We start from the raw sequence: 57,671 nt of genomic DNA, 5'->3' as shown, positions 1-57,671 counted from the left end.
TATTGTTTAATGCTTTGTAATATTTTGCAAGCAGGATTACAGCAGTAGTACCTGCAGCATCATCATTGGCGCCGTTGAAAATAGAATCACCATCAACCGGTTTACCTATGCCAATATGATCGTAGTGACCGGAGAAGATCACATACTCATTCTTTTTGCTTTTGCCCGGTAATACGCCAACTACATTGGCCAGTTTCTGTTCAACAATTTCGTGTTGTGCTTCGATGCTGTACGTTGCAGGATCGGCTGTTGTTAATACAAACAGCACATTGTTCTTCATTGGAAACATTCCCCGTTTAAAACCGGTTAACCTTCCAAAGTTTTTGCTGTACGATGTATCAACCAGTACAAGATAGTTCTTGTTTGAACGGATATATTTCTGCGCTTCTGTAAAAAAGTTTAACCCTGCACCCAGCTTTACTTTTTCGTACCCCGATTGTTCGTTAACGGTTAAACTGGCGGTGGTGGTTATCACCACTACATTCTTTCCATCCACGGGTTGTTGATCAAATGTGCAAGTCAATCCTTTAAATCGTGGAGTAATAATTGCGAACTCCTGGCGGTAAGTGCCGCTGTTGTTCCAGGTTTCTAATCCAGCAGCTTTAAATTCGGCTGCAATAAAATCGGCTGCTTTGTCTAACTCAGGCGAAAAAACTCTTCGGCCTTTCATTTCATCCGATGCCAGTACACGTTCAATACGTTCTACTTCTTTTGCATTGATTGTTTGATCGGCTTTTGTTTGGGCTAATAAAAACGTGGTTACAAAAAGCAGTAACCACGTCAGGTTTAATTTCTTCATTTGTGTTTGTTGTATCGCTCTTGTTTAATTATAAGCTCATCATTTCTTTAAACTTCACCGCCTGTCTTCGGCTTACTTCAATTTTATCACCACCATGAATTTCAAGCAACAACCCTCCGTTAAAATAAGGTTCTACTTTCTCAATCATGCGCAGGTTTACAATATGTTTACGGTTTGCACGGAAAAACATTTTTTCATCCAGCCGTTCTTCCAACGCATTCAGCGATTTTAAGATCAGTGGCTTATTTGGACCGAAATACACTTTCGCATAGTTGCCTACGCTTTCAAACAAACGGATATCACTCAGTTTTACAAACCAGCAACGTTCGCCATCTTTTACAAATACCTGGTCGTTCTCACTCAACATGCTTTTATTCACATGCACCGGTTCGCCATCACCACCAGTATGTTCTTTCTCTTCTTCATCGAGTTTATGCAAAGCATCGGCCAAACGCTTCGGCTCAATTGGCTTCAGCAAATAGTCGAGTGCATTTACTTCAAATGCACGCAATGCATATTCGTCGTAAGCAGTAGTAAAAATGACTTCGGGTGTGCGTTCCAGTTCGCTCAACAGATCGAAACCGGTTTTGCCGGGCATCTGTATATCAAGGAAAATAAGATCAGGATTCAGTGCCTCTATCTTCTGCAAACCTTCATCAACATTCGATGCTTCATCGATCACTTCAATATCCGGAAATTCTGATAACAGTTTCTTCAGCTCATTACGGGCTAAGCGTTCGTCATCAATAATAATTGCTTTTTTGTTCATATCTGTCTGTTTATATGATAAGGGTGGTTTTAAAATATTATACCGCTGCAGGCATTGTTACTTTTGCTTCCACTTCGTTTCCGTTTACATCACTTATCGAAAAACCTGCGTTATCGCCAAACATCAGCTTTAACCTGCTTTGAGTACTCGATATACCAAAGCCATCAGCATTGATCTGTCCATTCAAACGTCCTGTATTACGGATAACCAACTCGTGCTGATCGTTTACAAAACGGGAAATGATTTTTATTTCTCCTCCCGAAATATTTTTACTGATGCCGTGCTTGATCGCATTTTCCACCAGCGTTTGCAACATCATGGGCGGTACCGGCTGATCGAGTGTGTCTTCATCAATATCAAATTTAACCACCAAGCGCTCTTCAAAACGCATCTGCTCCAGTGCAAGATAATCTTTTACGATGGCCAGCTCTTTTTCAAAAGGAACTGTTTCCTGTTTATCGGCCTGCATACTGTTGCGCAAAATATTACTCAGTTCGGTAATGGCGGTGCGGGCACGTGCCGGGTCTTCATCAACCAATGCACGAATACCGTTGAGCGAATTGAAAATGAAATGCGGGTTAATGTGTGCTTTAATGGTCTTCAGCTCCAGTTCTTTTACCACACTCTGCATCTGCAGCGCATCAAGCTGCTGCATGCGGTAACGCTCCACATAATGATAGATAAAATAAATAAGATTCCAAACCAACAACGTTACAAACGAGTTAGCAGCCGAACCCACCAACAACCGGGTAAAACTATACACACGCTGTTCAGGCGTAAATAAATTAAACAGGTTGAAAAGCGATAAGGAAAGGAATGGAAGAATCATAGAAAAAACCACCGTCAGCAACAGGAAGTAAACCACCTGTTGTTCGAAAGGCTTTTGCAGCATATTCAGCTTCATAATTACCCAGCGCATAAAATGGGTTACCAGTACCCCCAGCACGGCTATGATAAACGAACGCAGAATGAACGGAGCATTGATATCTCTGTTGTAGGTCCAGGCAAAAAAGAAATTCATGAGCATGTTACCGCCCCAGCCTGCTGCCTGGCACCACCAATAAGCTCCTATTTTACTTAAAGAAACACGCATGTACTTACAAATCTAACCTTTAAGATAAGGGATTAAACCGCCGAAAGGTACAAAGGGCTAATTATTTGGGTAAATGGTTGGTTTTCTGCTCATCTTTTGTAACTCTGTTCAACCATTTTTTACTTTGTCTGTTAAACAAAACCGGGCGCTGCTATTGCCCGTAAGTTTTTTACCTTTACCTAATTATTCTGGAATATATGGAAATAAAACCCGGTACACTGCTGAGCAAAATTGATTCTCCGGCCGATTTAAAGAAGTTGCCCATGGATCAATTACCGCAGGTTTGCGATGAGTTGAGGCAATACATTATTGATGTGGTGAGTGTGCATGGCGGACATTTTGGAGCCAGCCTGGGTGTGGTTGAACTCTCCACTGCTCTGCATTACGTGTACGATACACCTTACGATCAGTTGGTATGGGATGTGGGCCACCAGGCTTACGGCCACAAGATTCTTACCGGCCGCAGAGATAATTTTCACACCAACCGCAAATACAACGGCATCAGCGGTTTTCCCAAACGCAGCGAAAGTGAGTACGATACCTTTGGTGTAGGCCACTCCTCCACTTCTATTTCGGCAGCGTTGGGTATGGCTATGGCTGCCAAACTAAAAGGCGAAAACCGTAAGTCTATTGCCGTAATTGGCGATGGTGCTATGACGGCCGGCCTGGCGTTTGAAGCCATGAACCATGCAGGTGTAGCCGACAGCGATGTATTGATTATCCTCAACGATAACTGCATGAGCATCGACCCCAACGTTGGTGCATTAAAAGAATACTTAACCGATATCACTACTTCGCCTACGTACAACAAGATCAAGGATGAAGTGTGGAATGCCTTGGGCAAGCTGCCTGTTGGCAAAACCTTCAGTCGTGAAATGGCCAGCAAACTGGAGCATAGCATTAAAGGCTTTGTCAACAAGAACAGTAACCTGTTTGAAGCATTGAAGCTGCGTTACTTCGGTCCAATTGATGGGCATAATATTACCAAGCTGGTTGATACCTTAAAAGATCTGAAGAATATTCCCGGTCCAAAACTCTTGCACATTGTAACAGTTAAAGGAAAAGGATATGAGCTGGCAGAAAAAGATCAAACCAAATGGCATGCGCCGGGTTTGTTTGATAAAGTAACCGGCGAAATTCACAAGAAAAAATTCGATACACCACAACCGCCCAAATACCAGGATGTATTTGGCCATACCATTATTGAACTGGCGGAGAAGAACGAAAAGATTGTGGGTGTTACACCGGCAATGCCCAGTGGTTCTTCACTCAAGTTTATGATGGACCAAATGCCGCACCGTGCTTTTGACGTAGGTATTTGTGAGCAACATGCTGTTACGCTCAGCGCCGGTATGGCAACACAGGGCATGCGTGTGTTCTGTAATATTTATTCGTCGTTTATGCAGCGTGCATACGACATGGTGCTGCACGATGTGGCTATTCAAAAACTGCCGGTTGTATTTTGTTTAGACCGTGCAGGTTTAGTGGGTGAAGATGGACCTACACACCACGGTTGCTATGATGTTGCATACATGCGTTGTATACCCAACATGATTGTTGCAGCTCCGATGAATGAAGCCGAGTTGCGGAACATGATGTACACCGCACAACTCGAAACGCAAAAGCTGCCTTTCTCTATCCGTTACCCACGTGGAGAAGGTGTTATGCCGGAGTGGAGAACAGAGATGAAAGAAATAGAAATTGGTAAAGGACGTAAGTTGAAAGATGGTGATGGCATTGCCATTCTTTCATTTGGTCACCCTGGTAATTTTGCGGCAAGTGCTATTCGTGAGTTAAAGAACGATGGCATTAATCCTGCACATTACGATATGCGTTTTGCAAAACCAATCGATGAAGAATTGTTACACGAAGTGTTCCAAAAATTTGAGAAAGTAGTAACGATTGAAGATGGAACAGTTGTAGGTGGTTTTGGCAGTGCCGTACTGGAATTTATGGCACAACACAATTATAGTGCTGAAGTAAAGATCATGGGTATTCCCGATCGTTTGGTGGAACATGGTACACCAAAACAACTGTATGAAGAAATTGGCATTGATGCCAATGGTATTGCAAAAACGGTAAGGGAGATGATGAATGTACGGGTAGCTGTGAAAGCGTAAATATTTAACTGCCTGTAAATAAAAAGCCGCATCAATTGATGCGGCTTTTTTACTATTGCTCTTCAGTTTCGTTTGTAGTATCTGTTTGCGGTGGCTCTTCTTCGTGTTGCTCCTGTTCCTCTGCTGCATCTGTTGTTGCTTCGTTCTGTTCAAAAATATCAATATCGAGATCTGCAGGACGGTTTTCGTTCCACTCTACAATAAAATTATTTCTTCCTTCGCCTACCAACAGTGTCATGTAACGTTGTTGCGAGAGCTCAAGCAGGGAAAGAAACAGAAAGAGTGCATGTATGCGATTCTCCACAATATCGAACAGCTTCTCAAAAGGTATTGTTTTATCTTTCTTCACCAAATCCAGCACATACTCACGGCTACCTTCCATGGTATAGTTGTACTGCACTACCGTATGTACCGGCTTATTAAACCGTTCGTGATGTTTCTTCATTACCCGTTCAAACGTCTTCATCAGTTTAAACATGGTAATGGTTTGTATCTCGGTGCCTTCGCCTGATTCTTCGCCAATGCTCGACAATTCTTTGGCAATGTTTCCCCGCTTCACCATCATCATACGCATGGCTTCCAGTTCGGCCATTTGCACACTGGCTTCTTTAAACTTCTTGTATTCAAGAATTTTATCAACCAGTTCCTGGCGTGGATCAATTTCATTTCCCTGCTCATCTATTTCCTTACGTGGCAACAGCATTTTTGCTTTGATGCGCATAAGCGTAGAAATGAACAAAATAAATTCGCTCGACAGTTCAATGTTCAGCTGCTCACTCTGATGGATATAATCCATAAAGTCTTTGATGATACGTGTAATAGGGATATTGTAAATGTCCAGCTCATCACGTTCAATAAAGAAGAGCAACAGATCGAACGGACCTTCGAACTGCGGGAGTTTTATCTGGTATGATTCTGTTTGCAAAGTATTTCTGTTTTTAACGAACAAGTCCCGAATCATCTGATCCGGGACTTGCAAATGTAGGGAACTAAACCGTACTAAAATGTAGCGGTGAAGCCTATTCCGAGCAACGATTTGAGCTGTGTGCCCAGCAGGCCGCCGGTTTTTACATTTTTCACATCGTGGTCGTAAATGAGGTCGAAATTATAACTGACGCCGATATATTTGTTTACCTTGAAACCCAGCGTGTTGGTCCAGAACACATCAATATTCTGGGGGTTGTTTTTGTAATTGCTGAACAGATCGAGCCTGCTGGTAAGACTGATGTTTTTGGCGAGGTCTTTCTTCAGATTGGCCGTTAAAAACGCACCGATCTCGTTAATAGATCCTTTGGTTGTGTCGGTAAAATTGAACAACCTGCGAATGTCTTTATTGGCTGCGTTTACAATAACCCAACGGCTGGTTACCGGCGACAGAAAAACATCGAAAGCAGCATTGGGCTTGTACAAAATACCCGGCGATACCAGCAGGTAAGCAGGGGCAAAAAAGTTGGAGTTCTTTTCTTTCGGTTCAACCGTGTAGTTATAACCTGTTGTCATTTGTGTACGCAGGTTTACCAATGCCGATACATACCATCTGCTTTTAGCGGTATCGCCCAGCTGGTAACCATAACGTGAAAGCAAATCAATACGATCATCATTTTTTCTTGTGCCGATACTGGTAGCATTGACAATACCGTACTGCACATTCAACGTATTGTCCCATGCGTTTCTGCCTTTTTTATAATACGCAAAGGTGTTAGCCAATGCATTTACCGAGAAAGAAAATTTTTCTGCACCGGCAGCCCAGTTTTTACTGGCACCCTGGCTCAGGTTTAAGTTAAAAACACCTCCCTTCGTCCAGCCTTCTTTTTGTTCGGGTTCTTTTTTAATGGTTTTGTTCGATTCATCTTTCAGCCGTTTTACCTCAGCATCCTGTGCAAATGTTGTTGCTGCACCAATAGCAACAATTGCAGTAAATAGTAACTGTTTCATCATAAGTATTTGTTTGCGGCAGGTGCTGCAATAATTGCACCATACCAGTAATAAAATGGCAGCAAAGAAAATTCCTTGCTGCCATTAAAAAAAAAGAGTTTCTTATTTCTTTAACGCATCTCTTATTTCACGCAACAACTGAATGTCTTCGGGAGTGGCTGCCGGTGCAGCTGGTGCTTCTTCTTTTTTCTTTGCAGAATTCATTCCTTTTATTATAAGGAATAGCACAAATGCAATAACGATAAACGAAATTACAGCTGCAATAAATTTACCAAGTAAAACACCGCCTGGTGCCCATGTTTCAATATTAGCTGCACCAGCTGCTTTTAAAGCAGGCTTTAATAAAACGGGGGTAATAATATCTTCAACCAATGAACTTACAATACTGCCGAAAGCTCCGCCGATGATCACACCGACAGCGAGATCAACTACGTTGCCTTTCATAGCAAATTCCTTGAATTCTTTTAACATACCCATAGTAGTGGTTTTTTATTGTTACAAATAAATTGAATGGATAGAATGCTTCCTGTGGCGGGTATTACAAATCTGTAAAAAAATAATTCATTTACAAACTTTATTTTTTCAGACCGGGGTACTGCATCTTCAGAGCTTTCAATGTATCGTACACTTTTTGTGCAACCAGGTATTCTTTATACCAGTTCTGATCGGCCGGAATAATATGCCAGGGCACTTTGTTGCAATGCTGAAAGCAATCTTCGTAATACTTCATGTATGTACTCCACAGTTTTGCCTCTTCAAAATCCTTTTCGTTGTACTTCCACATTTTGCGTGGGTCGTGTGTGCGTTCTTTTAACCGCACCTGTTGTTCTTCGGGCGATACATGCAGGTAAAACTTAAGAATATGTGTATTGTTATGTTCGGTAAGCAATTCTTCAAAATCGTTAATGGCTTTCATACGTTTTACCGCTGTATCATCGTTGCACCAGCCATGCACACGGGTAATTAAAATATCTTCATAATGGCTGCGGTTAAAAATCTGTATCATTCCCTTTGCCGGTGCATGCTGGTGGACACGCCATAAAAAATCATGGCTTAACTCTTCTGCCGTTGGTGCTTTGTACGATTTTACCGAAACACCCAACGGATTAAGCGATCCAAACACGTCACGCAACAAACCATCTTTACCACTGGCATCCATCCCTTGAATAATTACCAGCAGCGAATGTTTACTTTCGGCAATGAGCCTGTTCTGTAATTCATCCAGCTCCTCAATAATCCTGGCTGTTTTAGCTTTCAGTTTTGCTTTATCGGAACCTTTTGGTGCTTTGGTGCTTATTGCGGATAATTTTACTCTGCCCATGGTAACAGCATTTGTACGAATATAAAACTTGCATACATGAATCCATAATTTTCCAACATCTTTGCAGCTTCCGTTATGCAACCAAAACTTTTCAACTGGCTTCTCTTTTTACTATTATGCTTCATCTGGGGCAGTTCTTTTATTTTAATGAAGGAAGGCTTGAGACAGCTATCGGCCTACGAAGTGGCAGCCATCCGTATGTTAAGTGCAGGATTGGTATTGCTTCCTTTTGCAGTGCGCTCGTTTCAACGCATGCAGAAAAAAGATCTTGGACTGTTAGTGCTTACCGGTATACTGGGCAGTTTTATTCCAGCCATTTTATTCTGTGTGGCAGAAACACAAATCGACAGTGCACTTGCAGGTATGCTCAATGCACTTACTCCGTTTTTTGTAATACTGATTGGTGCTGTTTTCTTTCAGTCGAAAGTGGCGGTACAGAAAATTGTTGGTGTGTTCATTGGGTTTAGTGGTATGCTGCTGTTATTCCTGTCGCAAAAAAGCGGAGCAACAAGCAGCAATATTTTCTTTGCAGTATTGATTGTAATAGCCACACTTTCCTATGGTTTAAATGTAAACATGACCAACCGTTACCTGAAACATGTTGGCTCGCTCGATATTGCAGCGATTGCTTTTGTTTCACTCATCCCTGCATCACTTGCAGTATTACTCTACAACGGTTTTACACAACACCAACTTGCAGACAGTGCAGTCATACGCTCGGTTGCAGCAGCATCGGTGCTGGGTATTTTTGGTACAGCCATCGCTTCTATTTTGTTTTACATGCTGCTAAAACGTGCAGGCACTTTATTTTCTACCATGGTAACCTATGGTATTCCTTTTGTTGCCGTTGGCTGGGGTTTATTGGTAGGCGAAACAGTAGGACTTATGCAAATGGCAGGATTGGTTGTTATTCTTTCCGGTGTGTACATTACCAACAGGCAATAAAAAAGGGAACGTCAAACGTTCCCTTTACCGAAATATAAAGTCTGTTATTAAACAGCCATGATTTCTTTGTCTTTTGCTTCAAGATGTTTATCAATCTGCGCAGTGTATTTGTCGGTCATCACCTGCATATCTTTTTCCGCATCTTTCGCAGCATCTTCACTCAAGCCATCCTTCTGCAGTTTTTTAATTCCTTCAATTGCATCTCTGCGGATGTTACGCACAGCCACTTTTGTATGCTCGCCTTCAGCATTTACACGCTTCACTAATTCTTTACGACGCTCTTCGGTTAATGGAGGTAAAAACAAACGGATGATGTTACCATCGTTTTGGGGAGCCAAGCCAATGTTTGAGTTGATGATTGCACGCTCAATTGGCTGCAACATGTTTTTTTCCCAAGGTTGAATCGTAAGTGTTCTTGCATCTGCAACACTGATGTTACCAATCTGGCCAATGGGAGTTGGCGAACCGTAATAATCTACCACAATACCATCAAGCATGTTTGGGTTTGCTCTTCCTGCACGAATCTTTACTAATTCTATTTCCAGGTGCTGAATGGCTTTTTTCATATGCTCTTCAGCATCATCCAAAATTAACGACAGATCTTCTGACATACGTTTAAAAATTAATGAGCTGCAAACCTACAGAATTGTAAGATTTGCCGAATAAAAATCAGCATCTAAAACAAATTATTTGGCTGCTTCTGTTTTCTCCGAAACTGCTGCGGCTGCTCCTTTAGCAAGGGGTATAACTCTTGTTTCTTTCTCTTTGTCGACTTTCTTTTCCAACGAAAACAATTTTCTGCGGTTGGCCCTGTTGGAATAAATAAGGAGACTGATAACAGAAAAACCAACGCTGATAAGACCCAATAAAAGGAATGTAATATTCAGTTCCCGGGCCAATACGGTAAGGCCGGCAATAACCACATTAAATCCAACAGCCAAAAAAGCAACCATTTTATGGCTTAACCCTTTTTCGAGCAATAAATGATGTACGTGGTTACGATCGGGACTGAAAGGCGACCTGCGTGATAAAATCCTGTAAGCAAAGATGCGCAACGTATCGAACAGCGGTACAAAAAGTATAGCAAAGCCTATCGCCGGAGCTGCAGGAAGATATACTTTCGCAGTAGGAACAGTAGCCACCTGGATAAACTTGATAACCAATACCGAGTTAACAATACCCAGCATCAGCGAACCTGTATCGCCCATAAAAATTTTTGCCGGAGAGATATTGAAGATCAGGAATGCTGCCAAACTGCCCGACATGGCAAACGCCATCATCGAATAAAATGGCAAACCGGCCAGGTAGAAATAAGTACCAAAGCAAAGTGTTGTAAACAAACCCAGCGATCCTGCTAATCCATCTACACCATCAATTAAATTAAACGAGTTGGTAATAACAATGATGGTTAAGTAGGTAAATGCAAGACTAAGAATGAAGGGCATTTTTTCAAAGCCCATGAAGCCATACATGCCATCAATAACAATTCCGCCTTTGTATACAATGATGAATGCTGCCAGTAGCTGACCGAGGAATTTTTTAAGCGGTGTTAGCACCACAATATCGTCCTTTAAGCCAAGGAAAAACACCACCAGAAATGCAGCTGCGTAATATTGCACCTCAGGTAACCCAGCCTGAACAGCTATTAAAAATCCAAGAATAAATCCTGCGAAGATGCCAATACCTCCTAACGAGGGGATAGGGCTTTTGTGCAATTTGCGATCATCGTCCGGTACATCAAACAGATGCTTTGCCTCTGCAACCCTTATAATAATGGGAATAGCCGAGTACGTAATTAAAAAGGCAATAACGGAACCAATGAGGAGGTGATCCATGCAGTTGATTGTTCAAGTGTACCACAAATCTATATGTTCTGCGGCTAAATGGAAAACATTAGATATGATAATAGAAAAAAACTTTATGCTGTAAAGACAATACCGCTGCAAAAATCTTTCAGCCTGTCTAATCTTTTACACTTTAAACCGCTTTTTCTGTTAGCTTTGCCCGCAACTTTTAAAACTATGGCAGAACTGAAAGAAATAGCAACCCAACTCCGCAGAGACATTGTACGTATGGTACATGGATGTCAGAGCGGGCACCCCGGCGGTTCACTTGGCTGTACCGATTTTTTAGCAGCCCTTTATTTTAAAGTGATGAAGCACGACCCAGCGTTCAATATGGATGCCAAGGGTGAAGATCTTTTCTTTCTTTCAAACGGACATATTTCGCCTGTGTTTTATGCTACACTGGCAAGAAGTGGTTACTTCCCGGTAAGTGAATTAGCCAGCTTCCGCAAGCTGAATACCCGTTTACAGGGTCACCCAACAACACACGAGCATTTGCCAGGTGTACGTATTGCTTCCGGTTCGTTGGGCCAGGGCTTAAGTGTTGCTATTGGTGCCGCTTATACCAAGCGTTTAAATAAAGAAAATACAGTTGTTTATTCATTGCATGGCGATGGAGAATTACAGGAAGGCCAGATTTGGGAAGCGGTGATGTTTGCAGCGCACCACAAAATGGATAACCTGATTGCAACGGTCGATTGGAATGGTCAGCAGATTGACGGACCTACTGCCAAAGTAATGAGCCTCGGTGATCTGAAAGCCAAGTTCGAAGCATTTGGTTGGGAAACACTCATTATCGAAGACGGTAACGATATGGACCAGGTTGTTGCCGGTTTAGAGAAAGCAAAAACATTTGTAGGTAAAGGCAAACCAATCGTTAACCTGATGGTAACGGCAATGGGTAAAGGCGTAGACTTTATGGAAGGCAGTCACGAATGGCATGGAATTGCTCCAAACGACGAACAATTGGCAAAGGCATTGGCACAATTGGGCGAAACAAGTTTAGGCGATTATTAATTGAAAGCTATTTTAGTTGATACAAAGCAGAGGATTACGATTCTCTGCTTTTTTGTTTTAGCAAGGTTCGGCTAAAACTTACTGTGCCCTTAATGATACTTTTTGTTTCGCTGCTTTTACAGATGGGATCCACGAAGCAAGTAAACCAATTACAAATACAGTAACGACGATCAGTAAAATATCAGTAATGGAAATTTCCACAGGGTAGTAATCAATTACAAAAGAACCCTGCAGCGGAATAAGCTTAAATGTTACCTGCAGGTACGAAAAAATAAGCGCCAGCACAATACCAATTACACTGCCGATTAACGCCAGCAACACACCTTCGGTTAAAAAAATACGTTGAATAAACGATTTGCCTGCACCCATTGCCTGCAGTATTTTTATATCCTGCTCTTTTTCCAGCACCAGCATAGTTAATGCGCCAATCATGTTGAACGATGCAATAATGAGGATGAGTGAAAGTATGCCGTAAATGGCCCATTTCTCCATTTGCATTACACCAAACAGCGAACGGTTTTGTTGGTATCTGTTTTCAACAAGGTAGTTGTTGCCAAGTATCTGCTGTATGGCTGCAATAGTTTCTTTTTCGGTAGCAATATCTTTTAACTTCAGTTCGGCAGCGCTGTATTCATTGGGCTTTAAACCCAGCATTTCTTTTAAAATATCGAGATTAGTGAGTACATACTTATTATCAAAATCCTGCTGAATAGAAAAGGCTCCTGTTGGTTGCAGGTTAACGGTACTGATCGCATCGAAAGGATTGGTTGATGTTACGCCACGCTTGGGTAAATAGGCCGTAACAGGTGTAACCGAACGATCGCTGCGTAAATTCAACGCACCTTCAATACCAACACCCAGCACTAAGGCAGGTGTTTCGTTGCTGCCCAATTCGAACTGACCAGAGGTGATCATTTCCTTTACGCCACTTGTTTGCACATAGGCATCATCAACACCTTTAATCACCGCATTGGTTCGGTAATCGCCGTTTTGCAGGTGTACATTTTCTTCTACCACCATGCTCAGGCCTTTTACGTTTTGCAGCAGCTTAATTTTTTTCACTGTTGCATCATCCAGCAGCATAATTTTTTGCTGCTTGGCTGTAATGCGTATATCGGGATAAAACGAAGAGTACAACGTTTTTACCAACCCTTCAAAGCCATTGAAAATACTCAGCACCACCACCAGTGCTGCTGTACCTACTGCGATCGCCAATACCGTGATCCATGCAATGATGTTGATGGCATTGGTTGATTTTTTTGAGCGGAAATAACGCCAGGCAAAGAGGAAATTCAAGGGATGTTTTTGTGAATGGTGAATGGTGAATGGTCAATAGCGGCTATGCTTGCTACTATCAACTATCGGCTATCTACTGCTCTCCTTTCTTTTCTTCATCAATCTTTTTAAACAGCTCTTCCATTTTAAATACATGATCGAGTGTATCGTCGAGGTAGTATCTGATTTCCGGAATACGGCGTAACTGGTGCTTCATCTTAGCAGCCAGGTCACGCTTTATTTCAAATGCTTTGTCCTCTATCTTTTTTAAGACTGCTTCGTTATCCTTTGCCTGGAACACACTTAAGTAAATACGGGCTTCCAGTAAATCGGGCGTAACTTTTACCGATGAAATAGACACCAGCCCACCATCGATCATACTCAATCCCAACCTTTGGAAAATGCCTGTCATTTCTTCGTGAATAACCCCCGCAACCTGTTTCTGTCTTTTACCTTCTAACATATCTGCAACGTTTAAACGCTGTAAAAGTAGTTACTTTGCGGGGTTTAACAGCATGAAACAGTTTCAACGAATTTTCAAATACCTGCGTGGCTATAGCGGCAAGATTGTACTTTACTTTTTATGCATCCTGCTCTCCATTGTTTTTTCAATGGTTTCGCTGGCTATGCTTGCACCGTTTCTGAAATTATTATTCAATAAAGAAGACCTGGTTCTCAATGCTCCGGAAGCAATCCGTTCAGCTTCTGATGTACTGAATTATTTGATGTACCAGATCAGTACACTCATTGTAACAAAAGGCGAACTTTCGGCGCTGGCGTTTATCTGTATCGTTATTGTTTCTTCGATCCTGTTTAAAAACGTTTTTCTGTATCTCTCTTATCGCATACTCGCACCGATGCGTAATGGCGTGTTAACCCGTTTACGTGGCGATTTGTACGACAAGGTTTTGAAATTACCTGTTGGCTTTTTTACCGAGCAACGGAAGGGCGATCTTATTTCACGCATGAGTAACGATGCGAACGAAGTGGAATGGAGTGTGATGATGGCATTGGAAGTGCTGATTAAAGAACCATTGAATATTCTGTTGTATTTGGCGGGAATGATTGTTATTAGTCCTAAACTTTCCTTGTTTCTTTTGATCTTTTTACCGGTGATGGGGTTCATTATTGGCAGGGTAAGCCGCTCATTGAAACGGCAATCAACAGAAGCAGGCGAAAAGAACGGCATGGTACTTTCTATCCTCGATGAAACACTTGGCGGCATACGTGTAATTAAAGCATTTACAGCTGAAAGATTATTGGGAGGCAAGTTTCATCAAATGAATGCCGAGCTGAATCATATCCGCAACAAGATCAACTTCCGTAAGGATATGGCTTCACCCTTAAGTGAGGTATTGGGTGTATTAGTGCTGAGTGGCGTATTATGGTTTGGCGGTCAATTGGTGTTGGGTAATAATGCAGGAGGACTTACCTCTGATGGTTTCATTACCTACATCGTTTTTTTTACACAAATCATTAATCCTGCGAAATCGCTTTCATCGGCTTACTACAATACCAAACGTGGCAGTGCTGCTATTGAACGTATTGAAGAAATCATCAACGCACCGGAAGTAGTGGAAGAAATTGCCAGCCCCGTTCATATTTCTTCCTTTGAAAAAAGTATTGAATTCAAAAATGTATCGTTTGCGTATAACGATGTTACAGTGCTGCACAATATCAATCTTACATTGGAGAAAGGAAAAACAGTTGCGCTGGTAGGTTCAAGCGGTTCGGGCAAATCAACACTTGCCGATCTTGTTCCCCGATTTCATGATGTTACGAGTGGTGAAATTTTGGTGGATGGTGTAAACATAAAAAACTATTCGCTTAACAGTCTTCGTCAACTCATGGGTATTGTAACGCAGGAACCCATTTTGTTTAACGATACCATTGCCAACAACATTGCCTTGAGTAAGCCTGATGCCCTGCTTGCAGAAATTGAAACTGCGGCTACAATTGCCAATGCTCACAGCTTCATCAGTCGTAAGGAGAATGGTTATCACGAAAACATTGGCGACAGAGGCAGCAAACTCAGCGGTGGCGAACGCCAGCGTGTTACCATTGCCCGTGCAGTATTAAAAAATCCACCAATTCTTATCCTTGACGAAGCCACTTCTTCGCTTGATACCGAAAGCGAACGCTTGGTGCAGGATGCCATCAACCACCTGATGCAGGACCGTACCAGCCTGGTAATTGCACACCGGCTATCGACCGTTCGGCATGCCGACGAAATCATTGTTTTACAGAAAGGTGTGATCGTTGAAAGGGGTACCCACGACCAATTAGTGGCCTTGGATGGCTTTTACAGGAAGCTGGTGGAGCTGCAGGAAGTACGCTAAGATTTTGGCCGGGGGCTTTTTACTTTCATCTTAAATCCCCTATCTTTATAAGGTTAACATGAATTCAGTTCCTGCTTTCTGAGCCTCCAGATGCTTTTCGTTCGATCAGTTTCCTTCGGTTTTCAGTTGCTATCTGGTTCATAATTGTTTTTTTTTAATTTTTTTATTGTGAACATTTACGTAGGAAACCTCGCCTGGTCTATGACGAACGAAGACCTCGCTGCTCTGTTTGAGCAATTTGGCACTGTTAGCTCTGCCAAAATTTTAACCGACAAATTCTCTGGCCGTAGCAAGGGTTTTGCATTTGTTGAAATGGACAATGCAGAAGAAGCACAAGCTGCGATCAGTCAATTGAACGACACAGACGTTCAAGGTCGTAAGATTGTAGTAAACGAAGCACAGCCTAAGAAAGATGACGGTGGCTTCAAAAAGCGCAGCTTCGGTGGCGGCGGCGGTGGTGGTTACCGTGGCGGCGGTGGCGGCGGCTTTAAAGGCGGCGGCAACCGTGGCGGTGGCGGCGGCTACAAAGGTGGCGGCGGTGGTTATAGCAGAGACTATTAATCCAACAATAACTCGTCTACATAAAACCCTTCGGCAAGCGAAGGGTTTTTTTATTTCGTTCAACTGCAAATTGGTTGCCTATACCTTTGTACTGTATTCTGCAAAAAGAAGCTACACGCTCATGAAGTTCAAAACCGATACTTTTGTTTTATTCATCATTGCTGTTATTGTACTGGCTTACTTCTTTCCGCAATGGGGCTCCAATAAAAGTGCTGTTCCGTTAGATACAATCGGTTCAGTTGGTATTTCACTCATCTTCTTTTTTTATGGATTAAAACTCAGTCCCGATAAACTGGTGGCCGGTTTAAAAAACTGGAAGATGCATGTGCTCATTCATGTTTCAACTTTTCTTTTTTTCCCACTGGTTGTATTACCATTTTATCCGTTGGCAAAAATCTTCCAGGAAGAAACGTTGTGGCTCTCGGTTTTATTTCTTGCAGCATTGCCATCTACCGTTTCATCATCGGTGGTAATGGTATCCATTGCCCGGGGTAATATTCCTGCTGCTATTTTTAATGCCAGCATCTCAGGCATTATTGGTATTCTGATTACACCTTTATGGATGGGTTTGTTTCTGCAAACAAGTACGGCAGGTTTCGATCTTGGTATTATTTATAAAAAACTGATTGTTGAAATCATGCTTCCTGTTTTGGCGGGGATTTTATTGCAACGTTTTGGGGGAAAATATGCAGTACGTTACAGCAAGTATCTGTCGATGTTCGACAAGAGTGTAATTCTGCTGATCATTTACAAAAGCTTTGCAGAATCGTTTGAAGAAAAGATTTTCAGCAATATGCGGTGGACACACCTGTTGTTGCTGTCAATCATCGTTACCGGATTATTCTTCTTCATTTATTTTCTTACCGGTTCTATTGCCAAACGCTTACAATTTTCTATTGAAGACCGCATTACTGCACAATTTTGCGGTACTAAAAAATCGTTGATCCATGGAACTGTTTTTTCGAAAATCCTGTTCAGCCACACAGCAGCTATCGGCATTATATTGTTGCCGCTGATGTTATTCCATGCCTTCCAGATTTTCTTTGTGAGCTTTATTGCAACAAAGCTGGGTAAACGATGAGGATGCTGTAAACAAGCAATCAGCAACAGCCACATAAAAAAACTCCTCCATAAAGGAGGAGTAACAAATTTTATTGCCGCTGACAATTACTCGCCTGCTGGCTGAGGACCTTTTACAATACCCATCTTCGCTTCAATGCTCAGGGTTGCATGTGGCACTGCACGTAAACGGGCTTTATCAATCAGCTTACCGGTTACACGGCAAATACCGTAGGTTTTATTTTCAATACGCATCAGGGCTTTTTCGAGGTGGTCGATGTAAGTAATCTGGCGGCTGGCCATCTGGCTCAGTTGTTCACGCTCCATACTTACGCTGCCATCTTCCATGGTCATATAACGGCCATCGTCGCCATCACCACCCTGGTCATCTTTACGGGTAATTAAACCCTGTAAATACGATAATTCTTTCTTTGCCGCTTCCAGTTTACGTTGGATGAGTTCTCTAAACTCCTGCAGGTCGGCATCACTGTAACGAACCAACGGTCCTTGAGGTTTTTCTTCCACTGTTTTATCTAATACTGATTTTGTAAAATCGGGTTGATATTTCACCGATGTGTTCACCGATGTTTTGATAGGCTTAATCTCTTTGGGAGGTGCCGGCTTTTTTGCTTCTTTTTTCAATTCTTTGATTGCTTGTTTAACGGTCGGTTTAATTGCACTCACGGGTTTTTCTACGGGCGCTGGTTTCGCTGCTGGCTTTGCAACAGGCTTGGCTACTGGCTTTGCAACCGGTTTGGCGGCCTTCGCTACCGGTTTAGGAGCAGGTTTAGCTGCCTTTTTGGGTGCCGGTTTCGCTGCAGCCTTTTTGGCGACGGGTTTAGGAGCAGGCTTTTTCGCAGCAGGCTTCGCCGCCTTCTTGGGTGCTGGTTTTGCTGCGGGTTTAGCCACTTTTTTAGGGGCTGCTTTGGCTGCTTTCTTTTTAGTTGCCATTCTATCCTCCTTTTTTGAGTACTTGAACTTTTAGGTTAAAATCGTTTACCTCAATATCTGTTCCGTTGGTTAATTCGGGAACCATTTCGAGGCTGTCTGCCAAAATTTCGGCGCAAATATAGGATTTAAATTGAGTGATGGATGGCTCGAGAGCCTCGTTAAACGATAGCTCTACAGCAATCCTGTCAGTCAGCTCAAACCCGCTCTCCTTGCGGATTTTCTGGATGCGGTTCACCAGTTCCCGGGCATTCCCTTCGTTGAGTAATTCGGGGGTAATGGTTACATCCAGCGCCACGGTTACGGCTCCTTTATTGGTTACCATCCAACCGGGTACATCTTCGCTGAGAATTTCTACATCTGTCAAATATAATGGAACGGTTTCATTCTCTATCAACAGATTATAAACAGTTTCACGCTCAATTTGTGCAATTTGTTCCTGGGTGAAGGCTGCAAGCGCCGTTGAAACTGCCTTCATCTTTGGTCCAAGCTTTTTACCCAATGCAATAAAGTTGGGTTTGATCTTCTTTTTAATGAACGTATTGTCGGCAGTAAGGTATTCAATCTCCTTTACGTTCACCTCACTCTTAATAATATCTTCCACCTTACCAAACTGCTCCTGCATACCATTACTCAACACCGGGATCAATATTTTCTGCAAAGGCTGACGCACTTTGATGTTCACTTTTTTGCGGAGCGAAAGCACCAAAGAAGAAGCATCCTGTGCCAACTGCATGCGTTCTTCCAGAGCTGCATCGATTAATGATTCATCTGCAACAGGGAAATCAACGTGGTGGATAGATGCTGCGTTGAAGCGGCCACTCACTTTGTTGAGCTCAGTGAAAATAGCATCGCTGAAGAATGGCGATACAGGTGCCATTAAGCGAAGTACCGTTTCTAAACATTCGTACAAAGTTTGATAAGCGCTGATCTTATCCTGCTCGTATTCGCCTTTCCAAAAACGGCGACGGCACAAACGCACATACCAGTTGCTCAAATGCTCATCTACAAATTCTTCAATTAAACGGCCGGCTTGCGTTGGTTCGTAATCATCCATTGCATCCGTTACTTTTTTGATCAGTGTATGAAGGGATGACAAAATCCACTGATCAATTTCCGGACGATCTTTTACCGGAATGGCAGCTTCTTTAAACGCAAATCCATCTACGTTGGCATACAAAGCGAAGAACTGGTAGGTATTATACAGCGTACCAAAGAATTTGCGCTGCACTTCTTTGATGCCTTCAATATCAAACTTTAAATTATCCCAGGGCGATGCATTGGTAATGAGGTACCAGCGTGTAGCATCGGCACCAAACTTCTCGATGGTTTCAAATGGGTTCACCACGTTGCCGAGGCGCTTACTCATTTTGTTACCATTCTTATCTAACACCAATCCGTTACTTACAACAGTTTTGTACGCAACACTATCATACACGAGTGATGCAATTGCATGAAGAGTATAGAACCATCCACGTGTCTGATCCACACCTTCCGCAATAAAGCTTGCAGGATACAGATCTTCAAACTTTTCAACGCCTGCAGGAAGTTTGAACGGATACTTCTCTCCTTTCTTCACCTTCTCATGATCCAATCCCCACTGTGCATACGGCATTGCACCACTGTCGAACCAAACATCAATTAAGTCAGGTACACGTTTCATGGGTTTGCCGCTTGGGCTGATGAGCACAATCTCATCTACATACGGTTTATGTAAATCGATATCGTTACCCAAATATTTTGCATTGTTGGTGCCAAGTGTTGCATCTGCTTTCGCTGCATTTTCTTTCAACTCTTCTACAGTGCCGATACAAATTTCTTCTTCACCGTCTTCTGTTTTCCAGATGGGCAATGCGGTACCCCAGAAACGTGAACGGCTCAGGTTCCAGTCAACCATATTCTCTAACCAGTTGCCGAAGCGGCCTTCGCCGGTTGATTTTGGTTTCCAGTTGATGGTTTTATTCAATTCCACCATCTTGTCTTTGATGGCAGTGGTTTTGATGAACCATGCATCCAACGGATAGTAAAGAATTGGCTTATCCGTTCTCCAGCAATGCGGGTAACTGTGTTCGTATTTCTCTACCTTAAATGCACGGTTTTCTTTTTTGAGTTTTACGCAGATGTCAACATTCACATCTACATACTCTTTCTCGTCTTTGTAATTCTTTACATAACGATTGCTGAACTCACCTAATCCATCAAGGAACTTTCCTTCACGATCAACCATGGTTAAAATACCAATGTTGTATTTTTTACCTACACGATAGTCATCTGCACCAAAGGCAGGAGCAGTATGCACAATACCGGTACCATCTTCTGTTGTAACAAAGTCACCGATCAATACACGGAAAGGATCAGCATCAGGCGTAATGCGTTTTACTTCATCAATGCTGTTGGCTTCGTACGGCAACAGTTGCTCGTAATGCAAACCTTCGAGTTGGGAGCCTTTGAATGAAGTGATGATCTTCCACGGTAATAATTTCTGTTCGCCGTTGTAGCCTTCAAAATCGCCGTTCTCTCCTTCTGCTTTCAGATACTTGTGCACCAGGTCTTTAGCCAGCACAACATTTACGGGCAGGTGTGTATACGGATTGAAGGTTTGCACCAACACATAGTCAATATTGGGGCCAACCGTTAAGCCAAGGTTGCTTGGTAATGTCCAAGGTGTAGTGGTCCACGCCATGAAGAATACTTCTGCACCATGTACTGCATCATGCAAAAATTTACTCTTCTCATCCTGTGTGGCACGGAACATCACAGTTGCACTCGTGTCTTTTACATCTTTGTAGGTGCCGGGCTGGTTCAGTTCATGACTACTCAAACCGGTGCCTGCTGCAGGTGAATACGGTTGAATGCTTACACTTTCGTACAGCAATCCTTTTTTGTACAACTGCTGTAGTAACCACCACAGAGTTTCAATGTAGTTGTTATCGAAAGTGATGTAGGGATCGTTCAGATCAACCCAATAACCCATCTTCTTCGTAATCTCATCCCACTTGTCTTTATAACGCAATACCGCTTCACGGCACTTCTTGTTGTATTCTTCAACCGTGATCTTTACGCCAATATCTTCTTTGGTAATACCGAGTTCTTTTTCAACTCCCAACTCAATGGGCAAACCATGCGTATCCCATCCGCCCTTACGGTTTACTTTAAAACCTTTCATGGTTTTGTAACGACATACCAGATCCTTCAGCGTACGGGAAATAACGTGGTGAATGCCGGGCATACCGTTGGCACTGGGCGGACCTTCGTAAAACACGAAAGGTGTAGCCCCTTCTCTTACCTCGATGCTTTTCTGAAATGCCTGTTCGGCATCCCATTTTGCCAGTATTTCCTGTTCAATGGAGGGCAAATTCAGCTGTGAAAACTCTCTGTATTTCGTACTCATATAATTATATCGGTCGTAATTCGTCTAAAAGTCGCCAAAGGTAAGAAGTTTAGGAAGGCAAACGAGGCGTATTTCAGCCAAAAACCCCAAACAGCCTTGCCGTTTGGGGTTTTTACAATGAAACAGGAACAATTTAAAACTTCGCTCCCACGGTAAAGAAAAAGTTACGTGGTTCGGCTGTCATGATACCGGGACCGGGATAACCACCAGCCCTGCGGGTAAAGTATTTTTCGTTGAACAGGTTACTGATGCCGCCTTTTACATAAAAGCGCTCGGTAAACTTATACGTTCCCGCAATATCCACCACCTGGTAAGAAGGGATGAGACCGTTAACACCTGTTGCTACCGGTGTAACTGTATTGTTGGCGTCGCTGAAAGCTTTGCTAACGTAATTGTATTGCACATTAGCCGTAAGCTTTTTGTAGCTGTAGGTAATACCTGTACGAATGATCTGCTCTGGCGCATTCTCTACTTTTTTGTTGCTGAGTGTTGACTCCGTTAATGTGTTTCCATTACGGGTTACCACCTTGACATTATCGTATCGTGCATCAATAAAACCCATCGAAGCAAAGAGGGTAATATTTCCAGATGTTGATTGCTTGAAGAATGCTTTTACCGGACTGAACTCCACCAGCAATTCAGCTCCTTTGCTGCTGCTGTTACCAACATTGGTACGGAAATTATAAAAGCTGCCATCGGTACGCTGCTGAGTGATGGCACCGATGCGGTTGTTGTATTGCAAAAAGTATCCGCTTACATCAAAGAATAAATATTCTTTAACTGTGCCTCTCCAGCCTAAATCAATATTGTACCCTTTTGCATCTTTCAGATTCTGATCAATAACATCGGTAGTAGGATTAGCCGTTAAATCGCTGAACAACATGGGGCGGTAAGCCTGCGACCAGTTGGCATACAATTCTGTACTGCCAATATGATATTCTGCACCCACACCTGCCAACAGAAAGTTACGGGTGCGGTTTTGATTGTTGATTTTATTTTCACTGCCATTGCTGTTAAAACTGATGCGACCATTGGCACTGTTGCGGATGCTCTCATAACGTACACCCGGAATAAGAATAAACTTTTCGCCAATGTGCAGAATGTTTTCGGCAAATACAGCCGCATTGTTGGTAACAAAGCTGAGGTTGGTACCAAAATCGGAGAGCAGGTTGAAATTATAATCGCTGCTGGTATCGCCTTTGCCGTTTTGCTTACGGTTTGTATTACCATAGAAATAACGCACGCCTGCTGCAAGTGTATTTTTGAGTTTGCCGATTTTGTATTCGTTTACATAACGAAACTCAGCACCGGCATTGCGGTATTCATCTACATCTACCCTGCGGTTGTTGTACTGCAATGTTGCAGCATTGATCGTGTCTTTGATATTAGGAGTAGCCAGAAAGCCATTGCTGTTGCGATCGCCCGCCATACCAAATACTTTCAGGTTAAAACGGCTTTTTTCATTGATGGTATAATCGGTGTTCAACGCAAGCATGTTCCATTTTATATTGAACCAGTTGCGGCTGCGAAAACTCTGCAAATGATTCTGCGTAAACTGTGCATCTGTTAAACCACCGGGCTGCTGACTGCGGTAATCGAAATGTGTGTACTCCATACCCAGCTTCAGTTTAGCAGTTGCCTTTAAGGTAACCGAACCGTAGCCGGTATTTACGGTAAATGCACTGTTAGGGCGTGAGCCATCACCACTTCTGCGATCCCAGAAAGCATAATAATGTGCTTTGTTTGTTTCGCCTCCTATTGCATTATATGTATTAAACAGGCCAAAGCTTCCTGCTGTTTGCTGTGTTTCGAATTGAAAAGGTTTATTGATTTCGCTGCCGTTCTTCATTACAAAATTCACCATACCTCCAAACTGCGGACCGTATTGCAAACTGCCTGCGCCACGCACCACCTGTATACGTTGTACCGAGTTGAGCTGTGGTGTGTAATACGCTTCGGGGTAACCAAACGGATCGCTTGTAATATCGTAACCGTTTTGGCGGAGGTTGAATTCCCAGCTGCGGTTGGGGCTGAGACCACGTGCAGCAATACCAATTTGTATACCGCTGGGATCGCTTTCCCAAACCTGTATGCCCGGCACTTTTGCCATTACCTGCCGCATACTGTTGGTTACCACATTCCCTTGCACATTATCTGTAACAATCAGCGAATTCTTTTTACCGGCGTTGATTTGTGTGCCCAGTACTTCGGGCAAAAAATGAATATCGGCACGGGTGTTTCGGCCAACCAAGGTAATTTCTGAAAGGTATTTGGTGTGTACACGTTGTGTATCACGCTCCATGTTCTGCTCTTGTGCCTGAACTGCTGTTGCAACCATACAAACAGCAGCCATTAAAATTCTTCTGTACTTCATGTGTAATCTTTAAAAACCGCCGCAAAATTCAGTCAGCATAAAAAAATCCATTTACGGAATCGGGAAAACTAGTTATGTAAACGGGAAAAGCTGACAAGCCGATGACAGAAAGTACAGCCCGGCCGTTTCTGCTGATGAAAATCAGCAACCATACCAACCAGCCTCAACAAACAACGCTTATTTAAGCTCCAGTTTTGCACTATGCAACCCGAAGTATTTCAACAACTGGTACGCCGTTACAACAAACCCGTGCCCCGTTATACAAGCTATCCAACAGTGCCGGTGTGGAAAGAAAACATCGACCAGCAACAATACATTCATCTGTTGCAACAGCAGTTTCAGCTGCACAACCACAAAGAAGGCATCAGTTTATATATTCATTTACCATTTTGCGAATCGCTATGTACTTACTGCGGCTGTAATAAAAAAATTACAACCAATCACAGTGTAGAAGAGGAATACCTTGGCATGATTGAAAAAGAGTTTCAACTCTATCTGTCGCTGCTGCCGGAAAAACCGGTGATCCGTGAACTGCATCTTGGTGGTGGCACGCCTACTTTCTTTTCACCTGCCAATCTTGAACGCTTAATACATTTTATTACCGGGCATTCCACGGTACATCCGCATCATGAGTTCAGCATTGAAGGCCATCCCAATAATACCACAAAAGAACATTTAGAAACATTATACAACCTCGGGTTCCGCCGCATCAGTTATGGTGTGCAGGATAACGACCCCGAAGTACAACGTATTATCAACCGCATTCAACCCCTTGAAAACGTACAACGTGCAACCGAAGAAGCACGTGCCATTGGCTTTGTTTCGGTGAATTACGATTTGATCTATGGTTTGCCGAAACAAACCCTGGCAAGTATAACACGTACAATTGAAGAAGTAATTGCCCTGCGCCCCGACCGTATTGCATTTTACAGTTATGCGCATGTGCCCTGGACCAGCCGTGGACAACGTTTGTTTGATGAAAACGATCTGCCGTCGCCTGAAGAAAAACTGCAGCTATACCTGAAAGGAAAAGAGCTGCTTACGGCTGCGGGTTATATTGATATTGGTATGGATCATTTTGCATTACCTAACGATGAGTTGTTTCTTGCATGGGAAACCGGTAAACTGCACCGCAATTTTATGGGTTATACCACACAACATACCTCTATGCTGCTTGGGCTGGGTGTATCAAGCATCAGCGATATTGGCGTAGCGTTCGGACAAAATAAAAAATCGCTGCACGAATATTATGAGTGCATCCAACGCAACGAACTGCCCATTTTTAAAGGCTATTTTTTGAGTGAAGAAGATAAGGCCTTCCGCAAATATATTCTCGGCATCAGTTGCCGGGGTTATGCCGTGTTCCGCAGAGAAGATCAACGCCTCATCCACAAATATGTATTGCCACAACTGCAGCAACCTCTCGATGATGGCTTAATTTATTTGAATGAAGACGGATTGGTTGTAACCGAAAAAGGTCGCCAGTTTATCCGCAATATCTGCAGTGCATTTGATTTGTACCTGCAAAGAGATACGGTAAAACCAATGTTCAGCAAAGCAATTTGATGATGCATGCTGAAAATAAAGTAAGCAATACCCAAAATCCAGTTTCAATAAATAACAAACCCCGATTATTTGGGGTTTGTTATTTATTGAAGATAGAGCTGTACTTATTTCGCTGTTTCCTCAGCCCACTTTTTAAATACAGCAATTTCTTCTGAAGTAAGTTTTGACTTTTTGAAAGGCATAAATCCTCTTTCGCCCGGATTTAATTCTACACGACGTACCATATCTGCAGCCATCACTTTTACACTATCGTAATTATCCAGTGGTCTTTTCTTTCCGCCATCTGCAGGGAAATGACACGGCGAGCACCTGAGTGCAATCAATGGTTTTACACTACTCTGGTACATGGTTACAGCAGCCGATTCCTTTTTACTTACAGAAGAAGTAGCTGCCGATTTACGAGAACAGGAGAAAATAATAAGTACAAACGATACGAAGACTACCGAAACGAGCATTGATTTTTTCATTGTTGGTGAGTTTTGGTTTTGCCTGATAGCAATGGTTTGACGCTAAAACTAATCATTTCCTTTTGCTGAAATGAAAAGAAGTAGTGCACACCTAAAAATGAACGATCGTTTGAGAGGAAACTACTCAGGCTTTCCGCAACAGTTTATAAACCTTAATTGCACTCATCAGCAATACCACAAACAACAGTAATCCAAGAACGCCCCACAATGCACTGAGGTTTTGTTTTACCACCACCAGCATCACGACTGCAACTAAGAAGATGGTTGCCACTTCGTTCCAAATGCGGAGTTGTTGTGAAGTATAGGTAAATACGCCAGCCAGTTGTTGTTTCAGAATTTTCTGCAGAGAAAAATGATAGAGATATAAGAAGACAACAAAAATGAGTTTAATCAACATCCACCTGCCTGCAGGTTCAAACACAATTTTTGCATAACCGCTTTCGAACAAAACCCATATCCCAAAGACGAATGTAAGAATTGCCGATGGCCATGTAATGCCATACCACAAACGCTTCATCATAATACCAAACTGCTCCTGTAATACTTTACGGCTGGTCTCGTCTTTCTGATTGGCCTCAACATTGTAAATAAACAAACGGGGCATGTAGAATAATCCCGCAAACCAGGTAACGATGAAGATGATGTGGAGTGCTTTAACGTAGAGATACATGATGTGAATGGTGAATGGTGAACAGTCAATTAAAGACAGCAACACCAAACATTATAAATTAACATTACAAAGTTCATATAAAAGTTACACAGCCCCATGGTGCACACAGCACGGCACTCACCACTCACTATTGACCATTGACCTCTAAGCCAGCACCATCTCCTTCTCTCCTGCTGCTACATTGTTGGCCCAGCCCGCAACTGCTTTCACCCACATGGGATGTATATTCAAACAGGGAATCATGGTAAACGATTCGCCGCCATGATGCATAAAATCTTCCTTCCCTTCTTCTGCTATTTCTTCTAGTGTTTCCAAACAATCGCTCACAAATGCCGGACAAGCCACCAATAATTTTTTAATCCCCTCTTTTGGCATTTCCTCAAAACGTTTGGCAGTGTAGGGCTTTAACCATTCTTCTTTTCCTAAACGTGACTGAAATGAAAAACCGAATTTACCTTCGGGCAAACCGAGTTTTTTTGCAACCAGTTTTGTTGTTACCACACATTGATGGCGGTAGCATTGTGTATGTGCTGCCGAATCAACATTACAGCAATCATTTACTTTTAAACAATGACAACCGGTTGTATCGCCTTTACGAATATGCCGTTCGGGCACTCCGTGATAGCTGAACAGAATATGATCAAACTCCTGTTGCAGGTAAGGTTTAATACTTTCTGCCAACGCATCGATATACTCGGTGTTATTGTAATAAGGCTTGATAAAATTTAACTGGAAAGGATAATTTCCTTTTGCATGAATTTCTTTTACACTTTCTACCGCAGTTTCATACGATGACATGGCATAGTGCGGATATAACGGAACCGCAATCACTTCATCCAGCTCAGGCGCTTTCTGCATCAGCTGTGCAAAGGCGTGTTGTACCGTTGGATTACCATAACGCATGGCAATTTCAACAGGATAACTTACTTCATCTTGCACGGCCTGTTGTAATTGCTTCGTCAACACAATCAAAGGCGAGCCTTCATCCGTCCAGATGCTTTGATACGCTTTGGCCGATTTTGGTGCACGAAAAGGAACAATAATTCCTTTTACCAGTAAAGCACGGATCAGATAAGGAATATCAATCACCCGTTCATCCATCAAAAATTCGTTCAAATACCTGCGTACATCTTTTACCTCGGTTGAATCGGGCGAACCAAGATTCATCAGCAGAATTCCTTTTCGTATTGCTTGTGCCATGAAATTTTAAATCGTTTGCAAAAGTAACCGCATTACAAAAGAAAAGTTCAATCTGCACGAAAACTTGTACGAAATGTCTTATTCAGGTAATGAATTGATGCATTTTCTGCTACGGTTTTTCATTGATAATGAGCACTCGTTCAACTGATTAAAATCACTTTTTCTTTTGACAATGCAATGACAGAATTTTTAGGTTGATGCGATGCCCGAGGTTACTTTTGCGCTTGAGATTTTTGGTACAATCACCATGCACAAAAACGGCACAAAAGACATATCGAAATTTTTTATTGCGGGTATCAACTACCGCAAAACAGATGCAGAAATGCGTGGCCGTTTTGCTCTTTCTCCCGATCAATACGAAACCCTACTGAAACAGGCTCCCGAATTTGGTGTACAGGAAACCTTTGTAGTTTCTACCTGTAACCGCACCGAAATTTATGGTTTTGCAGATGAACCTATGCAGCTGGAGCAACTGCTCTGCAGCCAAACAGAAGGCAGCATGGAAGAGTTTAAAGCAAGGGCTTACGTAAAAAAAGGAAAAGCGGCGATTGATCATTTGTTTCATGTAGGCGGCGGATTGGATTCGCAGATACTTGGCGATTATGAAATTGTAGGACAAATTAAACAAGCTGCAAAAACTGCCAAGCAACAGCAACGCATCCATGCATTTACCGAGCGTTTAGTCAACTGTATGCTGCAGGCAAGCAAGGCCATTAAGAATAACACCCGGCTAAGCGATGGTACTGTTTCGGTTTCTTTTGCTGCTGTACAATTTATTCGTGAGCATGTAAAACAGATCCGCAACAAAAAAATTGTGTTGCTGGGTACCGGTAAGTTTGGACGTAACACTTGTAAAAACCTGGTAGATTACCTGGGTACAAAAAATATTACGCTTATTAACCGTACCGAAGAAAAAGCAGCTGCATTGGCAGAAGAGCTTGGTTTGTTTTCGGCACCAATAGAAGCACTGAGCGAAAAAATTGCCGAAGCAGACATTATCCTGGTGGCAACCAACTCTGCTGAACCAACCATTCTGAAACAGCAGTTAGCAGGTACGCAACGCAAACTCGTGATCGACTTATCGATTCCGAACAATGTAGAAGCCTCTGCAGCCGAATTACCTAATGTAACCTTGGTAAATGTAGATGAGCTTTCGAAGCTGAAAGACGAAACACTGGCCAGGCGTGAGGCTGAAGTACCAAAAGCCAAAGAGATTATTACCGAACATACAGCCGAATTTATGGATTGGTACCAGATGCGTAAGCATGTACCGGTGCTGAAAGCCGTAAAAACAAAGCTGAAAGAAATTCATACTTCCCCATTATATATAACTTTGCAACCGCATCATACAGCCTGCAGCAAAGCCGATGAAAAAATTCAGAAAGTGATCAACTGCATGGCATCAAAAATGAAAGAGCAAAACCAGCGTGGCTGTTACTATATTGAAGCCATCAATGAGTTTATTGCTACCGGCACAGAATAAAATGGGAAAAATTATCCGCATCGGCACCAGGGAAAGCGAGTTAGCAGTCTGGCAGGCCACACAGGTAAAACAGTTACTGGCACAACACGGCTACGAAGCAGAGCTTGTTTACATTAAAAGCGAAGGCGATATTGATCTCAATACACCTTTATACGAAATGGGTGTACAGGGCGTGTTTACCCGCAGTCTCGATAGTGCTTTACTCAACAATAAAATTGATATTGCTGTACATTCTATGAAGGATGTACCTACACAATTACCCAAAGGCATTCTACAGGCCGCTGTATTGAAACGTGGACCGGTGAAGGATTTGTTGGTATGGAAAGGTGAATGGGAAGAATTGAGTACACGATTAGGATTTGTGAATGGTGAATGGTCAATGGTGAATGAAGACGCTTCAACTATCGGCAACACACTCACCACTCACCACTTGCCACTTACCATTGCAACCAGCAGCATCCGCAGAAAAGCACAATGGTTACATCGCTATCCGAATTCGGCAGTAGAAAATCTGCGTGGCAATGTAAACACACGTTTACGCAAGTTAAAAGAAGAGAACTGGGATGCAGCCATTTTTGCCGCAGCAGGATTGCAACGTATTAACCTTCGACCTGAAAATTCGATTGAGCTGGATTGGATGTTACCTGCACCTGCGCAAGGTGCCATTATGGTGGTGTGCAGAGAAGAGGATGATTATGCTCTGGACGCCTGTGTACAGTTTAATGATGCCGACACTGCTTTCTGTACAAAAATTGAACGGGAGTTTTTGCGTGCATTATTAGGCGGTTGTTCAACACCCATCAGCGCCTATGCAGAAGTGATTGACGAAGAAATTCATTTCCGTGGAAATATTTTTTCGCTTGATGGAAAACAAAAAGCAGAATACGAAAACACTGTTTCTATACCCGAAGCAGCACATCTTGGATTAGAAGCTGCTGAAGAAATTTTAATGCATGGCGGAAAAGCCATTGCCGATAGTATTAAACATGCAGGAAAATAAAATCAACATATTATCTACCCGGCCACTATCCCGTTCGCTTGTTGCAGAAGCATTGCAGCAAGGCATCGTTATTGATGAACTTTCCTTCATCGAAACCGAGCCGATTCAAACGGTAGAAGTACAGCAGGAAATTGAACAGGCCTACCTGCAATCTGCAACAGTAGTTTTTACCAGCATGAATGCAGTAACAGCAGTACTTGCCTGGCAAGATGATCAACAGCCCGACTGGGTCATTTATTGCATGGGCAATACCACCAAAAAATTACTGCAGGAAAGTTTTAGCGTGCACAGTGTTGCAGGTACTGCCAATAACGCCACCGAACTTGCTGAACGTATTGCAGAAGAAAGTGATACGGATGAAGTGATTTTCTTTTGCGGCGAACAACGCAGAGATGAGTTACCAGCCATCCTCCGCAAACGTGGAATTGATGTGCAGGAAATTCTGGTGTACGAAACCATTCACACACCACACAAAATAAGTAAAGAGTACCAGGCCGTTTTATTTTACAGTCCCAGTGCCGTAAGCAGTTTTTTCAGCAACAATAAAGTACCTGCGCAAACAATTTTGTTTGCCATTGGTAATACAACAGCAAAAACAATCCAACAATATTGTAACAATACCATCATCGTAGGCAAAGCACCCGGCAAAGACGAACTGGTGCGGCAGGCGATGGAATATTTTTCGTGAATCGTCAATGGTGAATCGTGAGTGCAAATACCCATGTATCACAACTGACGACGAACGACTCACAACTCACGACTATGACACAGTTAAAAAACGACTTATTACTAAAAGCACTCAGAGGAGAAGCAGTAGAACGCCCACCCGTGTGGATGATGCGCCAGGCAGGAAGATATTTACCTGACTATATTAAGCTGCGGGAGAAATATGATTTTTTCACCCGTTGCCAAACACCGGAGCTTGCAACGGAAATTACTTTGCAACCTGTTGATCAGGTGGGTGTAGATGCAGCCATCATCTTCAGTGATATTCTGGTAATACCGCAGGCGATGGGTGTGGAAGTATTGATGGAAGAAGGGAAAGGACCATCCTTGCCAAAGACCATCAAAACACAAACAGATATTGATGCATTGATCACTACCGGTGCCGAAGAAAGTTTGAAATATGTGTACGATGCATTGAGCTTAACAAAAAGAGAATTGAATGGTCGTGTACCACTCATTGGTTTTGCCGGTGCACCATGGACGCTTCTTTGTTATATGGTAGAAGGTAAAGGCAGCAAAACATGGGATAAAGCAAAACAGTTTGCTTATACAGAACCTGCAATGGCACACCAACTCTTACAGAAGATAACCGATATTACCATTGTGTATTTGAAGCATCAGGTAAAAGCCGGTGCAGACACCGTGCAGGTGTTCGATAGTTGGGCAGGTTCTTTATCACCAGCCGATTTTAAAACATTTGCACAACCTTATTTATTCCAGATTGCAGAAGCGTTGAAAGATGATGCACCTGTCATTCTTTTTCCAAAAGGAACATGGCATGCGTTGAAAGATATCAGTGAAAGTGCTGCAAGTGGCGTTGGTATTGATTGGTGTATTACGCCGCAAATGGCAAGAGAGTTTACGCAGAACAATATCACCATTCAAGGTAATTTTGATCCCGCTAAATTATTAGCACCCATTCCTGAGATCAAGAAAGCAGTGAAAGAAATGATTGATGCATTTGGTACACAGCGATACATTGCCAACTTAGGTCATGGTATTACACCAAATGTTCCTGTTGATCATGCAAAAGCATTTGTAGAGGCAGTGAAGGAATATAAATTGTGAGTGGTCAATGGTCAATGGTGAATATCTGAATGTAAGAACCCATTGACAATTCACCATTCACTATTCACAATTATATGGACGTAAAACAAACCTGGATAGCATTCATTCACGATTTGCAGAATCGCATTTGTGCTGCGTTGGAGCAGTGCGATGGCAAAGCTGTATTTGTGGAAGATGAATGGCACCGTGCCGAAGGTGGTGGTGGCAAAACACGTGTGATCGCCAATGGTGATGTGCTTGAGAAAGGTGGGGTGAACACTTCTATTGTGTTTGGCGATGTAACCGATGCGATGAGAACACAGTTAAAAATCAACGGCAGCAAATGGTTCGCCTGTGGCTTAAGTTTAGTGATTCATCCCATTAATCCATTTGTACCAACAGTGCATTGTAATTACCGCATGTTTGAGTTGTACAACGAAAACGATGTAGTGATCGATAGATGGTTTGGCGGTGGCACAGATCTCACTCCCTATTACTTGATGGAAGAAGATGCAAAACATTTTCATCAAACCTATAAAGATGCCTGCGATGCATTTGATGCAACCTTCTATCCGAAATTCAAAGAAGAGTGCGATAACTATTTTGTAAACTGGCATCGCAACAAAGAGCGCAGAGGCATCGGTGGTATTTTTTACGATCATCAACGTCCCGACGAAAAGAAGGATGTGAACTTCTGGATTGAGTTTGCACAAAAATGCGGCAACGCATTTATTGATGCGTATGTTCCGATTGTAGAAAAAAGAAAACAAACTGCTTACACTGTAGAAAACAAACACTGGCAGGAAATACGCAGAGGCAGATATGTGGAGTTTAATTTAGTGCACGACAGAGGAACAATTTTCGGTTTAAAAACCAACGGACGCATTGAAAGTATTTTGATGAGCTTACCTCCTACTGTGCGTTTTGAATATAATTATCAACCGCAACCGGGAAGTGAAGAAGATAAATTGCTACAAGCCTGTTTGCACCCGAGAGATTGGCTGAATGAAATAAGTGAAGCAGAAAGAGTTGCCTGGGCAAAGAGATCGAACTCCTGTTAAATGTAGGATGGCTGATGTAGGATGTCGGATTTGTTGCTGATCGTTTGTAACTTTCTTAGAAAAACTATCCATGGATCGAAAAACACTACAAAGCCGAACAAAAAAATTTCATGTAGATGTCATTCATTTATGTGAAGCCTTTCCGAAAAATGCCGCAGGATTTGAAACAGCAAAACAGCTGATTCGTTCTGCAGGATCTGTTGGAGCAAATTACAGAGCGTCTGTCAGAGCAAAATCACCGGCAGACTTTCTTTATAAAATTGAAATTGTTTTAGAAGAAGCAGACGAAAGTCATTACTGGCTGGAAGTTGTAAAAGATGCAAAATTGCAAGCGGGATCAGAGTTGGATAGATTGATTAAGGAAGCGAATGAATTAACGGCCATCTTTGCTGCAACAGATAAAACGAATAAAACGAAACAAAATCGGATGTAGGATATCTGATTTATGATCTAGGATTTATGAAGCTGAAAATCAGCCGTTCTTTTTAATGAAGAACAGGTTGATTGTGCTAAATCAAATCACACATCATCCATTCTACATCAGACATAAAAAATCAGGCTGGTTGAACTGAAACAAATCAGACATCATCCATCCTACATCAGACATCATTTATGTATCTACAAAGAAGAAACAGAATCACCCGTAAATCAGAAGCCATCAGAAGCATGGTAAGAGAAACCATTCTTACGCCGGATGATTTCATTGTTCCGCTTTTTATTGATGAAGGCGAGAATGTAAAAACGGAAATTACTTCCATGCCGGGTTACTATCGTAACAGTTTAGATGTAACGGTGAACGAAGTGAAAGAACTCTGGAGCATGGGTTTGAAAGCTGTGTTGCTCTTTGTAAAATCGAAAGATGAATTAAAAGATAACACCGGCAAAGAAGCATGGAATAAAGACGGACTGATGCAACGCAGCATAAAAGCCATTAAAGATGCGGTGCCTGAAATGTATGTGATGACAGATGTGGCTCTCGATCCATATTCTTCGTATGGTCATGATGGCATTGTGAAAGATGGGCAGATTGTTAACGATGAAACGGTCGAAGCCTTGGTGAAGATGAGTATCTCTCATGCAGCAGCAGGCGCTGATATGGTGGCGCCCAGCGATATGATGGATGGACGTATTGGTGCAATAAGAAAAGGACTGGAAGAAAATAATTTCATCAACGTGGGTATTATGAGCTACAGTGCAAAATATGCTTCCTGCTTCTATGGTCCTTTCCGTGATGCGCTGGATAGTGCCCCGGGCTTTGGTGATAAGAAAACCTACCAGATGGATTATGCCAACCGCATTGAAGCCATTAAAGAAACTGTGATGGATGTGGAAGAAGGTGCAGACATTGTAATGGTGAAACCTGCATTGAGTTATTTAGACATCATCCGTGAAGTAAAGAATGCCGTGAATGTTCCGGTAAGTGCTTACAACATCAGTGGTGAATATGCCATGATCAAAGCAGCAGCAGAAAAAGGATGGATCAATGAAGACAAAGCCATCATGGAAGTGCTAACGTCGATTAAGCGTGCCGGTGCTGATTTGATTGCAACCTATTTTGCAAAAGACGCAATAAGAATTTTAAACCACTAAGACACTATTTGTGAATGGTCAATGGTGAATTGTGAATGCCAAGCTTAATTACTATTTTGTAGCTACAGTTCATTTATCACCTTTAATCGTTTACCATGTTTCTAACCCTAAACCACCAAAAACTGGATATCTATAACTTCTCAAAAACATTTACACTTGAGTGTTATAAGTTAACCAAGATCTTTCCTGCCGATGAAAAATTCGGAATGATTTCACAAATCAGAAGAGCTGCACTATCTGTCCATCTGAATATTGCAGAAGGCTCTTCCAGAAAGTCGGAAGTTGAACGAAAACGATACTACGAAATTGCCAGAGGCTCTGTTATTGAAATTGATGCAGCGCTGGATGTTGCAAAAGATATTGAATATTTAAACAATTACGATTTAACTAAACTTGGTGAATCAATGATCAAATGCTTTAAGCTTTTAAGCGGACTGATTGAAGCGAAGGCATCTCATTGACCATTCACCATTGACCATTCAGAACTATGTACGAAAAAAGCAAAGAACTATTCGAACGGGCACAGAAAAGTATTCCGGGTGGAGTTAACTCCCCCGTACGTGCATTTAAAAGTGTAGGTGGCACGCCACTCTTCATGCAAAAAGCAAAAGGTGCTTACATGTATGATGCAGATGGTAATCAATACATCGATTACATTGCTTCATGGGGACCCATGATTCTTGGTCATGCACATGAACCCATTGTCAAAGCCATTCAGGAAAAAGCATTGGATTCAACTTCGTTTGGTGCACCTACGCAATTGGAAATTGAAATGGCTGAGTTAATTCTCAGCATGGTACCGAATGTTGACATGATCCGCATGGTGAGCAGCGGAACCGAAGCCTGCATGAGTGCCATTCGTTTGGCCAGAGGTTATACAGGACGAAATAAGATCATCAAGTTTGAAGGACATTATCACGGTCATGCGGATTCATTTTTGGTAAAAGCAGGCAGCGGTGTGGCCACCTTCAACATTCAAACAGTGCCCGGCGTAACGGCTGGTGTAGCGAACGATACATTAACTGCTGCGTATAATGATCTCGATGCAGTGAAGAAATTAGCAGCAGAACATAAAGGAGATATTGCAGCCATCATTGTAGAGCCTGTTGCAGGCAACATGGGTTGTATTTTACCACAGCCCGGTTTTCATGAAGGCTTACGCCAATTATGTGATGACGAAGGAATCGTTTTCATTTTTGATGAAGTGATGACGGGCTTCCGTTTAGCAGCAGGTGGTGCACAGGAACGTCTCGGCATTAAAGCAGATCTTGTTACGTATGGAAAAGTGATTGGTGGCGGTATGCCTGTTGGTGCGTTTGGTGGTAAGAAAGAAATTATGCAGCACATTGCTCCGTTGGGAAATGTGTACCAGGCCGGAACATTGAGTGGCAACCCGATTGCGATGATCGCCGGTTATACATTGCTCACAGAGTTAAAGAACAATCCCTCTATTTACAAAGAGCTGGAAGAAAAAACCATTTACTTGCGGGATGGATTGAACGAAGTATTGAAAGCATGGGGGCAACCATATATCATTAACCAACTTGGTTCAATGATCAGCATTCACTTCAGTGATCATGCAGTAGTTGATTTTGCAACAGCAGCATCAGCCAATAATGAACTGTTCAAAAAATATTTTCATGCTATGTTGAAGCGTGGGGTGTATTTGCCGCCATCTGCTTTTGAAAGCTGGTTCCTCAACAATGCATTAACGTATGCAGATTTAGATAAGACCATTGCTGCAACCAAAGAAAGTTTGCAGGAACTTGTTTGATTTGTCTGAGGCCCTCGTCTGACAAATTACTTACTAACAACAAAGCGATTCAACATTCAATCGCTTTGTTGTTTCATGTCGAAACATGGTTGTCAGACGAGGGCGTCAGACAACGACAGAAACTATTTCACTTCAAACAATTCTCTCAACCGGATGTCTGTGCTGGAGCTGCCGATCATCATACGAAACATACCCGGCTCAATTACTTCTTTCAGATGCACATCCAGCATCGTCAACAAATCGGGAGTAATCGTAAATGTTACTTCTTTTTCTTCACCCGGGTTTAACGTGATGCGCTGAAAACCTTTTAACTCTTTGATCGGTCTTGCAACAGATGCCAGTTCATCGTGCAGGTATAACTGTACTACTTCATCTGCTTTGTATTTTCCGGTGTTCTTTAATTTGAATTTTACTGTAAGATTTTCTCCAGCCTTGACCTGCTTTTTATCTAACTGTAAATCGGAATAACTAAACTGCGTATAACTCAAACCAAATCCAAACGGAAACAAAGGCTGACCGGTAAGATTGTTGTAATCATCACCTCTTCCTGTTGGTTTATGATTGTACACTAATGGCAACTGCGCTTCCGATACAGGAAATGTAATCGGCAACTTACCTGATGGCGAACGATCACCAAACAATACATCCGCAACCGCTTCACCACCTGCATCGCCGGGATACCAAACATCCAGTATAGCAGGTACCTGATCGATCCAGTTATTCATAGTGACAGCACTTCCGCCTACTAATAAAACAACAACCGGTTTTCCTGTTGCTGCAATACGCTTGATCAACTCTTCCTGCAAGCCGGGTAATTGTAATAATGCCCGATCATTGAATTCCCCTTCTTCAATTCCTGCAACAACAACTGCAACATCACTGCTTGTTGCTAATTGAACCGCTTCGTTGATTTTTGTTTCTGCATGATCAGTAACACCTACATTCCAGATAAGACGAAACCATGCATTACCTGCCGGTTCAAAATACTCAATACGCAGATCGTATACTTTGCCTTTTTCAAAATAGAAATCAACCAACTTTGTTGAATACGATTGCTTCTTCCAGTTATCGATGATAAGTTTATTGTTGAGGTATAAACGATATCCATCATTGCCATCAATACCAATTTTATAAGTGCCTGTAACAGGTGCTTCTATTTTACCTGTCCAGCGTGCAGAAAAGAAATCATAGTTGATCTTAGCAGCATCAGGTGAAAACAATGTCCATTGAAAATTGATCGACTCATCTGTTCGTGTAAGAGCCGGTTGCCCCTGCATTGTTACATTGTTAAAATATTCTCCTTGCAAACCTTTTATACGTTTTCCATTTTGCATAGTAAACAAATGATTGCCGGGAACAAATGTCCATGTACGATGTTGCCTGCCCGGGCCTGCTGCATATTTCACTTGTGTGTTGCTACCAACTTTTTGCTGAATACCTTGCAGGATAGAAATTTTCTGATTGCCCGGTCCGCTGTAACCGCCCAATCTTGCTTCTATTGCATCAACTCCAATAACAGCAATTTTTTTCAACGATTTATTTAATGGCAATACAGAAGCTCCGCTTTTACCAAACACATCATTCTTCAGCAACACAAACGAACGTACAGCGGCTTCTTTTGTTAATGCACGGTGTTCGGCGGCTGTCCATTTTTCTAACTTGCTTTCATCGATGTATGGATGCTCGAATAAACCTAATTCAAATTTTACACGCAACACTCTTGCAACAGCGCTATCGATCACATCAGGATTCATACTGCCATCAAGAAAATATTTATTAAACAGTTTGTGATGTTCATATGCTGTTTGAAAAATTACATCCAGTCCGTTCTCGATTGATTTCTTACCAGCTTCTGCATAATCTGCAGCTGTAAAATGCAGCACATTAGCACCACCGGTTGCACCTGCATCACTCAATACAAAACCTTTAAAGCCCCAATCATTGCGCAGCTTTTTGTTCAACAACCAATCGTTGGCCGAACAAGGTGAACCATCGAGTGAATTATACGCCGTCATAATACTTCTTGCTCCACCTTTCTGCACCACCGCTTTAAACGGAACAAAATAAGTTTCTTCCAGTAACCGTTCATTGTAATGAATGGGATAACTGTCTCTTCCTCCTTCACCATGATTCACTGCAAAATGTTTTGGATTAGTTACCACTCCCCGTTGTTCAAATGCTTTTACAAATGCAACACCCATCACTGAGCTTAAAAAAGGGTCTTCACCATAAGTTTCTTCTACTCTGCCCCATCGCACATCTGTTGCAACATTTACAACCGGTGAAAGTATATGACGAATACCTCTTGCTTTCGTTTCTTTTGCAATAGCAGCGGCAACATTATTCATCAGCGTTGTATCCCATGTTGCTGCTAAGGCAATGGATTGAGGAAATACAGTTGCTTCATCACGCACCAATCCATGCAATGCTTCATCAAATGCAATAATGGGAATGCCCAATCTTGTTTGCTCTACAAAGTATTTTTGAATGGCATTGATCTTTGCCAATGTTTGCTGTGCAGTTTGTCCCGACTTGTAATTAAGCAATTGTGCCGCTGCTCCCTGCTGTTGCTGCACGGTATTTACCTGGAAACCAAAAATGCCATTCTTGTAATCAGATGGGTTTGTACCGAGATCGCCGGGGATCATAAACAGTTGCCAGAATTTTTCTTCTGCTGTCATCCGTTGCAGCAGATCTTTTACCCGAACATCAACCGGAAGATCGGCACGTTTATACGCAGGTACTGTTTGTGCAGAAATAAAATGAGCACTAAAAACAAGGGAAAATAGAACAATTATTTTTTTCATATACTGCGTGCAAAAAAAATCAAAATTACAAAGGCAGCCTACACTTTATTTTCATTCGTCAGACGATAAGATCAATTCAACAGCAACTCATCAACAAATATCCACCCTTTATCGCCTTTACCCGGATGCCATGCAGGCAATTTGCCCACTGGTGTTGCAATAAGCTTAATGTATTTTACAGTCGTGGCCGGAAACTTACATTCAAATCCTTTCATGGTAACAGGCATCAACTTCACAGGTTGTTCGGGTTTTAACCGGCCTAAGAGTTTCAAATTTTTCGCATCATTTCCTCCCCACACTTCTACGAGTTGCGGCGGCATAATATAACTTCCTACATCAACCAGTGTGCTTAACGTAACGCTTTCCAGTTGCACCGGTTTTGAGAACGGCAGCAAACATTCCATCCTGTTTTCACGAAAAGCAATCCAGTTGCCTAACTGAAAATTGCGTTCGCCTTTTTGCAGATCGAACAATGTTTTCCCGCTTTCATCTTTATACTTTTCATTCGGTTTGCTGATGTACACAATTGTATCGGGCTTGTAGGTACTCTTGTAAAAACGTGTTTCAAAAATATCGCTGCTGATCCATCCGCTTTTATATGCTTTTGCACGGATAAACGTATTGCTGTTGATCTGTTCGGTGCCTTTAAAAATTGCAGACTGTAAACTATCCGGTTCACTTCCGTCTGTAGTATAACGGATGACCGCACCTTGTATATAATGCTTCAGCTTTAAAGGAACAGGATCACCTGTAAGAAAAGTTTCTTCGTTCAACAATACAGGCGGCGTTAACTTCAAAATAGTCGTATCGCCTTTATAACCGGTAATAAAATCAATAGATTTTAGTTTTTGCCGTAACTGTTCCAGATCATTCCCAGTAATTTTTGTATTCCACACATACACTGTTTTCAATTCGGGAAAACTTCGCAGCAGTTCAAGTTGAGCGCTGCTGATATTGGTTCCTGCCAGACTGAGGCTTCGTAAAAATTTCAACTTTTTCAATTGCAGCAAACCATTACCGGTAATGTTTGTAAAAGATAAATTTAACCGACGGAGATTCTCACATTCACTGATGAACTGAAGATCAGCATCCTGTACCGGCATTTTTGCAAGATCAATTGCAACAATTTGTTTTTTGATTTTCTCCAGCTCTTTCAGCTGCTCGCTTTTAAACAGGCTGCTATTGAAAAAATTAACAGCTAATGCAGGAGAACCTTCTGCTTCTTTGCTCACAATGCGGTTAACGGTATTCAGCTTGGCAATAAGTGCTACATCAGCTTCTTCAAAATTGTAGACAGGTGTAGCAGATGATGAGAATAATCTTGCTGCAATTAGTTGCAGACTGTCGCCCACAGGAAGTTGTGCAACACGCAATTTAAAATCAGCTCCTTTTCTTATCCAGTAAGTCAATATTGCAATCTCCTCATCGGTAAGTTGTGGTTTACCTTTCGGTGGCATGTGTTTCTTTTGCTCCATCGGTAAGTGTATACGTTGCAATAACAAACCAAGATCAGCAACAGTTGTATCCCAAAGTTTTCCATTCTTTCCACCTTTCAACAACAGTTCTTCCGATTGCATTACCAGTTCGCCTTTTGCTTTGTTGTTGTTATGACAGGAAATACATTTTGCTTCAAGTATCGGTTTTACCATGTGCGTAAACACTTCTGCATCTTCTATCGCAACAGGCGTTTCTTTCTGTAGCTTCTGCAACGGAGCTGTAAGAAATGTTTCGCCATGTGTTACGCCTGCACCTAAATGTCCGGTAACGATAATCAGTAGTAATGCAAAAAAAGAAGTACCAACAGTTACAATCTTCCTTGTTTGTATTTTTTGATAAAAAGCATACCAACCCAACGTAAACCATGCAATAGCAATACCGCCCCATTTATGCCACAACAATGCATCTGCATCATACCCTTCTTCTTTCGAAAGAAACAAACCCATGAGCGATGTTGTAACTGCGGTAAACGCAGCGATCAGCAAAACAAATGAAACTGCATTTGCATAAGTAATTTCAGTTGGTGTTTTATGTGGCGGAAGAAACAATACAGCCAATGCATAAACAACAATCAGCACCAACGGAAAATGTAGTACCAGCGGATGCATACGGCCCGCAATCTGCAACCACACAGGAACAGCAAGCCTGCTCTCAAATACTACTAAAAACAAGAGCAGGCAATTGAATACCAGCGATACATTAAAGAGGATAGCTTTCCAGCGTTGCATAAAATCAGTAAACTTTTATTTCATCAATAAACAACCATGCATGATTTCCTTTTCCTGTATGCCAATCGGGAATAGGTTTTACCGGTAACAACACCAGTTTAAGTTTGTTTGTTTTTACCTTACGCTTTACTGTCACTTTTTTTGAAACAGTTCTGCGGGGTACCTGTTGTTCAAACAACTGCTGTTCATCAGCAGCCTGCACAAATACTTTTTGTTGTTCATCATAGTAGTACAGTTGTATCTGCTGCGGTAAAAAAATCCAGCTGCCTTCATCCTGCAACAGATCAACAAGCACTGTATTGATCTGCTCCTGCTTTTGCAGATGAATCAACACTTCAACTGTATCAATGTTATAACCAAGCCATGTGCCGTTCCGGAATTGTAAACTGCCACCGGCATTATCAAACAGTATATCTTTTTTACTGCTGCTGTATTGCTCATGCGGTTTCGAAAATTCCATGCCTGCAATCGCCTTTCCATCTTTTACAAATTCAATTTCTGCTGTTGCAGATGGCAGAAAGTTTTTACCGAAGGCTTTTACTTTCACCAATGTTTGCTTTGTAATCTTTACAGGCTTACTGTATAACAAATCATTTACCGTTGGCTCTTTTCCATTTAAGGTATAACGTACTTCTGCACCGGGCTGATTAAACTGTATGCTGAACGATGTACTGTCTTTAAAAAAAGCTGATTCGTATTTCAACATAGGCGTTGCCAATTGAAATACCTGCTGGCTATGTGCCTGCAACGCTAAATGAAAAAGCAGATATATTAAAAGCCTCTTCATTGTACAGGTGATAATTTATAAGGATAAACCCTGCCGGAATTCCATTGTGCCACATACAGGTTTTCTTCATCGTCAATACAAACATCGTGTGGGTATTGAAATACTTTAATGGTCTGGTACATTTCATCGGGCAGCCCATTATTATACGCAGGTAAATTGCCACCGATGTTTGAAACCACTTTGTAGTTTTTATCCAGTATCAATACAAAACCCGATTGTTCGCCTTGTCTTGCATTGGTTTGCAAAACGGCAGCATACAAATAATCGCCTTTAATCACTGGTCTGCAAACCCAAGCACCGGGCAATGCAATCGTGTTGATATATGTTCCATCGAGTGTATACCGCTTAAATGCATTTTGCTGGCGGGAGCTTACTACCAAACATGGATTGCTTTTATCCCTGTCATCAATACAAATACCATGTGCATTCATCAAATATTCATCACCTGTTCCTCTGCCGCCGAAATGCCGGATGTAGTTTCCTTTGTAATCGTACTGGATAATAAAATCTTTTCCATAACCATCGGCCACATAAATATCACCGTTGGGTGCAATGGCTGTTTCAGTAGGTATATATTCTTCTGCTTTGCTGTATGCATTAACCTCTTTCGGATTGTTAAGCTTCATCAACTGCTTTCCATCGGTAGTTGTTTTAATTACCTGGTGCAACTCATTATCACAAATGAACATCACATCGGTTCCGTTTTCACTGAACAGGGTTAAACCATGTGCACCGGGGTAATCATGTCCCCAACTGTTGATGAGCTTTCCGCTTTTATCATAGATGAGCACATTGTTCTTTGTTTCATTGGTCAATAAAATAATGCGGCCCTGTTGATCCTGCACCATTTCATGACAATCCTTTACCGGGTATTGCGCTGCATTTAACTGACTCCATTTTGTATTGATGCGATAACGTTTGTTATTATGACCAAGAATGGTTTCCTGTTTTGCTGCACCAATAATTGCAGGCGCACACAATAGACCTGCTGCAGTAATGGAACTATGTTTAATGAATTGTTTACGATTCATACTGTATAATTATGCGATCAACCCGTTTACTACTTTACCTGCAACATCGGTTAATCGAAAACGACGACCGAGATATTTAAACGTCAGCTTTTCATGATCCAGCCCCATCAGGTGTAACACGGTTGCATGAAAGTCGTGTACATGTACCGGATCTTTAATGATGTTGTAACCAAACTCATCTGTTTCGCCATATACGCCGGGCTTTACACCGCCGCCTGCCATCCAGATGGTAAAGCAACGTGGATGATGATCACGACCATAATTTTCTTTGGTTAAAACACCCTGGCAGTAATTGGTACGACCAAACTCTCCACCCCATATCACCAAAGTTTCATCGAGTAGCCCACGTTGTTTTAAATCGGTGATCAACGCTGCGGATGCCTGGTCAACATCCTGGCATTGTCCTTTTATTTCCGATGGCAAATTGTTATGTCCATCCCAACCTTGATGATAAAGCTGTATAAAGCGTACCCCATTCTCCGATAATTTTCTTGCAAGCAAACAGTTGGCGGCATAAGTACCAGGTGTTAAACAATCAGGACCGTACAGCTTAATAATATCTTCCGGTTCTTTGCTGAGATCGGTAATATCGGGCACTGCTGTTTGCATGCGATACGCCATTTCGTATTGCTGCACTTTTGCAGTGATCTCCGGATCGCCAAACTCTTTGTACGATTCATCATTTAATGCAGCCAGCTTATCTAACATTCTTCTGCGATCGGCTTTATCAATGCCTTCGGGATTATTAAGATACAACACCGGATTATCGCCACTGCTGAACTGCACACCCTGATGAAATGAATCTAAAAATCCATTACTCCATAATTTGGAATACACACCTTGCCCATTACCTCTTCCCCTCGACAGCAACACACAAAATGCAGGCAGGTTTTTATTTTCACTTCCCAAACCATAACTCAACCACGAACCCATACTTGGACGATTACCGACCTGTGCACCTGTTTGAAAAAATGTTAATGCAGGATCATGATTAATTGCTTCGGTATACATCGATCGAACAATACATAAATCATCCACTACTTTCGATGTGTGCGGCAACAACTCACTGATCCATGCTCTGGCTGCACCGTATTGATTGAACTGAAATGCTGTACCTGCCAATGGAAATTTTTCCTGTCCCGCCGTCATGCCTGTTAACCGTTGACCCATGCGAATGGATGCAGGCAAATCCTGTCCATACATTTGTTGCAGCATCGGTTTATAATCAAACAAATCAAGTTGCGATGGTGCTCCGTTCTGAAACAAATAAATAATGCGTTTTGCTTTGGGTGCAAAATGCGGCAGCCCGGTCATGATCATTTCTTCTTCGCTCTTACCAAACAAATCGGGCATCAGCAACGAACCCAATGCGGCACCACCAATACCCATTCCTACCTGTGTAAGAAAGCGCCTGCGGTTAATATTTAGTTTGTGTTCAAGAAATTCCTTTTGCATAATTTTTTATTTAGTCGGCGTTCATTTCTTTGGTCAACAACTGTTGCGTCGCACACTTCATCATTCGGTTCATTACTAAACAATCACTCATTTCACAATTGCTTCTTCCAGGTTATAAATCGTATTGATGGTTTTCATTACTGCAGCCAGCTGCTGTGCATTCAATTGTTTGTTGAGCGGATACTCACCCACTTTAAGAGTAACGGCTGCATTTAACTTGTTTAGCTGAAATAACTGCAACTGTTCATCGTAATATGCTTTCACTATTTTTTTCTCCGTTGCAGATGGCTGCCGGCAAATAATTAACCGGAATGCCTTGTTTATCTTTTCTTCTACAGTTGATTGTTCGCCGAGCAGTTGCTGCGCCAGCACTCGTGATGCTTCAAGCACTGCAGGATCATTCATCATAATCAACGCCTGCAACGGTGTATTTGTCTTCAACCGTTTTACTTCGCATTGATCCCGGTTGCTGGCATCGAACATAATCATATTCGGAGGAGGAACAGTAAGCTTAATGAAATTATACAATCCACGCCTGTACAAGGCTTCGTTATGATCTTGCCTGTACGTTGCCAATACACCACGACCCGATGATGCAGCTTCCCAAATGCCTTTGGGTTGATATGGTTTTACACTTGCACCGCCGATTGTTCTTACCAACAGTCCGCTGCAGGATAAATACATGTCACGAATAAACTCTGCTTTTAATCGTTGACGTGGCGATCTTGCCAAATAAATATTCTCCGGATCTTTTTGTAAATGTTGCTGAGTAACTTTTGCAGATTGTCTGTATGCAGCAGAGGTTACAATCTGTTTCACCAATCTTTTTATATCCCAGCCGTTCTCCATAAAATCTACAGCCAGCCAATCGAGTAATTCAGGATGCGATGGCAACTCGCCTTGCATTCCAAAATCACCAGATGTTTTCACCAATCCTTTTCCAAAAAACTCCTGCCATACCTGGTTTACAAATACTCTTGCTGTAAGCGGATTGTTTCTGTCAACCGTCCATTTCGCAAGACCTAACCTGTTACGTGGAAATTTTGCAGTATCAAATTTCATCACGGCTTTTACAGCAGATGCTTGTACTTCAACTCCCGGTTGATCGTACACACCACGGTTGAGTACATAGGTTTTACGCAATGTATCGAGTTCGCCCATCACCGATACCATTAACGCATTGGTATCTTTTGAATTGATATAGTTGAGCAGATTTTTCCTGTCTTCGGCAGTAATGGTAAGCACCGGATTTTTTGCCGGTTGCGAGGCTGTTACATCACCTTCAAACCCTTTTTCTTTGGTGTTATTGAAAAACGCCAGCAACGAATAATAATCTTTCTGCGAAAACGGGTCGTACTTATGATCATGGCATTGTGCACATTCAATCGTAATACCAAGAATACCTTTCGTGAATGTTTTTGTTTTATCAATTAAATATTCAATGCGGTATTCTTCATCAATTACACCACCTTCTTCGGTGTATTTATGATTACGGAAAAAACCCGTGGCCAGTATATTTTCTTTTGTTGCTTGCGGCAACAGATCGCCTGCTACCTGCCAGGTAATAAACTCATCGTACGGAATATTTTTGTTAAATGCATAAATAACCCAATCACGCCAGGGCCATTGTGTGCGGATGTTATCATCCTGGTAACCGTAACTATCAGCATAACGTGCAACATCCATCCAATGCACCGCCATCTTTTCGCCGTACTGCGGAAGTTGCAGCAATGCATTCACCATATTTTCATACGCTGCATCCGACTTATCTGCCAAGAAACGATCCATCAGTTCGATAGAAGGCGGCAGTCCTGTGAGATCAAAACTCACCCGCTTTAATAAACGTTCCTTATCTGCTTCATCATTTGGTTCTAATCCTTCTTCTTCCAACTTTGCCAAAATAAACCGATCAATTTCATTCTTTACCCACTTCTTATTTTTTACTTCCGGCAGCGGCGCTTTTACCGGTGCCGTAAACGCCCAATGCGGTTCGTACTTCGCTCCCTGTTTGATCCATTTTTTAAACAAATCAATTTCATATTCCGATAATGCACCTAAATGCGATTCGGGTGTGGGCATCACGATAGCAGAATCTGTAGAGCTTATCCGCTTAATTAATTCAGACAGCTCAGGTTTGCCTGGCACAATGGCAAATGCTCCTTTTGTATCACGCAGCGGTGCATAGGCACTATCGGCAAGATCTAACCGCAAACCGGCTTCCCTGTGACCTGCATCGGGACCATGACATTTAAAACATTTGTCGGAAAGAATGGGGCGGATGTGAAAATTGTAACTGACGTTTTTGGGTAACGCCCCTTCACTCATGCCCTTGTTAAAACAGGAGGCAGCTGTTACAATAACTGCAAAAATGAATAAAGTACAAGCAAGCAATCGGTTCATGATACAAGCGGCAATTATATGATTTTTCAGATCTTTTTATAGATCCACCATCAGCTGCAATGCAGGCAACGCCCACACAACAGATGAATTAAATATAACACTTGTAATCAGAGTTTCAGCTAAACTATACAGCCGGGGTATTCCTTTTTCGAACACGCACCTGCAGGTTCCTGCTGAAACAAATGTATCGATTCAGCTGTACATAACAAACATGGGTTGAAATTTATTCCTCATAAATCTCAGCCCATGCTTTTTTTCTTTCAAGTTTATGCTACCTTTTCTTTACCCGTGAATGCAACAACAGGTTCTTCTTTTTTCTTTTTCTTCTTCATTTTATTCAGCCAGATTATTGTGCCGGTTATGGGCAAGCTGGTTGCAATTAAACAGGCAAGGAAGTATAATATTTTGGTGAACGTACCATATACATTACCAACGTGAATGGCTTTAATTGAACCTGCAACACGTTCGTTAAATGGCTTCTTCTTAAAAATATCCAGCTTTACAATTTTACCAGTAGCCGGATCCATGGTGATGCGGTCGCCGGCAGCAGGTGCAAAAAAGCCCAGCTTTGTTTTGCTGATCATTGTTTTTGCAGCAGCATCGGCCGGTAATGTAATCACATAGTTGCCGGTATAGGGCAGTGCTTTATCAGCAGCTTTTATATAATCAGCAACGGATAGTTGCGTAACAGCCAAAGCAGCGGTATCCGTTGCCGCATTTTTCTTTCCTTCGCCTTCTTTGCGTTCGCCGGCTTTTGCTCCATCTGCCGGTTTATACGTGCCGAGTGTTTTTTGCAAACCTGTTCGGTACCATTCAAAACTCCATTGCGGACCGGTTAAGCCCATCAGCAATAAAAAGATGAGTGCATAAAATGCAAGTGTGTTGTGCAAATCATGATTCACACGTTTCCAACCTGCATTCCATTTTATTTTTAATCCCTGTTCCCAGAATTTTACTTTTTGTGGAAACCAGATGATCAAACCGGTGATGCATCCCAACGTAAAGATGATAGTTGCAAATCCCGTGATCCAACTGCCGAGCTTTCTGTTCTCAACACCATTAATAATCGGCTTCTTCACTTTATCCAACAGCAACCAACGATGCAGACTGAACATCGTTCCCATAAATTCTTTGGTTCCATTCTTCTCTTTGGAGTTGCCTGTTATTTCGCCGGTATACGGATTTACAAAATAAGTGGTGCCAGCTCTTGGTCCTTCTTCACCGGCTTTCTTTACATTAAACTGGTACGTACGGTTTAGTTCTGCAGGAATCGTTACACCGGTAATCGTACCACCTGTTTCCTGTTTTACTTTTTCCAGCAACGAATCAACAGGAATACGTTCTTTATCCGCAACTGATTGCAACTTGTACAAATGCGGTGCTGCTTTCTCCGTTAATTCGGTATTGAATACATACACTGTACCGCTGAAACAAACAGCAATGACAATTAATCCGCTGCCGAGTCCCAGCCATAAATGAATATCGTTAACCAACTTTCTTAATTTCTGCCAGCGTGTTTTACTGATTTCCTGTTTTGCCATTGCTGAAATGAATTGCTTTTACTTTTTGGATTTATGATAAAAAGGGAGCACGCTGTTAACGTGCCCCTTTTAGACGATCGATATTTATTTCTCCTTCTTAGAATTTGTAAGAAACCGTTGCTACAAAACTACGTGGAGCAATCGGGTTCACACTGTAATTCTCATGCACATAATAGTTAAGTACATTGCCCACATTCGCAAGTTTTGCAAGTAACGTAAAACGTTTGATATTGTAGCCTGCAGTTATATCAACGGTTGTAAACGCTTTTACAGGAATCATGCGTGAATAGTTCTGCGATTGACCCTGTGTATTGTTCCAGCCTCCAATACGATCGCCGATATAATAAACACCTGCACCAATTTTCAAACGTTTCAACGCTCCTTCGCTGAAGGTATAGAATGCACTTGCATTAGCTGTATGCGCAGGAATATTTACCAGGCGGTCTCCTTCAATATAGCTGCCTACTTTATCGGGTGTGTTTGTATAACGCATATCGTTATAACTGTAACCAGCCATCATTGATAATCCTTTTACAAAGTTGCCGGTAACATCCACTTCAATACCATTGCTGGTTGTCTGGCCTGTTAATTCTTTCAGGTTGCTGTTGTTGTTCGGATTGCCGTTGCGATCGAACTGTGCTGTTTGTGCGAGGTTGTTATTGATGATTTTGTATGCAGTTACATTCACCGTTAATTTTCCTTTTAACAGAATATTCTTTACACCAATTTCATACTGATCAATAATGGAAGCAGGTAATACATTGTTGTAAATATCCAACCCGGTATTAATCGCAAATGAATTGGAGTAGCTCGCAAAAAACGAAACATTGGGTTTCATTCTGTACACCAAACCAAAACGTGGAGAGAACGCCCGATCAACTTTAATTTTTCCTTTTACAACCGAATCTTTCGCAAGATAGGTAGTTGTGGAGGGAACCGATTCCTGTAACGACCAGCGGATGCCGGCGAGTAATTTAAGTTTTGGTGTAATGCTGATGAGATCCTGCACATAAGCACCTAAACGGTTTACAGGTGTTTGCACAAATGTTACTCTGGTTGCTACAGGAATATCAGTACGACGAACGAATTTGTTTGGATCAAGAATGTTGATGCTGTCGTAGATCTTACCCTGAATATCGTAGTTGTATGTTTCAGTTAAGTAACGATCTGCGTCGATACCTGCCAGCAAGGTATGTTCCATTGCCCAGGTTTTAAATTTACCGTTAAGATTTACCTGGCCTGTGAAATAATTTTCTTTGGTATCAACACGCCCCAACGGACGGCCCCAGTCGCCATTGGCTTTTGCCTGGATACGTTCTACAGCATAATAATCACGATCGAAGTTTTGGTAAGAAAGCACGCTGCTCAATTGCCATTTGTCATTAAACGCATGTTTTACCGTTGCAGATGCAGTAGACTGCTGTGTAACGTTATACTGCCACTCGGTACCCATAAATGTTGAACGATGCACATTGGGTATAATCGTATTGTTTAAAGAGCCAACACCAAAGTCGGGAGTAAAATCATGTTTCAGGTAATCAGCTTCAAGAATCAACTCTGTTTTGTTACCCAGCTTGAAAAGAAAAGAAGGGTTGATGTAATACCGTTTAGAAGAAACTTTCGCACGGTAACTGTCTGTTGTTTCAAACGTACCGTTTAAACGGTAGGCGATTTTTTTAGAGATGGGTCCGTACACATCAAATGTTGGCTTCCATAAATTGAAACTTCCTGCACGCAAACTTGCTTCACCACCAAAATCAAACTTTGGCTTTTTGGTTACCATGTTCAGCACACCGCCCGGTGCAACGTTCCCGTATAAAATAGCCGCACCACCTTTTAATATCTCCACACTTTCCAGTGAGCTTACTTCGGGCATTGCACCGCTGTTTACTCTTGATCCGTTACGAAACATATTGGTTGAAGAAAACCCATAACCTCTTGCAGAAAAACTTTCCTGTGTACTTGCCCTTGTTGTGCTGAGGTACACACCGTTTACATTTTTCACCACATCGCTCAACCTTTGTGCCTGCTGTTCTTTCATCACTACTTCACTAACAGTAGCAATGGCTTGTGGCAAATCCATTGGTTTAATAGCTGATTTACCAAATACTGTTGCTCGATCGTTTACACTGCGGAAATAAGCAATTACAATTTCCTGCAGTTCGGTTTTGTTTTCGGTAAGTACAAAATCCTGCACCAAAGCATCGCCTTTTTTAACATCAATTACCGTTTCTACTGTTTTTAAACCTGTAAACGATACAATGAGTGTATAACGACCTTCCGGAACAGAATAGAAAAAATATTCGCCTGCTTCGTTAGTAATTGTACCGTTATTTGTTTCCTTAATAAGTACGTTCACCCAACCTGCCGGTTTACCGTCACTGGTACGTACAACACCTTTTACAACAGGAGCAGGTGCCGGTTGAGCTGTTACGGGCTGTGTATTTCTGTTTTCTGTATTGAAATTATTTTGAGCTGATACTGATAAACTAATAAGTGCTAGACTAAGCGTTAGTAATGTCCGATTCATAATTCACATTTTATTCGGATGCGAATTTCTAATGAATCAACTTCTTTTACTTTCAATATCGGGAAAAGGGTTTACGCAATAAGGAAAACCGCTATCTGTTATCATCGAAACAGCAGTTCACAGGGTTTCAACCCAGTATGCTTTTTAAATGCAGTAGAAAAGTGTGAGATGGATGAATAGCCAAGCATTGCACTTACTTCGGTAACACTTAATCCTTTTTCGTATAAAAGATATTTGGCGTGTTCCATACGCTGACTTTGATAAAACTCAAATACAGTTGTACCAAACATTTCTTTAAACCCTTTCTTCAAATAACACTCATTGGTGCCAACCTTCCGGCTCAATTCTTTAATGGTAATAGGTTCGCCAATACGTTGCAGTAAAATTTCTCGTGCCTGCAGAATGGTATCCTTTGCATTATCTGTTGCAAGGAAACGGCACACAAAACTTTCTTCTGCTTTTTGATCGGTTAAACATTCCAAACCATACAACAGCAATGTTTGTAACTGACTGTTTACATAAATATTCTCAAGTGCATTGCTGTAATTATGTTGCAGCAAATTATCCAACACAGTACGTATACGGTTGCAGAGGTTTACGGTTGTAGTGAAGGATTGCTTTTCTTTAAAAGCCAGCACCCTGTCGCTTTTGGTTGAAATCGTACGGCCCTTTACAAACGGCGTGAGGTAGGCGGGTGAAAAACGAAACACGAATACATCGGCAGTAGGATGTGCCATGCAATCGGCAGAGGATGCTTTGCAAACACCATTGCGGCAACTGTCGCTGTCGCAATATTTGTTGCCACTTATGCAAAAGCGAAGCTCAATCGACTTTTCTTTCGCCTTTGTTGATTGTACATTGTACAAGAGCTCGGCAGTATCTTCCGGTGTAATATGCGGCTGCAGTTTATAACGGTAAATGCCATACTGTACGGAGCCCGGAATTTGCTTTTCCTGCATTTGTAGTAATTCCAGTTCCTGCACCATTAACGCCTGCTTGTAAGCGGGTGTAAGTATGTCGTTTGTCTGCTGCATCGAAGCGCAAAGATACTATCTCCGGCACGCTTAACCTGTTACATGATTGACAGAGTTTCGTCATGTTTTGCGAGTGCCTGCATACGCCTGCTTACCCCTTTTTCAACATTACCCACAACCACTTCATTTTCAGTATAAAAAATGTGGATTTCTTCCCTTAAAATGAAGGCAATAAAACCGATTAAGCCCTTTGTTTTTCGTACATTTGTCCGAATCTATTTTCACCACTTCCAATAAGATTTTTGAGAATCAAAATATGAGTACAGAGTTACAGGAAACAGCCCTCAGCGCTGCTGCACAAAATGCAGGTTACGGCGCAGACAGTATCCAGGTTTTAGAAGGTTTAGAAGCGGTTCGTAAACGTCCCGCTATGTATATCGGCGACATCAGCGAAAAAGGTTTACACCACCTCGTATACGAAGTGGTAGACAACTCGATTGACGAAGCCCTTGCCGGTTATTGTAAAAATATTACCGTTTCCATTCACGAAGACAACAGCATCAGTGTGCAGGATGATGGTCGTGGTATCCCCACTGCCATGCACACAAAAGAAAAACGTTCTGCACTTGAAGTTGTAATGACCGTGTTGCATGCCGGTGGTAAGTTCGATAAAGGTTCGTACAAAGTATCCGGTGGTTTACACGGTGTGGGTGTGAGTTGCGTAAACGCACTTTCTACCAAACTGCATGTAACGGTACAACGTGAGGGAAAAATATTTGAACAGGAATATAAAATCGGTATCCCGCAATACGCCGTGCGTGAAATTGGCACCAGCGATATTACAGGTACCCGTGTACATTTCTGGCCTGATACCAGCATCTTCACTGCATCGGTTTACAAAAAAGAAATTTTAGAAGCACGTTTACGTGAGCTTGCGTTTTTGAACAAAGGCATCCGCATTATCTTAAACGATTTGCGTGAAGTGGATGAAAGTGGCGCTACTTACACCAACACATTTTATAGCGAAGGCGGCATTACAGAGTTTGTTGAATTGATTGAAAGAAATGGCAAACGCAGTCCGTTATTACCACAGGTTATTTACATGGATGGACATGATGCGGTAAGCAATGTTGCTGTTGAAGTAGCCATGATCTACAACGATTCGTACAGCGAACATATTTTCTCGTATGTAAACAACATTAACACCATTGAAGGCGGTACGCATGTAACCGGTTTCCGCCGTGCCATCACCCGTGTATTTACATCGTATGGTAAAAAAGAAGGGTTGTTTGAAAAAGCAAAAGTGGATGTTGAAGGCGATGACTTCCGTGAAGGATTGAGTGCAATTATTTCAGTTAAAGTTCCCGAGCCACAGTTCGAAGGTCAGACAAAAACCAAGCTTGGTAACAGTGAGGTAAGCGGTATCGTTGAAACATCGGTAAGCCGTACACTCGAAGCTTATCTCGAAGAAAATCCGAAAGAAGCCAAGAATATTGTTCAAAAAATTATTTTGGCAGCACAAGCCAGAGCAGCTGCAAAAAAAGCACGTGAACTGGTACAACGTAAAACAGTATTAACAGGTGGCGGTTTACCCGGTAAACTGGCCGATTGTTCGGATCGTGATCCTGAACGTTGCGAATTGTACCTGGTTGAGGGCGACTCGGCAGGTGGTACAGCTAAGCAAGGTCGTGACCGCAGCTTCCAGGCTATCCTTCCGCTTCGTGGTAAAATCCTGAACGTGGAAAAAGCAATGGAGCATAAAATCTACGATAACGAGGAAATCCGCAATATGTTTACTGCGCTTGGTGTAAAGATGGGTACTCCTGAAGATCCGAAAGCACTCGACATCAGCAAGCTCCGTTATCACAAGATTATCATCATGACCGATGCCGATGTGGATGGTAGCCACATTGCAACATTGATTCTTACTTTCTTCTTCCGTTATATGACCAGCCTGGTTGAACAAGGTTATCTCTACCTGGCACAACCACCACTTTACCAGGTAAAAAAAGGTAAAGAAATGGCTTACGCCTGGAACGAAGAGCAGCGTAAAGAATATGTTGCCAAGTTTGGTGGCGGTAAGGATGACAGCGTAGGCGTACAACGCTACAAAGGTTTGGGTGAGATGAACGCCGATCAGCTATGGGAAACAACCATGAACCCTGCAACAAGAGCCCTGAAAATGGTGACCATTGAAAGTGCTGCAGAAGCAGACCGTGTGTTCAGTATGCTTATGGGTGATGAGGTAGCTCCACGCCGTGAGTTTATTGAAACCCACGCCAAGTATGCCAACATTGATGTGTAAGCAATAACAAATCAACGATAGAAAGCGACTTTACAAGTCGCTTTTTTTATTGAAAACCATGCCGTTACAGCTGTGGAAAGCATTTTCCCGGCTTTTTGGCTAAAAGCCGTATTTTAGCCCGCACGGCAAGGCCGAAAGACAACTATTTTACTAATACCATAAAACAAGTAAACTATGCAATTAACAGCGTATAATGTAAAGACCAAAGAGAAAAACGTTCCTATTCTCGATGCAGTGATCACACGTACAGCGAAAGGTGGCTATATGGCACAAGGCAACGATGGCAAAGGCAATAAATTAACTTCTTTGCTGAGCGAAGCAAAAGCATTGGCTGCTATTGAAGCAGGTACTGCTAAGAAAGGTTGGGATTAATTGAAATTTCTACCATAGAAAAAGTCCTGTACAATGTGTACAGGACTTTTTTAGTGTTGCTAACTTTTATAACGGGAATCTTCGTGCAATGGCCCTTGTTACATTTTGTATGGATTGCTGAAAAGGATAATTCCAATCGGTTTGATTGGTAAAGCGTGTACTCCAAACATTATAACCCTCTTTAACCAATGCACAGCTTACAAACATATCGCTGGTACGGGCCGCACCTGTGGGTATACCAATACCCGGCACAGTACGGTTAAGAATGCCGCCTACTACATCAATGCCCAATGCCATTTCATCGCTGAGGATATGGTTTTGTGTAACCTTGGCTGACACCACCGCATCCACACCTAATATTTTCGACAGCTCCATTGGATCCATTTGCCAAACAGCTGAATCGCTGAGCCCCTTTTCTTCGAGTAATTTTTTAGTGCGTTCAGTGCTTTGAAACTGCACCTGCGAGTAACGGCGCAAACGTGTATCAACATACTGTACCAGGTCGATGTACAATGCACGGTTCAGAAATGCATTGTTTTTGGCAATCATTTCTTTTACCTGTTCGGGTGTAAGCTTTTTAGGAATGTTTCCGGTTACTTCCAGCTGTGAAGGTAAAATAGCAATGGTGCGGATATTGTACTGCTGTACACGTTCCATCATTTTTTTTCTGGCGCAGGAAGAAATAACTAAAGAAAGAGAGAGTAAGAGTAGAATATGCTTCATAAGCTTCGGTTTTAATGAACAACAACATGTCATAGGAAAAGAATCAATTGCAGTACCAAAAATAGAAAAGGCTTCCTTAAACGAAAGCCTTTATCATTGAATTAACTTAAAAAAAGTAAAATTACTTGATGAGGCGGATGCTGAATGGATAACGATATAGCACATTGTCTGCCGCCTTTACTGCTGCAATGATATGCAGTATAAATGAACCGATACCAATAGCTATAAGCATAAACACGCCTATAATCAATAAGCAAAGCGGAATACTGATCATGCAAAAAATGAATATGCTTATACCAAAATTCAACGCCTCTTTGGCATGCTCACCAACGTAACGGGAATCGTCTTTTTTTACAAGATAAATAATAAGCGGAGCCAGAATAGGAAAAAAGAGAGATAGTACATGTGTAAGAATTGCAATGGTACGTTCATCGCTGCTTACATTGGCATAAGGTACTTCACGTAAATGTGCAAAGTTTTGTTCCATGATTAAAGGTTTAATGTTTTAAAGTAATTGGTTAAAGTTTTTTGGACACAGCAACTTTGTACGATTAAAAATACTCTTTTTTTCCAGACTTCCGGATTTGGATTTTAAAACTAAATGGGTGCGTTTTTACTTTTATCCTTGCAAACAGGGTTAGTCAGCAATAAGTATTATGCGTTTACGGGCTTCTCTACCACAGCTTCGTGCATACGTGTTAGCAGGCGCAGCAAAGCTTCCATGCCATCGATATCTCTTACAACCAGGAGGAAAAGTTTACCTGTTTGCTTCAGTTGTGCCTTATTCAAAGAGGTTTGCACAAACTGCATTATGCCCTGGAATACGGCTGATTCAAAATAAGGTGAATCGGGATTGTTGATGAAGTAACAACGCAAAGTTTGTTCTTTCAGGGTCATTTTCTCAAAGCCAAGTTCTACTGCCAGCTTACGGCAACGCACAGTGGTAAACAAATCTTCCACCTGCGGAGGTATGGGGCCAAAACGATCGATGAGCTCTGTATGGAACGCAACAAGGTCTTCTTCGGTTTCACAATTATCCAATCGTGTGTACAAACTCAAACGTTCGCCAATGCTTTCAACGTATGCATCGGGAATAAGAATTTCAAGATCTGTATCAATTACACAATCCTTTACATAATTTTCCTGTTGCTGGATTTCTTCTTTAAACAGTTCACGGAACTTGGTGCGCTTCAATTCCCGAATGGCCTCATCCAGTACTTTCTGGTACATTTCGAAACCGATCTCGGCCATGAAACCACTTTGCTCACCACCCAGCATATTACCTGCACCACGAATATCCAAATCACGCATGGCAATCTGGAAACCACTACCTAACTCACTATGCTGCTCCAAGGTTTGTAATCGCTTGCGGCTATCGTTGGGCAACGTACTCATAGGTGGTGCCAGCAGATAACAGAATGCTTTTTTATTGCTTCGACCAACACGTCCACGTAACTGGTGCAGATCACTTAAACCAAACTGGTGCGCATTGTTAACCATGATCGTATTCACGTTAGGAATATCTACACCACTTTCTACAATGTTTGTACAAACCAGTACATCGTATTTTTTATCGATGAAGTCGAAGATGCGTTCTTCCAATTCATGACCTTCCATTTGTCCGTGTGCAAAACCAATACTCAAGTCGGGGCACAAACGCTGAATAATAGCCGCCATCTCTGCTAACCCTGCAATCCGGTTATGGATGAAGAATACCTGGCCTCCACGTTCTGTTTCAAAGTAAATCGCATCACGAATGAAGTCTTCCTGGAACACCTGCACTTCTGTTTGTATCGGCTGACGGTTAGGTGGCGGCGTATTCATGATACTCAAATCTCTTGCCCCCATTAAACTGAACTGCAACGTACGTGGAATAGGTGTAGCCGTTAGCGTAAGCGAATCCACATTTGTTTTGAGCGTCTTGATCTTTTCTTTATGCCCTACCCCAAACTTCTGTTCTTCATCTACCACCAGTAAACCAAGATCTTTAAACTTCACATCTTTAGCGAGCAATGCATGTGTACCAACAATTATATCAACCTTTCCTTCCGACAGTTTCTGATAGGTTTCCTTTTTTTCTTTGGCAGTTTTGAAACGATTGACGTAATCAACCGTAACAGGAAAATCTTTTAAACGCTCTTTAAATG

Annotated in this window: 47 protein-coding genes (2 of these 47 cut by a window edge); 18 read left to right on the top strand and 29 right to left on the bottom strand. The window is 42.1% G+C overall.

The features are described 5' to 3' along the window. The 3 genes in view from IQ13_RS08475 to IQ13_RS08465 are tightly spaced (at most 37 nt apart) and all read right to left on the bottom strand, a layout consistent with a single transcriptional unit that may run on beyond the window. Nucleotides 1–799 carry the 5' portion of a M28 family peptidase gene (locus IQ13_RS08475; protein WP_144885914.1) on the bottom strand. It extends 488 nt beyond the left edge of the window, so only the first 799 of its 1,287 coding nucleotides appear in the window; its start codon is at nt 797–799; its stop codon lies off the left edge, out of view. 28 nt (nt 800–827) lie between these two features. After that, complete coding sequence (locus IQ13_RS08470) at nt 828–1,568, bottom strand: LytR/AlgR family response regulator transcription factor (RefSeq protein WP_144885913.1); 741 nt, start codon at nt 1,566–1,568, stop codon at nt 828–830. Between the two features lie 37 nt (nt 1,569–1,605). Then, nucleotides 1,606–2,661, bottom strand: coding sequence for a sensor histidine kinase (locus IQ13_RS08465; RefSeq protein WP_144885911.1), 1,056 nt, complete (start codon nt 2,659–2,661; stop codon nt 1,606–1,608). Between the two features lie 197 nt (nt 2,662–2,858). On the opposite strand from IQ13_RS08465, the gene dxs reads away from it, so the two are divergent. Next, nucleotides 2,859–4,781 (top strand): 1-deoxy-D-xylulose-5-phosphate synthase, encoded by a 1,923-nt coding sequence (gene dxs / locus IQ13_RS08460; RefSeq protein WP_144885909.1) that lies wholly within the window; start codon nt 2,859–2,861, stop codon nt 4,779–4,781. 52 nt (nt 4,782–4,833) lie between these two features. On the opposite strand, the gene IQ13_RS08455 is transcribed toward dxs, so the two are convergent. From IQ13_RS08455 to IQ13_RS08440, 4 genes are all read right to left on the bottom strand, one after another. Continuing rightward, complete coding sequence (locus tag IQ13_RS08455; protein WP_242009504.1) at nt 4,834–5,706, bottom strand: segregation and condensation protein A; 873 nt, start codon at nt 5,704–5,706, stop codon at nt 4,834–4,836. A 74-nt stretch (nt 5,707–5,780) separates the two neighbouring features. Then, nucleotides 5,781–6,719, bottom strand: a complete 939-nt coding sequence (locus IQ13_RS08450; protein ID WP_144885905.1) for a DUF3078 domain-containing protein — start codon at nt 6,717–6,719, stop codon at nt 5,781–5,783. Nucleotides 6,720–6,818: 99 nt separating this feature from the next. Further along, the gene (gene mscL / locus IQ13_RS08445) at nt 6,819–7,193 is read right to left on the bottom strand and encodes a large conductance mechanosensitive channel protein MscL (RefSeq protein ID WP_144885903.1); all 375 of its coding nucleotides are present in this window, start codon (nt 7,191–7,193) and stop codon (nt 6,819–6,821) included. Nucleotides 7,194–7,290: 97 nt separating this feature from the next. After that, complete coding sequence (locus IQ13_RS08440) at nt 7,291–8,037, bottom strand: PPK2 family polyphosphate kinase (protein WP_144885901.1); 747 nt, start codon at nt 8,035–8,037, stop codon at nt 7,291–7,293. 75 nt (nt 8,038–8,112) lie between these two features. Between IQ13_RS08440 and IQ13_RS08435 the strand changes: the two genes are divergently transcribed. Further along, a complete protein-coding gene (locus IQ13_RS08435; RefSeq protein WP_144885899.1) occupies nt 8,113–8,982 on the top strand; it encodes a DMT family transporter in 870 nt (289 codons plus the stop codon). A 47-nt stretch (nt 8,983–9,029) separates the two neighbouring features. On the opposite strand, the gene frr is transcribed toward IQ13_RS08435, so the two are convergent. Beyond that, the gene (gene frr / locus IQ13_RS08430; protein WP_144885897.1) at nt 9,030–9,593 is read right to left on the bottom strand and encodes a ribosome recycling factor; all 564 of its coding nucleotides are present in this window, start codon (nt 9,591–9,593) and stop codon (nt 9,030–9,032) included. Nucleotides 9,594–9,668: 75 nt separating this feature from the next. Further along, the gene (locus tag IQ13_RS08425) at nt 9,669–10,817 is read right to left on the bottom strand and encodes a glycosyltransferase family 4 protein (RefSeq protein ID WP_144885895.1); all 1,149 of its coding nucleotides are present in this window, start codon (nt 10,815–10,817) and stop codon (nt 9,669–9,671) included. A 186-nt stretch (nt 10,818–11,003) separates the two neighbouring features. Here IQ13_RS08425 and IQ13_RS08420 point away from each other — a divergent pair, with 186 nt between their 5' ends. After that, nucleotides 11,004–11,843, top strand: coding sequence for a transketolase (locus tag IQ13_RS08420; protein ID WP_144885893.1), 840 nt, complete (start codon nt 11,004–11,006; stop codon nt 11,841–11,843). 78 nt (nt 11,844–11,921) lie between these two features. Here the strand turns inward: IQ13_RS08420 and IQ13_RS08415 are convergent, their stop codons facing one another. Together IQ13_RS08415 and IQ13_RS08410 are read right to left on the bottom strand one after the other, a co-directional pair. Continuing rightward, entirely contained in the window at nt 11,922–13,139 is a 1,218-nt protein-coding gene (locus IQ13_RS08415) for an FtsX-like permease family protein (protein ID WP_144885891.1), read from the bottom strand. Between the two features lie 73 nt (nt 13,140–13,212). Further along, nucleotides 13,213–13,581 carry a ribosome-binding factor A gene (locus IQ13_RS08410; protein WP_144885889.1) on the bottom strand — a complete coding sequence of 123 codons (369 nt, stop codon included), beginning with the start codon at nt 13,579–13,581 and terminating at the stop codon, nt 13,213–13,215. A gap of 52 nt (nt 13,582–13,633) precedes the next feature. Between IQ13_RS08410 and IQ13_RS08405 the strand changes: the two genes are divergently transcribed. From IQ13_RS08405 to IQ13_RS08395, 3 genes are all read left to right on the top strand, one after another. Then, entirely contained in the window at nt 13,634–15,457 is a 1,824-nt protein-coding gene (locus IQ13_RS08405) for an ABC transporter ATP-binding protein (protein ID WP_144885887.1), read from the top strand. Between the two features lie 168 nt (nt 15,458–15,625). Beyond that, nucleotides 15,626–16,018: an RNA-binding regulator gene (gene rbp, locus IQ13_RS21630; RefSeq protein WP_144885885.1), complete on the top strand. Its 393-nt coding sequence runs from the start codon at nt 15,626–15,628 to the stop codon at nt 16,016–16,018. 121 nt (nt 16,019–16,139) lie between these two features. Continuing rightward, nucleotides 16,140–17,099, top strand: a complete 960-nt coding sequence (locus tag IQ13_RS08395) for a bile acid:sodium symporter family protein (protein ID WP_144885883.1) — start codon at nt 16,140–16,142, stop codon at nt 17,097–17,099. Between the two features lie 86 nt (nt 17,100–17,185). Here the strand turns inward: IQ13_RS08395 and IQ13_RS08390 are convergent, their stop codons facing one another. From IQ13_RS08390 to IQ13_RS08380, 3 genes are all read right to left on the bottom strand, one after another. Beyond that, the gene (locus IQ13_RS08390) at nt 17,186–18,028 is read right to left on the bottom strand and encodes a TraR/DksA family transcriptional regulator (RefSeq protein WP_144885881.1); all 843 of its coding nucleotides are present in this window, start codon (nt 18,026–18,028) and stop codon (nt 17,186–17,188) included. Nucleotide 18,029: 1 nt separating this feature from the next. Continuing rightward, nucleotides 18,030–21,416: an isoleucine--tRNA ligase gene (gene ileS, locus IQ13_RS08385; RefSeq protein WP_144885880.1), complete on the bottom strand. Its 3,387-nt coding sequence runs from the start codon at nt 21,414–21,416 to the stop codon at nt 18,030–18,032. 133 nt (nt 21,417–21,549) lie between these two features. Next, nucleotides 21,550–23,790 carry a TonB-dependent receptor family protein gene (locus IQ13_RS08380; RefSeq protein WP_144885878.1) on the bottom strand — a complete coding sequence of 747 codons (2,241 nt, stop codon included), beginning with the start codon at nt 23,788–23,790 and terminating at the stop codon, nt 21,550–21,552. A 201-nt stretch (nt 23,791–23,991) separates the two neighbouring features. Between IQ13_RS08380 and hemN the strand changes: the two genes are divergently transcribed. Further along, nucleotides 23,992–25,356: an oxygen-independent coproporphyrinogen III oxidase gene (gene hemN, locus IQ13_RS08375; protein ID WP_144885876.1), complete on the top strand. Its 1,365-nt coding sequence runs from the start codon at nt 23,992–23,994 to the stop codon at nt 25,354–25,356. Nucleotides 25,357–25,460: 104 nt separating this feature from the next. On the opposite strand, the gene IQ13_RS08370 is transcribed toward hemN, so the two are convergent. The 3 genes from IQ13_RS08370 to hemH all read right to left on the bottom strand — a co-directional run bounded on the left by IQ13_RS08370 (nt 25,461) and on the right by hemH (nt 27,693). Next, a complete protein-coding gene (locus IQ13_RS08370) occupies nt 25,461–25,823 on the bottom strand; it encodes a hypothetical protein (protein ID WP_144885874.1) in 363 nt (120 codons plus the stop codon). 124 nt (nt 25,824–25,947) lie between these two features. Further along, nucleotides 25,948–26,493 (bottom strand): CopD family protein, encoded by a 546-nt coding sequence (locus IQ13_RS08365; protein ID WP_144885872.1) that lies wholly within the window; start codon nt 26,491–26,493, stop codon nt 25,948–25,950. 144 nt (nt 26,494–26,637) lie between these two features. Next, nucleotides 26,638–27,693, bottom strand: a complete 1,056-nt coding sequence (gene hemH, locus IQ13_RS08360) for a ferrochelatase (RefSeq protein ID WP_144885870.1) — start codon at nt 27,691–27,693, stop codon at nt 26,638–26,640. A gap of 202 nt (nt 27,694–27,895) precedes the next feature. On the opposite strand from hemH, the gene hemA reads away from it, so the two are divergent. From hemA to hemL, 9 genes are all read left to right on the top strand, one after another. Continuing rightward, a complete protein-coding gene (gene hemA / locus IQ13_RS08355) occupies nt 27,896–29,176 on the top strand; it encodes a glutamyl-tRNA reductase (protein WP_242009503.1) in 1,281 nt (426 codons plus the stop codon). Continuing rightward, complete coding sequence (locus IQ13_RS08350) at nt 29,148–30,176, top strand: hydroxymethylbilane synthase (RefSeq protein WP_242009502.1); 1,029 nt, start codon at nt 29,148–29,150, stop codon at nt 30,174–30,176. The genes hemA and IQ13_RS08350 overlap by 29 nt, the downstream gene beginning before the upstream one ends. Further along, a complete protein-coding gene (locus tag IQ13_RS08345) occupies nt 30,163–30,864 on the top strand; it encodes a uroporphyrinogen-III synthase (RefSeq protein WP_158637353.1) in 702 nt (233 codons plus the stop codon). The genes IQ13_RS08350 and IQ13_RS08345 overlap by 14 nt, the downstream gene beginning before the upstream one ends. Before the next feature lie 74 nt (nt 30,865–30,938). After that, the gene (hemE, locus tag IQ13_RS08340; protein WP_144885866.1) at nt 30,939–31,970 is read left to right on the top strand and encodes a uroporphyrinogen decarboxylase; all 1,032 of its coding nucleotides are present in this window, start codon (nt 30,939–30,941) and stop codon (nt 31,968–31,970) included. Nucleotides 31,971–32,044: 74 nt separating this feature from the next. Beyond that, nucleotides 32,045–33,010: an oxygen-dependent coproporphyrinogen oxidase gene (gene hemF, locus IQ13_RS08335; protein WP_144885864.1), complete on the top strand. Its 966-nt coding sequence runs from the start codon at nt 32,045–32,047 to the stop codon at nt 33,008–33,010. Nucleotides 33,011–33,080: 70 nt separating this feature from the next. Continuing rightward, complete coding sequence (locus IQ13_RS08330) at nt 33,081–33,443, top strand: four helix bundle protein (protein ID WP_144885862.1); 363 nt, start codon at nt 33,081–33,083, stop codon at nt 33,441–33,443. A 179-nt stretch (nt 33,444–33,622) separates the two neighbouring features. Beyond that, the gene (gene hemB, locus IQ13_RS08325) at nt 33,623–34,600 is read left to right on the top strand and encodes a porphobilinogen synthase (RefSeq protein ID WP_144885860.1); all 978 of its coding nucleotides are present in this window, start codon (nt 33,623–33,625) and stop codon (nt 34,598–34,600) included. Between the two features lie 95 nt (nt 34,601–34,695). Beyond that, complete coding sequence (locus tag IQ13_RS08320; RefSeq protein ID WP_144885856.1) at nt 34,696–35,061, top strand: four helix bundle protein; 366 nt, start codon at nt 34,696–34,698, stop codon at nt 35,059–35,061. Between the two features lie 26 nt (nt 35,062–35,087). Then, a complete protein-coding gene (hemL, locus tag IQ13_RS08315) occupies nt 35,088–36,374 on the top strand; it encodes a glutamate-1-semialdehyde 2,1-aminomutase (RefSeq protein WP_144885854.1) in 1,287 nt (428 codons plus the stop codon). A 122-nt stretch (nt 36,375–36,496) separates the two neighbouring features. Here the strand turns inward: hemL and IQ13_RS08310 are convergent, their stop codons facing one another. The 9 genes from IQ13_RS08310 to IQ13_RS08270 all read right to left on the bottom strand — a co-directional run bounded on the left by IQ13_RS08310 (nt 36,497) and on the right by IQ13_RS08270 (nt 52,184). Beyond that, entirely contained in the window at nt 36,497–39,181 is a 2,685-nt protein-coding gene (locus IQ13_RS08310) for a glycoside hydrolase family 3 protein (protein ID WP_144885852.1), read from the bottom strand. Nucleotides 39,182–39,252: 71 nt separating this feature from the next. Beyond that, complete coding sequence (locus IQ13_RS08305; protein ID WP_144885850.1) at nt 39,253–41,406, bottom strand: FN3 associated domain-containing protein; 2,154 nt, start codon at nt 41,404–41,406, stop codon at nt 39,253–39,255. Between the two features lie 4 nt (nt 41,407–41,410). Beyond that, entirely contained in the window at nt 41,411–42,193 is a 783-nt protein-coding gene (locus tag IQ13_RS08300; RefSeq protein WP_144885848.1) for a chitobiase/beta-hexosaminidase C-terminal domain-containing protein, read from the bottom strand. Continuing rightward, on the bottom strand, nt 42,190–43,224 hold the full coding sequence (locus IQ13_RS08295; protein ID WP_144885846.1) for a 6-bladed beta-propeller: 1,035 nt from the start codon (nt 43,222–43,224) through the stop codon (nt 42,190–42,192). The genes IQ13_RS08300 and IQ13_RS08295 overlap by 4 nt, the downstream gene beginning before the upstream one ends. Nucleotides 43,225–43,233: 9 nt before the next feature. After that, entirely contained in the window at nt 43,234–44,679 is a 1,446-nt protein-coding gene (locus IQ13_RS08290; protein ID WP_144885844.1) for a DUF1501 domain-containing protein, read from the bottom strand. An 87-nt stretch (nt 44,680–44,766) separates the two neighbouring features. Then, nucleotides 44,767–47,079 carry a PSD1 and planctomycete cytochrome C domain-containing protein gene (locus tag IQ13_RS08285; RefSeq protein WP_144885842.1) on the bottom strand — a complete coding sequence of 771 codons (2,313 nt, stop codon included), beginning with the start codon at nt 47,077–47,079 and terminating at the stop codon, nt 44,767–44,769. Between the two features lie 266 nt (nt 47,080–47,345). Continuing rightward, nucleotides 47,346–48,620 carry a PepSY-associated TM helix domain-containing protein gene (locus IQ13_RS08280; RefSeq protein ID WP_144885840.1) on the bottom strand — a complete coding sequence of 425 codons (1,275 nt, stop codon included), beginning with the start codon at nt 48,618–48,620 and terminating at the stop codon, nt 47,346–47,348. Nucleotides 48,621–48,717: 97 nt separating this feature from the next. Further along, on the bottom strand, nt 48,718–51,150 hold the full coding sequence (locus tag IQ13_RS08275) for a TonB-dependent receptor (protein WP_144885838.1): 2,433 nt from the start codon (nt 51,148–51,150) through the stop codon (nt 48,718–48,720). A gap of 101 nt (nt 51,151–51,251) precedes the next feature. Further along, complete coding sequence (locus IQ13_RS08270) at nt 51,252–52,184, bottom strand: helix-turn-helix domain-containing protein (RefSeq protein WP_144885836.1); 933 nt, start codon at nt 52,182–52,184, stop codon at nt 51,252–51,254. Between the two features lie 256 nt (nt 52,185–52,440). Between IQ13_RS08270 and gyrB the strand changes: the two genes are divergently transcribed. Beyond that, the gene (gene gyrB / locus IQ13_RS08265) at nt 52,441–54,429 is read left to right on the top strand and encodes a DNA topoisomerase (ATP-hydrolyzing) subunit B (protein WP_144885834.1); all 1,989 of its coding nucleotides are present in this window, start codon (nt 52,441–52,443) and stop codon (nt 54,427–54,429) included. A gap of 174 nt (nt 54,430–54,603) precedes the next feature. Next, the gene (locus IQ13_RS08260) at nt 54,604–54,801 is read left to right on the top strand and encodes a hypothetical protein (RefSeq protein WP_129131270.1); all 198 of its coding nucleotides are present in this window, start codon (nt 54,604–54,606) and stop codon (nt 54,799–54,801) included. A 66-nt stretch (nt 54,802–54,867) separates the two neighbouring features. Here the strand turns inward: IQ13_RS08260 and IQ13_RS08255 are convergent, their stop codons facing one another. From IQ13_RS08255 to mfd, 3 genes are all read right to left on the bottom strand, one after another. Further along, nucleotides 54,868–55,524: a hypothetical protein gene (locus IQ13_RS08255; protein WP_144885832.1), complete on the bottom strand. Its 657-nt coding sequence runs from the start codon at nt 55,522–55,524 to the stop codon at nt 54,868–54,870. A gap of 121 nt (nt 55,525–55,645) precedes the next feature. Beyond that, nucleotides 55,646–56,011, bottom strand: a complete 366-nt coding sequence (locus IQ13_RS08250; RefSeq protein ID WP_144885830.1) for a DUF4870 domain-containing protein — start codon at nt 56,009–56,011, stop codon at nt 55,646–55,648. Between the two features lie 167 nt (nt 56,012–56,178). Then, nucleotides 56,179–57,671 carry the 3' portion of a transcription-repair coupling factor gene (mfd, locus tag IQ13_RS08245; protein WP_242009501.1) on the bottom strand. It continues 1,963 nt past the right edge of the window, so the window shows 1,493 of its 3,456 coding nt (coding positions 1,964–3,456); its start codon lies off the right edge, out of view — the gene reads right to left on this strand; it ends in the stop codon at nt 56,179–56,181.

It is taken from the genome of Lacibacter cauensis (genome assembly GCF_007830055.1).
GTDB classification, from domain to species: domain Bacteria; phylum Bacteroidota; class Bacteroidia; order Chitinophagales; family Chitinophagaceae; genus Lacibacter; species Lacibacter cauensis.
The sequence above is the reverse complement of the archived record's forward strand: the minus strand, read 5'-3'. Positions and strand labels throughout refer to the sequence as shown.

Bases quoted from the DNA above. Each gene is read 5' to 3' on its own strand.
- IQ13_RS08470 (WP_144885913.1), bottom strand. From the start codon at position 1,568: ATGAACAAAAAAGCAATTATTATTGATGACGAACGCTTAGCCCGTAAT.
- IQ13_RS08465 (WP_144885911.1), bottom strand. From the start codon at position 2,661: ATGCGTGTTTCTTTAAGTAAAATAGGAGCTTATTGGTGGTGCCAGGCA.
- dxs (WP_144885909.1), top strand. From the start codon at position 2,859: ATGGAAATAAAACCCGGTACACTGCTGAGCAAAATTGATTCTCCGGCC.
- IQ13_RS08450 (WP_144885905.1), bottom strand. From the start codon at position 6,719: ATGATGAAACAGTTACTATTTACTGCAATTGTTGCTATTGGTGCAGCA.
- mscL (WP_144885903.1), bottom strand. From the start codon at position 7,193: ATGGGTATGTTAAAAGAATTCAAGGAATTTGCTATGAAAGGCAACGTA.
- IQ13_RS08440 (WP_144885901.1), bottom strand. From the start codon at position 8,037: ATGGGCAGAGTAAAATTATCCGCAATAAGCACCAAAGCACCAAAAGGT.
- IQ13_RS08435 (WP_144885899.1), top strand. From the start codon at position 8,113: ATGCAACCAAAACTTTTCAACTGGCTTCTCTTTTTACTATTATGCTTC.
- frr (WP_144885897.1), bottom strand. From the start codon at position 9,593: ATGTCAGAAGATCTGTCGTTAATTTTGGATGATGCTGAAGAGCATATG.
- IQ13_RS08425 (WP_144885895.1), bottom strand. From the start codon at position 10,817: ATGGATCACCTCCTCATTGGTTCCGTTATTGCCTTTTTAATTACGTAC.
- IQ13_RS08420 (WP_144885893.1), top strand. From the start codon at position 11,004: ATGGCAGAACTGAAAGAAATAGCAACCCAACTCCGCAGAGACATTGTA.
- IQ13_RS08410 (WP_144885889.1), bottom strand. From the start codon at position 13,581: ATGTTAGAAGGTAAAAGACAGAAACAGGTTGCGGGGGTTATTCACGAA.
- IQ13_RS08405 (WP_144885887.1), top strand. From the start codon at position 13,634: ATGAAACAGTTTCAACGAATTTTCAAATACCTGCGTGGCTATAGCGGC.
- IQ13_RS08395 (WP_144885883.1), top strand. From the start codon at position 16,140: ATGAAGTTCAAAACCGATACTTTTGTTTTATTCATCATTGCTGTTATT.
- IQ13_RS08390 (WP_144885881.1), bottom strand. From the start codon at position 18,028: ATGGCAACTAAAAAGAAAGCAGCCAAAGCAGCCCCTAAAAAAGTGGCT.
- ileS (WP_144885880.1), bottom strand. From the start codon at position 21,416: ATGAGTACGAAATACAGAGAGTTTTCACAGCTGAATTTGCCCTCCATT.
- IQ13_RS08380 (WP_144885878.1), bottom strand. From the start codon at position 23,790: ATGAAGTACAGAAGAATTTTAATGGCTGCTGTTTGTATGGTTGCAACA.
- hemN (WP_144885876.1), top strand. From the start codon at position 23,992: ATGCAACCCGAAGTATTTCAACAACTGGTACGCCGTTACAACAAACCC.
- IQ13_RS08370 (WP_144885874.1), bottom strand. From the start codon at position 25,823: ATGAAAAAATCAATGCTCGTTTCGGTAGTCTTCGTATCGTTTGTACTT.
- IQ13_RS08365 (WP_144885872.1), bottom strand. From the start codon at position 26,493: ATGTATCTCTACGTTAAAGCACTCCACATCATCTTCATCGTTACCTGG.
- hemH (WP_144885870.1), bottom strand. From the start codon at position 27,693: ATGGCACAAGCAATACGAAAAGGAATTCTGCTGATGAATCTTGGTTCG.
- hemA (WP_242009503.1), top strand. From the start codon at position 27,896: ATGCCCGAGGTTACTTTTGCGCTTGAGATTTTTGGTACAATCACCATG.
- IQ13_RS08350 (WP_242009502.1), top strand. From the start codon at position 29,148: ATGAGTTTATTGCTACCGGCACAGAATAAAATGGGAAAAATTATCCGC.
- IQ13_RS08345 (WP_158637353.1), top strand. From the start codon at position 30,163: ATGCAGGAAAATAAAATCAACATATTATCTACCCGGCCACTATCCCGT.
- hemE (WP_144885866.1), top strand. From the start codon at position 30,939: ATGACACAGTTAAAAAACGACTTATTACTAAAAGCACTCAGAGGAGAA.
- hemF (WP_144885864.1), top strand. From the start codon at position 32,045: ATGGACGTAAAACAAACCTGGATAGCATTCATTCACGATTTGCAGAAT.
- IQ13_RS08330 (WP_144885862.1), top strand. From the start codon at position 33,081: ATGGATCGAAAAACACTACAAAGCCGAACAAAAAAATTTCATGTAGAT.
- hemB (WP_144885860.1), top strand. From the start codon at position 33,623: ATGTATCTACAAAGAAGAAACAGAATCACCCGTAAATCAGAAGCCATC.
- IQ13_RS08320 (WP_144885856.1), top strand. From the start codon at position 34,696: ATGTTTCTAACCCTAAACCACCAAAAACTGGATATCTATAACTTCTCA.
- hemL (WP_144885854.1), top strand. From the start codon at position 35,088: ATGTACGAAAAAAGCAAAGAACTATTCGAACGGGCACAGAAAAGTATT.
- IQ13_RS08310 (WP_144885852.1), bottom strand. From the start codon at position 39,181: ATGAAAAAAATAATTGTTCTATTTTCCCTTGTTTTTAGTGCTCATTTT.
- IQ13_RS08305 (WP_144885850.1), bottom strand. From the start codon at position 41,406: ATGCAACGCTGGAAAGCTATCCTCTTTAATGTATCGCTGGTATTCAAT.
- IQ13_RS08300 (WP_144885848.1), bottom strand. From the start codon at position 42,193: ATGAAGAGGCTTTTAATATATCTGCTTTTTCATTTAGCGTTGCAGGCA.
- IQ13_RS08295 (WP_144885846.1), bottom strand. From the start codon at position 43,224: ATGAATCGTAAACAATTCATTAAACATAGTTCCATTACTGCAGCAGGT.
- IQ13_RS08290 (WP_144885844.1), bottom strand. From the start codon at position 44,679: ATGCAAAAGGAATTTCTTGAACACAAACTAAATATTAACCGCAGGCGC.
- IQ13_RS08285 (WP_144885842.1), bottom strand. From the start codon at position 47,079: ATGAACCGATTGCTTGCTTGTACTTTATTCATTTTTGCAGTTATTGTA.
- IQ13_RS08280 (WP_144885840.1), bottom strand. From the start codon at position 48,620: ATGGCAAAACAGGAAATCAGTAAAACACGCTGGCAGAAATTAAGAAAG.
- IQ13_RS08275 (WP_144885838.1), bottom strand. From the start codon at position 51,150: ATGAATCGGACATTACTAACGCTTAGTCTAGCACTTATTAGTTTATCA.
- IQ13_RS08270 (WP_144885836.1), bottom strand. From the start codon at position 52,184: ATGCAGCAGACAAACGACATACTTACACCCGCTTACAAGCAGGCGTTA.
- gyrB (WP_144885834.1), top strand. From the start codon at position 52,441: ATGAGTACAGAGTTACAGGAAACAGCCCTCAGCGCTGCTGCACAAAAT.
- IQ13_RS08260 (WP_129131270.1), top strand. From the start codon at position 54,604: ATGCAATTAACAGCGTATAATGTAAAGACCAAAGAGAAAAACGTTCCT.
- IQ13_RS08255 (WP_144885832.1), bottom strand. From the start codon at position 55,524: ATGAAGCATATTCTACTCTTACTCTCTCTTTCTTTAGTTATTTCTTCC.
- IQ13_RS08250 (WP_144885830.1), bottom strand. From the start codon at position 56,011: ATGGAACAAAACTTTGCACATTTACGTGAAGTACCTTATGCCAATGTA.